30 protein-coding genes and 4 pseudogenes are annotated in these 45,034 nt (G+C 73.0%); 16 read left to right on the forward strand and 18 right to left on the reverse strand.

Annotation, left to right across the window (positions count from 1 at the left end; all coding sequences use genetic code 11):
- The first annotated feature begins 219 nt into the window (after window positions 1-219).
- Window positions 220-696, forward strand: coding sequence for an SRPBCC family protein (locus ADY01_RS03470; RefSeq protein ID WP_049565203.1), 477 nt, complete (start codon window positions 220-222; stop codon window positions 694-696).
- 49 nt (window positions 697-745) lie between these two features.
- Here the strand turns inward: ADY01_RS03470 and ADY01_RS03475 are convergent, their stop codons facing one another.
- From ADY01_RS03475 to ADY01_RS03495, 5 genes are all read right to left on the reverse strand, one after another.
- Window positions 746-2,284 (reverse strand): S8 family serine peptidase, encoded by a 1,539-nt coding sequence (locus ADY01_RS03475; RefSeq protein ID WP_049565205.1) that lies wholly within the window; start codon window positions 2,282-2,284, stop codon window positions 746-748.
- Between the two features lie 14 nt (window positions 2,285-2,298).
- A complete protein-coding gene (locus ADY01_RS03480) occupies window positions 2,299-4,887 on the reverse strand; it encodes a M64 family metallopeptidase (RefSeq protein WP_049565207.1) in 2,589 nt (862 codons plus the stop codon).
- 95 nt (window positions 4,888-4,982) lie between these two features.
- Window positions 4,983-7,349, reverse strand: a complete 2,367-nt coding sequence (locus ADY01_RS03485; RefSeq protein WP_078899958.1) for a glycoside hydrolase family 127 protein — start codon at window positions 7,347-7,349, stop codon at window positions 4,983-4,985.
- A gap of 122 nt (window positions 7,350-7,471) precedes the next feature.
- A complete protein-coding gene (locus ADY01_RS03490; protein WP_049565209.1) occupies window positions 7,472-8,422 on the reverse strand; it encodes an LLM class F420-dependent oxidoreductase in 951 nt (316 codons plus the stop codon).
- A 66-nt stretch (window positions 8,423-8,488) separates the two neighbouring features.
- Complete coding sequence (locus ADY01_RS03495) at window positions 8,489-11,155, reverse strand: hypothetical protein (RefSeq protein ID WP_049565211.1); 2,667 nt, start codon at window positions 11,153-11,155, stop codon at window positions 8,489-8,491.
- Between the two features lie 306 nt (window positions 11,156-11,461).
- Here ADY01_RS03495 and ADY01_RS03500 point away from each other — a divergent pair, with 306 nt between their 5' ends.
- Both ADY01_RS03500 and ADY01_RS03505 read left to right on the forward strand, forming a co-directional pair.
- Window positions 11,462-11,965, forward strand: a complete 504-nt coding sequence (locus ADY01_RS03500; protein ID WP_049565213.1) for a cupin domain-containing protein — start codon at window positions 11,462-11,464, stop codon at window positions 11,963-11,965.
- A gap of 49 nt (window positions 11,966-12,014) precedes the next feature.
- Window positions 12,015-12,986 carry a threonine ammonia-lyase gene (locus ADY01_RS03505; RefSeq protein ID WP_049565215.1) on the forward strand — a complete coding sequence of 324 codons (972 nt, stop codon included), beginning with the start codon at window positions 12,015-12,017 and terminating at the stop codon, window positions 12,984-12,986.
- Between the two features lie 40 nt (window positions 12,987-13,026).
- Here the strand turns inward: ADY01_RS03505 and ADY01_RS36545 are convergent.
- The 9 genes and pseudogenes from ADY01_RS36545 to ADY01_RS03545 form a co-directional block, all read right to left on the reverse strand.
- Window positions 13,027-13,499, reverse strand: a pseudogene (locus ADY01_RS36545) (epoxide hydrolase N-terminal domain-containing protein); the annotation flags it as partial.
- A 91-nt stretch (window positions 13,500-13,590) separates the two neighbouring features.
- The gene (locus ADY01_RS03510) at window positions 13,591-14,949 is read right to left on the reverse strand and encodes a glycoside hydrolase family 43 protein (protein ID WP_049565217.1); all 1,359 of its coding nucleotides are present in this window, start codon (window positions 14,947-14,949) and stop codon (window positions 13,591-13,593) included.
- A 159-nt stretch (window positions 14,950-15,108) separates the two neighbouring features.
- The gene (locus tag ADY01_RS03515) at window positions 15,109-15,828 is read right to left on the reverse strand and encodes an ABC transporter permease (protein ID WP_049565219.1); all 720 of its coding nucleotides are present in this window, start codon (window positions 15,826-15,828) and stop codon (window positions 15,109-15,111) included.
- A gap of 219 nt (window positions 15,829-16,047) precedes the next feature.
- The gene (locus ADY01_RS40220; RefSeq protein WP_049565221.1) at window positions 16,048-16,269 is read right to left on the reverse strand and encodes a zinc-binding dehydrogenase; all 222 of its coding nucleotides are present in this window, start codon (window positions 16,267-16,269) and stop codon (window positions 16,048-16,050) included.
- Entirely contained in the window at window positions 16,266-16,631 is a 366-nt protein-coding gene (locus ADY01_RS40225) for an alcohol dehydrogenase catalytic domain-containing protein (protein ID WP_053170469.1), read from the reverse strand. Before ADY01_RS40225 ends, ADY01_RS40220 begins: the two co-directional genes overlap by 4 nt.
- A 17-nt stretch (window positions 16,632-16,648) precedes the next feature.
- Entirely contained in the window at window positions 16,649-17,635 is a 987-nt protein-coding gene (locus ADY01_RS03530) for a DUF5996 family protein (RefSeq protein WP_049565223.1), read from the reverse strand.
- Between the two features lie 206 nt (window positions 17,636-17,841).
- Entirely contained in the window at window positions 17,842-18,903 is a 1,062-nt protein-coding gene (locus ADY01_RS03535; protein WP_049565279.1) for a PucR family transcriptional regulator, read from the reverse strand.
- A 106-nt stretch (window positions 18,904-19,009) separates the two neighbouring features.
- A complete protein-coding gene (locus ADY01_RS03540; protein WP_049565225.1) occupies window positions 19,010-23,896 on the reverse strand; it encodes a DNA repair ATPase in 4,887 nt (1,628 codons plus the stop codon).
- 78 nt (window positions 23,897-23,974) lie between these two features.
- Window positions 23,975-26,008: an SPFH domain-containing protein gene (locus tag ADY01_RS03545; protein ID WP_049565227.1), complete on the reverse strand. Its 2,034-nt coding sequence runs from the start codon at window positions 26,006-26,008 to the stop codon at window positions 23,975-23,977.
- Window positions 26,009-26,653: 645 nt separating this feature from the next.
- On the opposite strand from ADY01_RS03545, the gene ADY01_RS03550 reads away from it, so the two are divergent.
- The 5 genes and pseudogenes from ADY01_RS03550 to ADY01_RS40230 all read left to right on the forward strand — a co-directional run.
- Window positions 26,654-28,267 carry an alanine/glycine:cation symporter family protein gene (locus tag ADY01_RS03550; protein ID WP_049565229.1) on the forward strand — a complete coding sequence of 538 codons (1,614 nt, stop codon included), beginning with the start codon at window positions 26,654-26,656 and terminating at the stop codon, window positions 28,265-28,267.
- Window positions 28,268-28,430: 163 nt separating this feature from the next.
- Window positions 28,431-28,793, forward strand: a complete 363-nt coding sequence (locus ADY01_RS03555; protein WP_049565232.1) for a hypothetical protein — start codon at window positions 28,431-28,433, stop codon at window positions 28,791-28,793.
- Window positions 28,794-28,994: 201 nt separating this feature from the next.
- Window positions 28,995-29,948, forward strand: coding sequence for a Ppx/GppA phosphatase family protein (locus tag ADY01_RS03560; protein WP_049565233.1), 954 nt, complete (start codon window positions 28,995-28,997; stop codon window positions 29,946-29,948).
- A 93-nt stretch (window positions 29,949-30,041) separates the two neighbouring features.
- Window positions 30,042-30,260 (forward strand): DUF5133 domain-containing protein, encoded by a 219-nt coding sequence (locus ADY01_RS03565; RefSeq protein WP_049565235.1) that lies wholly within the window; start codon window positions 30,042-30,044, stop codon window positions 30,258-30,260.
- Window positions 30,261-30,318: 58 nt separating this feature from the next.
- Window positions 30,319-30,420, forward strand: a pseudogene (locus ADY01_RS40230) (flavodoxin family protein); the annotation flags it as partial.
- Between the two features lie 14 nt (window positions 30,421-30,434).
- Here the strand turns inward: ADY01_RS40230 and ADY01_RS03570 are convergent.
- Window positions 30,435-31,022: pseudogene (locus ADY01_RS03570) on the reverse strand (flavoprotein); the annotation flags it as partial.
- Between ADY01_RS03570 and ADY01_RS40235 the strand changes: the two are divergent.
- Window positions 30,968-31,120, forward strand: a pseudogene (locus tag ADY01_RS40235) (GNAT family N-acetyltransferase); the annotation flags it as partial. The pseudogenes ADY01_RS03570 and ADY01_RS40235 sit on opposite strands and share 55 nt — an antisense overlap.
- A 289-nt stretch (window positions 31,121-31,409) precedes the next feature.
- Window positions 31,410-31,982 (forward strand): dihydrofolate reductase family protein, encoded by a 573-nt coding sequence (locus ADY01_RS03575; protein WP_049565240.1) that lies wholly within the window; start codon window positions 31,410-31,412, stop codon window positions 31,980-31,982.
- A gap of 55 nt (window positions 31,983-32,037) precedes the next feature.
- Here the strand turns inward: ADY01_RS03575 and ADY01_RS03580 are convergent, their stop codons facing one another.
- On the reverse strand, window positions 32,038-35,289 hold the full coding sequence (locus ADY01_RS03580; protein ID WP_159000928.1) for a metallophosphoesterase: 3,252 nt from the start codon (window positions 35,287-35,289) through the stop codon (window positions 32,038-32,040).
- Between the two features lie 234 nt (window positions 35,290-35,523).
- Between ADY01_RS03580 and ADY01_RS03585 the strand changes: the two genes are divergently transcribed.
- Complete coding sequence (locus ADY01_RS03585) at window positions 35,524-36,171, forward strand: SLATT domain-containing protein (RefSeq protein WP_049565244.1); 648 nt, start codon at window positions 35,524-35,526, stop codon at window positions 36,169-36,171.
- Between the two features lie 28 nt (window positions 36,172-36,199).
- On the opposite strand, the gene ADY01_RS03590 is transcribed toward ADY01_RS03585, so the two are convergent.
- The gene (locus ADY01_RS03590; protein ID WP_420715570.1) at window positions 36,200-36,931 is read right to left on the reverse strand and encodes a FadR/GntR family transcriptional regulator; all 732 of its coding nucleotides are present in this window, start codon (window positions 36,929-36,931) and stop codon (window positions 36,200-36,202) included.
- Window positions 36,932-37,131: 200 nt separating this feature from the next.
- On the opposite strand from ADY01_RS03590, the gene ADY01_RS03595 reads away from it, so the two are divergent.
- Genes ADY01_RS03595 through ADY01_RS03615 form a run of 5 tightly spaced genes read left to right on the forward strand, consistent with a single transcriptional unit; the run spans window position 37,132 to window position 43,691 of the window.
- On the forward strand, window positions 37,132-38,745 hold the full coding sequence (locus ADY01_RS03595) for an ABC transporter substrate-binding protein (RefSeq protein WP_049565246.1): 1,614 nt from the start codon (window positions 37,132-37,134) through the stop codon (window positions 38,743-38,745).
- Window positions 38,745-39,701: an ABC transporter permease gene (locus ADY01_RS03600; RefSeq protein WP_420715572.1), complete on the forward strand. Its 957-nt coding sequence runs from the start codon at window positions 38,745-38,747 to the stop codon at window positions 39,699-39,701. The genes ADY01_RS03595 and ADY01_RS03600 overlap by 1 nt, the downstream gene beginning before the upstream one ends.
- Window positions 39,698-41,698, forward strand: coding sequence for a dipeptide/oligopeptide/nickel ABC transporter permease/ATP-binding protein (locus ADY01_RS03605; protein ID WP_049565249.1), 2,001 nt, complete (start codon window positions 39,698-39,700; stop codon window positions 41,696-41,698). The genes ADY01_RS03600 and ADY01_RS03605 overlap by 4 nt, the downstream gene beginning before the upstream one ends.
- A 5-nt stretch (window positions 41,699-41,703) precedes the next feature.
- Entirely contained in the window at window positions 41,704-42,771 is a 1,068-nt protein-coding gene (locus tag ADY01_RS03610) for an oligopeptide/dipeptide ABC transporter ATP-binding protein (RefSeq protein WP_049565284.1), read from the forward strand.
- Window positions 42,768-43,691 (forward strand): dihydrodipicolinate synthase family protein, encoded by a 924-nt coding sequence (locus ADY01_RS03615; protein WP_049565252.1) that lies wholly within the window; start codon window positions 42,768-42,770, stop codon window positions 43,689-43,691. Before ADY01_RS03610 ends, ADY01_RS03615 begins: the two co-directional genes overlap by 4 nt.
- 61 nt (window positions 43,692-43,752) lie before the next feature.
- Here ADY01_RS03615 and ADY01_RS03620 read toward each other — a convergent pair whose 3' ends face one another.
- Window positions 43,753-44,985, reverse strand: a complete 1,233-nt coding sequence (locus ADY01_RS03620) for a sialidase family protein (protein ID WP_049565273.1) — start codon at window positions 44,983-44,985, stop codon at window positions 43,753-43,755.
- Between the last annotated feature and the right edge of the window lie 49 nt (window positions 44,986-45,034).

Raw genomic sequence — 45,034 nt, forward strand, 5'->3', positions numbered from 1 at the left:
CGGGCACACAGCCCGGCTATCCCCTCGAACCACGACTCGACCCGCTCAACCACCAGTCCATCAGCACACAGTCACACCAACGAGACCCAACGCCATCCGTCACGCCAGCTGCGGTTGCAGTACTAGCCGGCCGCGTGCACGGCGGCTTTCCCGCCGTGCCGGGGTGCACCGCGCGCGGTACCGTGACGACTGGGAAGCCCCGGAGTCCCGGAGAACACCATGGTCGAGGCCGTCGTCACCATCCGTCGCCCCCCGAGCGACGTGTTCGCGTTCTATCGGGACTTCAGCAACCTCCCGCGTTTCCTGGGAGACGTGATGGCCGTCGAGCTGAAGGACCCCGTGACCTCGCGGTGGACGGTGCAAGGGCCGATGGGCCTCCGGGTCCGCTGGACGGTGGAAGTGACCGCGGAACGCGCCGACGAGCTGATTCGCTACCGGACGACGGGTCCGCCCGGCACGCGGGGGCGGTGGGCGATCCACTTCACCCCCGGGGACGACCCGGGCAGCACGGCGGTCCGCGCGGTGATGACGACCCCCTTCGGGGGACTGGGACGCACCACGCTGCGCCTGATCGGAAAGCCCCCGCAGGCCGAGGCGGCGGCGAACCTGCGGAGGCTGAAACAGCTCATGGAGACCGGAGAGGTCACCGACACCAGCCACTCCGTTCCGGGAAAGTTCGGCGCGCGCCGCGGCTGACCACCGCACCCACCGCACGCACCTCGGCCGGCGGCAGGCCGCGGGCGGTTCACTCCGGCATGGCGGCCCCGATCGAGGTCAGCGCGGCCCGCAGGTCGGGCAGCGGCCCGATGTGCCGGTCGGCCGTGACCGGCCCCTGCGGCCGGCCGGTCTCCACCAGGACGTCGCGGATCCGTTCCGCCGTCCACGGCTCCTGCCCGGTGGACGTGACGTAGGACTGGATCGCCGCCACCGCCACCGTGACGATCGGGCCCGCGCCCGACGTGCCGCCGAACGAGTCCGTGTAGCCGGCGTCGGGGTCGTCGCCGCCGCAGTACAGCGTGCAGTACCCCGTGGTGACGATCCCGTGGCCCCAGCCCTGGAGGTCGAACCGCGCGCCGTGGTTGGAGAAGTCGAGGCGCTCGCGGGTGCCGCTGTCACCGGCGCCGACGAGTATCGAGCCGGAGCTGTTCCCGGAGCGGAACCACGGCTGCCCGTCCCTGGTGTAGGCGGGATGGTCGGTGCTGTTGTGGCCGTTGCCGCCGGTCGCCACGACCGTGACGCCCAGGCCGGTCAGCACCCGGATCGCCTCGTGCACGGGGACGTTCCACTCCAGCGGCGCGTAGCACGTGCCGGGGTCCGCGGGGCAGTCCGCGTCCGGGATCACCTGGCCGCCCTGCTGCTCCAGCAGCACCACGTCACCGGGCCGGAGGAACGGTTCGCCGCCCTCGTCCCCCAGCGCGGCGAGGAAGGCCAGCGCAGGCCCCGGACGCCACGCGGTGTCGCCGTTCGGGGACGCCTCGACCGGTGAGATGCCGTGGATCTCGGCTTCGGGGACTCCGCCGGTCACGCCGTAGCCGTTGTCCACGGCGGAGAGCTCGCCGAAGACCGCCGTACCGTGGTCGTCACCGAACGTGTCGACGCGGACGAACCGGTCCCGGCCCAGGTCGGTCGACCAGTCGAGCTGGAGATCCTCGTGGAACGGGTTCCAGTTGTATTCGAGATCGACGATCCTGATCCCCTCGCCTCGCGCCCCCGGGATCCCGCGCGAGAAGTCCGCGTCGATCCCGTTGACGGCGGCCGGGCCGAAGTGGCGCTGCGACGGGGTGAAGTCCGGGGTCTCGGCCGGCTGCCCGCCGGCCGCGGGCGGTGGGGCGGGCTCCGGAGCCGGCTCGGCGAACGCGACCTCCGGCAGCGCGCGGAGCTCGGCCAGGACCTCGTCGGCGTCGGTCCCGGCCGGCAGGGCCAGCGTGTACCAGGAGGCGAGGTCCGGCACCGGCTCGCCGCGAAGGCGCGCCTCCCGGGAGGCGTCGCGCAGCCCGCGCGCCGCGTCGTCGTCCAGGAACGGCGTGAGAGCGCGGGCGTCATGGCGGTCCAGCAGGTCCCGCATCCGCGGCAGGTCCCGCCCGTCGGCGCCGTGCACGGCCCGGCCGGAGCCGCGGACGTTCAGCGCCTCGTCGAACTTGACCTCGACGAGGACGTCCGCGCTGGTCGGTTCGGGGCCGAGGGCCTCGGCGCGGTCACCGGCCGGCCCGGGGCCCGCGGCGCCGGTCAGGCCGAACACCGCGACCGTGGCGAGCGCGACTCCCAGGAGGAGCTGTCGGGTCATGGCGTGCTCTCCTCTCACAGGTCGGCGCAGTCGCCCGAGGCGCGGCCGGTGATGTCGTTGGCGGCTTCGAAGTCGGCGGCCGGTGCGCTGTTCCCGGTGCAGCTCAGCCGGCCGGTGAAGCTGTTGCCGGCCAGTACCGGACCGTAGGCGTGGCCGAACTCGCTGAAGCGCTCGGCCCACTGGTTCGGCGGCACCTGCGCGTTGCCCGTGAGAGCGACGGCACCGGTGAACGTGGTGCCGGCCGCCGTGATCCCGCTCGTCGTCCCGGACAGGTCGACGCGGCCGTGGACCGTGGAGCCGAAGAGCTGGACCACGTCGGCGCCCTCGGCGACGAGACGTCCCGCGAGCGAGCTGTCCCGCACCACGAGCGACGCCCCCGGACGGACCGTCACGTCGCCGCTCACCCGCGCGTTCTCCAGGCACACGACGCCTTCGGTGACCACGAGGTCTCCGCTCCGGGCTCCGGTGACGGTGTCGGCGCACTCCGGGGACTCGCCGGGCAGGACGGTGGCCCGGTACTCCTCGGCCCGGCCGATGTTGCCGGACGGGTCGATGGCCCGGTGCTCCACCGTGTGCGTCCCGTACCCGGGGACGAACGGCCCGTTCGGGTCGTCCGGGCCGTAGTTCCGCTCGAACGCCGCCTTGGACAGCCCGCCCGTGCCGAGGTTGCCGTAGATGAGCGCCTTGGCCTCGGTGCCCGCCTGGCGGAACCGGAACGGCGAGTCGGGCATCGGCTCCTCCGGGAAGCCGAAGTAGTTGTACCAGCCGTCCTCGTTCAGCCGGAGCTCTCCGACGACGAAGGGCTCGCCGTCGTAGCCGGTCCGGTCGTCCCGCGGTTCCAGCCGCATGTCCCAGCCCTCGAAGTAGACGGGATGCTCGACGTTGCCGTCGTCCAGCGTGGTCAGCGGGTCGGACAGGGTCCTGGGAGCCGTCGGAAGGACGTTGTCGACCGTCCAGGCGACCGTGTCCGGCGCGCCGTCCGTGACGGCGGGGTCGGTCACCGTGGCCGTGAGCTCGTGCGTCCCCTCGTCCAGGTCGAGCGCCCCGAGGTCCAGGTTCCGGGCCGTGCCCGGCGTCTGGACCTCCTCGCCGTCCAGCCGCCACGCGATGTCCAGCACGCGGTCGCGCGGGTGCGCGGTCACGGCGAAGACGACCTCGTCGTGGGCGACGGGCTGGTCGTCGGGCGTCCAGGAGGTGAACTCGACGGGTGTCGAGGCGTCGGGACCGGTGGTGTGCGAGCCGACCGTCCACTGCCTGGTCTGCACGTAACGGGGCCCGTTGTAGCCGGAGTCGGTGGCGCCGCTGCCCGTGGAGGGGTTGCGGACCCAGTCGATGCCGTCCGGTCCGACCGGGTCGCGCACCTCGGCGTGGACGGCCGTTCCTGGTGCGAGGTCCAGCTCCGCCAGGTCGAGGTAGCGGTTGTCCGCCGTCTCCAGCACGTCGCCGTCCGGGCCCCCGATCCGCCACTCCACGTCGACCTCGTGGAACGCCGGCTGCATGGTCTCGACCCACAGGACCCCGTCCCGCGGCACCTCGCCCTCGGGCGTGTTCCGGAGGTTCATCTCGCCCTCCAGCCGCTGGCCCGCGAGCCGGCCGGTCATGTGCTCCCTGCCGACCTGGTCGAAGGGGAACCCGATCCACCGCATCATCGAGTGCTCGCTGGGCCGCCAGACGTTGGAGCCGCTGTAGACGCCGCTCTCGTGGCCGTCGGCGTCGGCGGCCCCGATGGTGCCGCCCGACTCGCTCTCCTCGCCCAGCCAGCGCCACCACTTGGCCTCGTTCGCGGTCATCTCCTCCGAGGACATCCGCGTGTGGTGGAACGAGTCCGGCTCACCGTCCTCGTGCGGCGGTCCGGGCTCGGGGCGGCTGGAGTACGGGTACTCGTCCTGGAGGGTGCCGAGGGAGTGCCCGAGTTCGTGCATCGAGATGAGCGGGCCCTGCGGGCTCCCGCCCGACGTCGTGGCGTGGAAGCCGCCGATCCCGCCGTAGGTGAAGGTGTTGAAGATCGCCAGCGTCTGGAGGTTGTCGGCGTCGGCGGGGATGCCGATCCGCGGGGCGACGTAGTCCTCCAGGTACATCGTCCGCTGCTCGTCGCCGGTGGGCGTGCCCTCCGGCAGCGCGGTTCCGGGGCCGCCCGGTCCGTCGTCGCCGCCGACGGTGTCGTTGTACACCGTGCCGCGGGAGAGCGGGTCGACGCATCCGTCGTCGTAGACCAGCCGCAGCGGCGTGAGCTTGTCCGGATCGGGGCCGCCCTCCTCGTCGGGGTCGCACCGCACGCCCGACTCGCCGGAGACGATCTCCAGCAGGTAGACGTTGACGTAGTGCCGGTAGGTCCGGAACGGCTCGACCGACCACTGGACGGCCTGGTTCCGGTCGACGTCCTCCCGGCACTTCCCCAACTCGTCCTGCTGGTAGCCGTCACACATGATGATCAGGTTGAGCCGTTCCTCGGCGGGACCGGTCTCCTGGAGCGGGACCAGACGCGCCGACCCCACCTCCGGCCACTGGGGCTGCCCTTCCCGTGCCTGTCCGGTCGCCGGCGTCGCGATCAGCGATCCGGCGGCGACGACCAGCGAAAACAGAGCCGCGACTACGCGCCTCACCCGCGCTCACCTCCGAGGTGTGTCCGAATCCAGTGCCCCGGTCGGTGCGGCGCATACCCACCGACCGGGAGTGATGACGGGGACCCGCCCGCCTCCTAGGGGCGGAGTTCGCGCTCCGCCCGTGCGGCGTGGCCGGTCAGGGTGGTGCGTTCGGCGGGGGAGAGGAGGCCGGCGGCGACCCAGTCGTCCGCGACCTCCGTCACCCGGCGCACGAAGGCGTCGTGGGTGGCGAACGGTGCGCCGTCCCAGAGCACGTCGAGGAAGGTCAGGCCGTCGTCGCCGGGCGAGGCGACGCCGTCGACGGGCACGTCGTAGTGCGGCAGGTCGTCGTCGCGCTTGCGGTTCGGCACGCCGGTGGCGAGGGTGCCGAAGACCACCTCGGGCTCGACCCGCCTGAAGTACGGGGACTGGCGCCGGGTGTCCCCCACGTAGTGCGGGCGCAGCGTGAGGCCGTCCGCGGTGAAGGTCTGGCCGTCGCTGGGGGTGATCGCCGCCCGGGAGTAGTCGCCGTCGCGCTTCAGATGGCGGTAGAGGGTGAGTTCCCGGAAGCCGCCCTCGCCCGGGTCGCCGAGGATCGGCATCAGCAGCGGACCGAAGAAGACCGACTGGGTGTCAGGGCGGTCGATGGCCCGCTCGATGCGGATGCCGAACGGCATGGCGATCTCGATGGTGTCGCCGGGGCTCCAGGTGCGGCTGAGCGTGAGGTAGCTGCCGGGCCGCGCGGGCGGACCGGCCGCGCGGCGGCCGTTGACCGACACCGCGAAGCCGTGCGGGGTGCCGGCCACCCAGCCGGGGACGCGCAGCGCGATGTCGAGCGGGCCGCTGCCGTCGACGGTCAGCGTGGTGCCCTGTTCACGCGGGAAGTCGGTCCGCTGGGTGATCGTGAACCCCCGGTCGGCCCAGGTCAGGGTCGAGGCGGTGTAGAGGTTGACCCAGAGGGTGGATCCGTCGGCCGAGTGGAAGTAGACCGCTTCCTGGTACTTGGTGTGGTTCTCCAGGCCGGTGCCGCCGCAGCAGGTCCCGGTGTTGCCGTACTCGCGCCGGGAACCGGGCGTCAGCGGCTGGAAGTACACGAGCTGCGGGTCGTCGACGTCGTCGGTGTCGGCGCGCTGCCCGGCGATCATGTTGACCAGGCCGCGCTCGTAGTAGTCCATGTACGCGGGATCGGGGTCGAAGAGGAACAGGTTGCGCGCCAGCTTGAGCAGGTTGTAGGTGGTGCACGTCTCGGCGCCGTCGGAGCCGATGGCGTGGGCGACGTTGCCCCGGTTCTGGAACAGCTCCGGGTTGTCGTCGGACCCGGGGTAGGTCCCGCTGGTGCCGCCGTGGGCGAACATGCGATGGGGGACCACCATGCCGAAGAAGTTCCTCGCGGCGAGCCGGTAGTCCTCCTCCCCGGTCTGCTCGTGGATCCGCAGGTAGCCCACGAAGTTGGGGACGTGCGTGTTGGCGTGCAGGCGGTTGGGCCGGCGCCGGCCGGGGCGGGTCGCGTCGGTGGTGACGAGGATGTCGCGGTCCTCCACGCAGGCGTCGAACAGCGACTCCCGGCTGTCGAAGCACCTGGCCGTCTGAAGGTGCCGCTCGTCCCCGGTCAGCGCGTGGATCTCGGCGAGGACCTCGTTGGCGCCGCCGTACTCTCCCGCGATGTAGGTGTCCCACATCAGGTTCAGGTCGTCCCTGGTGACCGGCCCGGCGTAGTCGGGATGGCCGATGTCGCCGAGGGTCAGCGCCAGATGCGCCCAGTCCGCCATCCCGAGGACGATGTCGAACGCCCGCCTGCTGCCGGTGAGCGTGTAGGCGTCGAGGAGGCCGCGCATGATCTTGTGCTGGGTGTACCACGGCGCCCAGGTGTGGGTGTCCGGGTCGCCGCCGTAGAGGGCGAACCGCGGCGGGCCTACGCGCAGCACGACGTCCTCGGGCAGGGCGCCCAGATAGCCGGGGTGGACGGTCCGGCCACGCAACGCGCTCTGGCACTCGCCGAGTTCGCCCACCATCCAGTCGAGCTTGTCCTGGAAGACCCGCTCACCCCGGTCGGCGGAGGACTGCGCCAGCGCGGTCAGGTAGTGGCCCGCCCAGTGGCCGCTGAGCAGGCCGCCGTCCTCCCAGCCGCCGGGAACGGTGACGCCGGGCGGGTTGGGCCGCCCCGCGGTGTCGTTGAACAGCACGAGGAAGCGCCGTTCGTCGTACCGCTCGACGAAGCGCTTGATCCGGTCGCGTTTCTCCTGGAAGAGGCCGGGCCCCAGGGCCACCTGGGGCAGGGTGAAGGGCCGGATGGGCGCCGTGCTGCCCGCCCCGACGTACGGCGGAAGATCCCGCACCGGCACGCGAGCCGCCGCGGTCGCCGCGGTCGCCGGTGGTGCCGCGTGGGCGGTCGCCAGCGATCCGGCCGTGGCCGCGGAGGCGACTCCGACGGCGGAGGCACGCATGAAGTCGCGCCGCCTCCATGCCCGATCGGGGTTCGGCATGTCACGCCCCTTCCCCGTGTTCGGGATGTCGAACGGTATGTGATGTTCCGAACACACTCTCCGTCTAGTCGTCGATCGACCACCCGTCAACACCCGCGGCACCGCGCCGCCCGGCGGGCGCGTCAGCCGGGCGCGAGGGCGGTGAGCGTGCGGCGGCCGTCCGGGTCGCCCAGGGTGGCCGGGACGAGGGCGATCTCGTCGAGACCGGCCTCGGCGTAGGTCTCCATCCGGGCGCGAACGGTGGCCTCGTCGCCGACCAGGCCGAGCACGCTCGCCGCCTCGCGCGGCAACGCGGCCACCCGCCGCTCGAACGGCACGCCGGCGCGGGCGAGTTCCACGGCCTCGGCGAAGCCGGCGCCCGCGAGGACGTCGGCGTAGCCGCGCACCGTGAGGTAGCCGGCGATGCCGCTCAGGATGTGCGCGTAGGAGTCGGCCGAGGGGTCCACGGCCACCGGCAGCCAGGCGGCCAGCCGGGGCGGGTCCTGACGGCCCAGGCGCCGCGTCGCCGCGTCGAGCGAGGCCCGCAGCCGCCGCACCTGCTCGGGCGAGACCATGTCGAGCACCATCCGGTCGGCGTGCTCCGCCGCCACGGCGATGGCGCGCTCGCCGAACGCGGCGACCGTCAACGGCCCGCCGGGCGGCCCCAGACGGCGCCGGAAGCCGCCGCCCCACTCGGCCACCCCCTCACCCATCAGCGCACGCACCGCCGCCGCGCTGTCCGCGAGCGCGCGGGCGACCCCGGCGCGCGAGCGGCCGTGCACCTCCTCGACGACACGGACGCTCGATGCCCCGAGCGCCACCCCCACCGGGCGCCCGACCAGCGCGGCGGCACCGGCCGCGCCCCGCGTGATGCTCGCCGGGTCCCGCACCGAGACGGGCATGGGCCCGGCGGTCAGCGCGACCCGTTCGGTGCGCGTGCCGATCGCGGTGGCGAGCACGAACGCGTCCCAGGTCGGCCCCTCGCCCAGCCACACCTCCCGGTAGCCGAGCCGGTCGGCGAGCACGCCGACCCGCATGGCTTCGAGCGGCGGCCGGTCGTCTTCTCGGGAGGCTGCTACCACGCTGAGGTCCATGCCCAGCACCCTAGGAGAACCCCCGGGGCATCGCGGCCCGGCGCGGAGCGAGCCGCCGCGCGCGGCTCACTCGTCGCGGGGGCACGGGTGGGCGTCCCCCGGGCCCCACCGGGTGACCTGCCCGGTGTGCTCGGCGAACGCGCCGCAGTGGAGCACCGCCTCGGCGCCCACGTCCGTGTGGTGGAGGATCACCAGCGGCTTGTCCCGCGACGCCGGGCTGCCCACGCCGAAGTCCAGGTGCCCGCTGGCCCCTTCCCGCGTCACGCCGCGGTGCAGCACCAGCTGCACGGTCGAGCGGCTGATGTCCTGGGCGCCCGTCGCCGCCGACGCCTCGTTGATGCCCGCGGCCAGCACCTGCAACGCGTCGTACGCCAGCGCCTGGTGCCCGTCGTGCCGCCACAGGTCGTCCTCGCCGAACTCCCGGGCGTAGTCCCGCTGGAACATCACCGAGGTGTCGCTGTTCCCCGGGTGCCCGGCCGGGAGCGTCCGCGACGAGAAGTAGAACCTCAGCCATGGCGGGTTGTCGAACTGCCCGGAGAACGCGGCGTTGGTCAGCTCGTTGCCGCCGACCACCGTGAGCTGCTCGCCCTCGCAGCCGGACGCGGGGCCGAAGTCGTTGAGGAATCCCTGGAACTCGCGCGAGCGCGCCGTCCAGTACACCACCGTGTCCGGCTCCCGCCGCACCTGCTCGCACACCGTGTCGGCCAGCCGCTGGAGGCTGCGCACCTCCGTCACCCTCGGGCCGGCCGGCGGCACCTCGGCATCGCCCGCGGCCTCCGGGTCGCGCGCGTACCAGAGCTTGCGCCAGCTCCCGCCCCGCTCGCCGAACTCGGTCGCGAACGCGTCCCCGAGCCCCCGGCTGTACAGGTCCGTCGGGTCCTGCACGATCAGCGCGGCGCCGGCCGGCGCGCAGACCCCGGCGCCGCGCTCCACGACGTTCCCCTGCCGCACGAACTCGACGGCGATGGCCGCCTCGCGGCTGTTCCGCGGAGCCAGCGCGTGGTAGTACTCGCTGGTCGCCAGCTCGTCGGCGGTCGCCGTCGTCGCCACCGTGGGGATCCCCGCCTCGCCCAGCACCCGGATCGCCTCCAGCGTCACGTACCGGCTCTGCCGGAACCCGACCACGCCGACGATCCCGGAGCCCGCCGCCGCCTCGGCCGCGATCTCCCGCGCCACCTGGGGCGCGTTCTCGTACCGCGGCCCCGCGTCACGGACCTCGACCCGCAGCCACACCTTCTGGTCGTCGCTGCCCGCCTCGTCGTTCAGCTGCCGCTGCGCCAGCGCGATGCCGCGCAGCTCGGGCACCGCGCCGTCGGACCGCTGCGCGGCCTGGCTCTCCTCCTCGGTCACCCGCGACGCCACGTGGACCAGCGTCCGCACCGTCTCGCCGCGCCGCGCCGCCTCGTCGGCCCGGTCGTTCTCGCGCGCGATCAGCTCGCGCGCCTGCTCGTACAGCGCCGGCAGGTCCACCGCGCGCGTCGGCGGCGGCTGGGCCGCGTTCGCCGGGTGCGTGCCACCCAGGCACCCGGTGTCGTCGGGCCACACCAGCGCGGAGAGCGAGCCGGCCACCAGCGCCAGGCTCAGCGCGTACGCCGCGCACAGCACGCCGGGCGCCACCTCGGGCCGGCCGCCCGGCTGCACCGCCAGCTGATCCGCCGCGGGCGGCACCGTTTCCGCGTCGGCCCGGACGATCAGGGGCCGCCGCCCGTCCGACTTCCGCTCCCCGCGGAGCAGCCCGGCCGCCTCGTCCGGCGAGGACTCCTCGCCCTTGAGCGAGGCCCCCACCGGGCTCACCACCACCCACAGCGCCACCCCGCAGCCCGTCTCGCGCCCGGCCGAGGCGAACGCGTCCAGGAAACGCTGCCACGCCGCCACGTCGTCGTCCGCCCCGAGCCGCGACAGGAACACGAACCTGGTCACCCGCCGGTACCGCCACGGCGAGAGCCGCCCGGGGCGCGCCCACCGGTTCAGGTCGGCCATCAGCGCGTGCAGCAGCATCCGTTCCAGCTCGGGCACCCGGTGCACCGGCGGCGCGCCGTCCCCGCCCCGCAGCAGTTCCTCGACGCGCCGCTGCACGTGGTGGAAGAAGCGCTCGCCCGTGATCCGGCCCTCGCCGCCCACCAGGCGGGCGTACCAGCGCTGCCGCCGTGTCCCGCGCAGCAGCCGCCGGTCCAGGCGCCGCCCCCACGCCCACCGGGCCAGCCGGCGGAACGCGGGGCTGCCGAGCCACAGCAGCCACGAGGACAATCCGCCGGGCGCGGGCGGCGGCGGCGCGCCCTCCGGGTCGGCCAGCGCGTCGAGCACCGCGGGGGATCCCCGGTGCTGGTGGCAGAAGTCCCTCAGGGGCGCGTCGGATCCCTCCCTGGCCCAGACGAGGACGTTCCGCATCAGGGTGTAGTTCGTCAGCCGCAGCCGCCCGGTGGCGCGCGCGACGCCCTGCCGCAGGTCCTCCGGGTCGATGGCCATGGCCAACGGCCAGGCGGAGCCCGGCGGCTCGCCGCCGGGGCGGAGCGGCGCGACCTCGACGTGCGCCACGGCGTTGCCGGTGGACCGGCGCAGCGACGAGCGCAGTGCCGCGTCGACCGCGTCGGCGTGGTGCGGCACCGCCAGCACGAGCGGCGGCAGCACCTGCCCGGCCTTCACCCGCCGGTTCGGCCGCCCTTTCGCGCTCCGGGGCGCGGCGGCACGGCGGAACGCCACGAGGAAGTCGTCCCAGTCGAGGGTGCCGGACATCGTTGTCCCCCTTCATCGATGCTGCCGCGCCGTTGCGTCAGCATGCCGCCGCCGACCGGGACCCCTCCCCGAGCCCGCCCGCGGCGGTCGTATCGTCATGGCGCCCGGCGCGGCACCACAAGGGCGCACGCCGGGGCGCACGGGGAGTACGAGGCACGGGGCACACCGTCGCCCGGCCCCCGTACCGGGGCCGATGGCTAGCCTGGAGCTCCGCGCCGGCGTGGTGTCCGAGGGCGCCGAGCGGGGCCGACATGGACGACCTGGACGACCTGGACGACCTGGACGACATGGAAGAGGACCTGGACGATGTCCCCCGCGAACACGGCGCACCTCCTGGCAGACCTGACAGCGCGTATCGCCGAGGCCGACCCGGAGCGGCGTGGCGCGTTGTGGAGCCTTACCGAGCCGGCTCGGCAACTCGACGCCAACCTGATCCGCCTGCCCGCCGGGGCCTTCGTGGACGAGCACCGGGAGGAGGACCTGGACGTGCTCCTGCTCATCCTCGCCGGCACGGGGGTTCTCCTCGACGACGCGCGGTCGGTGCCGCTCACGGCCGGTGCCCTGGTCTGGCTGCCGCGCACCGCCCGCCGCGGCCTGCGCGCCGGGCCCGGCGGGCTGGCCTACCTCACCGCCCACCGGCGCCGGGCGGGCCTGGCCGTTCGCGGCACCGAGCGAGCCGTTCCCGCGGAGGCCGAGGGGGGCGAGAGCGCCTGCTGGCTCCACGAGCTCTGCCCCGCGTGCGGCTCGGTGCCCGACGGGGTCGCCCCGGCGTTCTGCAGCCGCTGCGGCGAGCGGCTGCCGGGGAACTGACGCCGGACCGCCCTTCTGTCCCGGTCCGTCGGCGCTACGCTGCTGTGTCGTGCAGGAGACGCGCCTCGACACCGCCCGGATCCTGGCGGCTCGCCGGGTGATCGACCCGATCTTTCTCGACACTCCGCTGTACCGCTGCGAGGCGCTGGAGCCCGGCCTCGGGTGCACGGTGAGCATCAAGCTGGAAACGGCGAACCCGGTCCGCAGCTTCAAGGCCCGGGGCACCGAGGTGGTCGCGAGCCTGCTCGCCGACCAGGGTCCGCGGGCCGCGGTGTGCGCCAGCGCGGGCAACCTCGGCCAGGCCCTCGCCTGGTCCGGTCGCGGCCGGGGGCTCGACATCACCGTCGTGGCATCCCGTTTCGCGCCCGCGGCCAAGCTGAGTCGCATCCGCGCACTGGGCGCCGGGCTGGAGCTGGTGGACGGCGACTTCGACATGGCCCGCGAGCGGGCGGCGGCCATCGCGCGGCACGACGGCGTCCGGCTGGTCGAGGACAGCCTGGACATCGAGACGTGCGAGGGCGCGGCGACCATCGGCCTGGAACTGGTGGACGCCGCGCCCTCGTTCGACACCGTCCTGATCGCTCTCGGCGGCGGGGCGCTGGCCACCGGAGTGGGGCATGTGCTGAAGGAACGGGCGCCCGGCGTCGAGGTGATCTGCGTCCAGCCGCTGGGCGCACCGGCGATGACGCGCTCGTGGCACCAACGGCGCGTCGTCACCACCGACTCGACCGACACCATCGCCGACGGCGTCGCCGGCCGCCGTCCCCTCCCGGCCGTCCTGGACGACCTCCTGCTGGTCGCCGACGACGCCGTCCTGGTCCGGGAGGCGTCGATCGTCGCCGGCATGCGGATGCTCCTCGACCACGCCGGCCTCGTCGTCGAACCGTCGGCCGCGCTCGGCGTCGCGGCCGTCCTGGAGGACCGTGAGCGCTTCGCCGGCCGACGCGTGGTCACCATCGTGTGCGGCAGCAACGTGGACGTCGACGCCTACCGCCGCTGGGTCGGCGCGGCCCCGTCCTGAGGCCGTTCCCCGGCCGTGACCCGTGCCCGCCCCGCGGGGGCGCCAGCTGGCCGACCGGTGAGTCGGTGAGTCCGTAGGCCAACGTCTGCGGGCGGGTGGACTGGATGGCCGCGTACCCGTCCTGTTCGCGCGACCACTGCTCGTTGCGCCTCCAGGAGGCGAGCGTGCGCTCACGCTCCGAGGCGCTCAGCCCGGCCAGCTCCTCTCCGTCCGGCTCCCGGGGCGCCGACACCCCGGGCAGGAGGTTCGCATGGACGCCGATGACCAGCCCGGGCCGCGTCCGGCCGAGTTCGCGTGCGATGATCCCTCCCCGGTCGCCGCCCTGGACGCCGTAACGCTCGTAGCCCAGCCGGCTCATCAGTTCGGCGAAGGCGGCGGTCATCCGTACGCCCAGCCCACCCCCGGCAGCTCGTCGGGCCATCGCGTGCGGTCCAGGCGCTCGTGGAGATCGTCCAGGTCGGCCTGCGGGAAGTCGATCCGGAACGGGCGGGGATCGGGGCTGGAGCCGGTCATGGGACCGATGCCAGGACCGCCGGGGCGTGGCGGCGCGTGGCCTCGCCGGGCGGCGGGTCCCCGTCTCCCACGGCGCCCGGCGGGCGTGGCGTCACGCCCAGGGGCCGACGGCCGTGAAGGAACTGTCGGCGCGGAAGGTGGACGTGTCCTGGTGGAGGTCGACGCGGAGCTCGTAGTCGTAGTGGCGCAGGTAGCGGCCGGGGACGTTGTACGACTCCAGGCGGACCGAGCCCGTCGTCGAGCCGGGGCGGGCGCAGTAGGTGGCGTCCCCGTCGAAGACCGCCGTGCCGTCGTCGGCGTCGAAACGGACCCGGTGGTCCCGGTGGCGGAGGTAGCGGCCGGCGGAGTCCCGGAAGGAGTAGCAGTGGGGGTCGGCCAGGCCCGGGACGATGGCGAAGGTCGCGCTGCGCTTCTCCGCGGCGGTGCTCGACGAGGTCACCGGGTCGACGTAGCCGAGACCGTCGGCGCGGACGACGGCGTAACGGTCGGGGTAGTTGGCCGACCGCAGCGAGCGGTCGGTGTCCGTCGGCAGGGTGACACCGCCCGGGACCCGCTCCTTGAGCACGGTCAGGTGGCGCACGGTTCCGGTGACGCCGGGCAGTTCGGTGGGGGTGGACCAGGTGGCGAAGCCGTCGTGGCTGTCGCTGTACCAGTACCTCCCGGCGGAGTAGCCGTCGTAGTAGATCCGCCAGCCGCCGTTGTCCAGCTGGACGAGCGCCGGGCCCTCGGCGCCCGCGCCGAAGCCGGCCCAGTCGCCGGTCCTTTGGAGGGTGTAGGGGCCGGTGAGGCTGGAGGCGGTGGCGTACTCGATGTACTTCGTCGTCTCGTTCTTGGTGAAGGCGTGGTAGGTGGAGCCGATCCTGACGAGGAAGGTGTCGATGTAGTTGGGGGTGATGCCGCTCAGCGCGGTGGGGGCGCTCCAGGCGGTCAGCGCCGGGGTGGTGGCGGTGAGCTTGTACGGCCGGAAGGTGTACTCGCCGCCCGCGGCCGTGGACGCGGACAGGATGATGTGGACGCTGCCGTCGGTGTCGACGAACCACTCGGGTGCCCAGGTGCGGGCCAGTCCGCTGATCGGGACCGTGTGGTCGTACAGGAAGGTCCAGGTGAGGCGGTCGGCCGACCGGGCGAACCCGATGGTCGTGCTCGGCGCCGACCAGGTGCGGGTGGTGTAGGTCAGGTAGTAGAAGCCGTCGGTGTGCCGGAAGATGCTCGGGTCGCGGATCATCCCGGAGGGCGGGGTGTACGCCGGTCCTCGCCGGAGGGTGAAGTCGGTGGCGTCGGGCGAGTCGTAGACGTACATGTTCGACTCGCTGGTGTTGGTGAACGCGGTCATCGTGTACCGCGTCGCCGAGCCGGGCGCCGGGTGGGCGGCCTGCGCGGGGGTGGGCAAACCCGCCACGGCCGTGAGCAGGGCGAGAACGGCGAGCAGGGCTGATAACGGCCGCCTCATCGCAACCTCCGGGGGACCGGGCCCGGTTCGTCGGCGCACCGGACCTGGGCGTCCGCTAGTTGTCCGATATTTCGATCAGCATCCGTGACTTCGACCAGAAGGTAAGGGCGGACCGGGCCCGTGTCAACGGCCCCGGCACCGGCCGCCGCCAGGACGCCGTCAGCGGCGCGGCTCCCAGCGGAAGAGCCGGGAGGCCAGCGCGACGGCGACGACGACCCAGCCCAGGGTGGGCCCCAGGAGCAGCAGCGATTCCGCGACGGGAACGCCACCGTCCCAGGCGTTGAGGATCAGCTCGGTGGCCGAGCCGCCGGGGAGCAGCCGCTTGAGCGGGGCGAGTTCCCCGGTGCCGCTGAGCCCGACCCAGCTGGCGACGGCGATGGTGCCGAGGCTGACCGGCAGGGTGGTGACCTGGGCGTGCTCGGGGGAGTTGGTCAGGCCCGCCGTGGCCAGCCCCAGGCCGAGCATCATGGCCAGCGTCGCGAGGACGGCCACGGCCAGCAGGACGGCACTGTCCGGCTCCTTCGCCACCACGCCCAGCACGGTCGTGATCACGGCCACCTGGACCAGCGCGATGACGGTGGCCGGGAGCAGCAGCCCGGAGAGGATGCCGGTGTCGTCCGCCGCGGTGGAGCGCAGCCGTTTGAGGAAGAGGTTCTGCCGGCGGGAGGCGAGCGTGGTCACCGTGGTGGTGTAGAGCCCGAACGCCCCCACGGTGAACACCACCACCGCCGCGATGTACCCGAGGCCGGCCCGGTCCGCGAAGGTCTCGTGCTGCCGGACGAAGAACGCGCAGACCACCGTGGGCATGATGAAACTGGTGACCAGCACCAGCCGGTTCCGGAAGATCTGGAGCAGCTCACTGAGAGCGATGGAGAGCATGGCGAGGACCTGTTCCTGGGAGATGCGGCGAGTGGTCGGTGCGCTGCCGCGCCTCCGGGCGTTCGACGTCGATGACCGCCGGAGAGGGCATGTGTCGATCTCAGCGCTCGCCGCGTTCATCCGGCAGTGGCGCCGTGTCATGACCTCGCCGTGAGTTTCCGCGCGGGGAACGGATGACGTGGTGTCACTGGCATCCCGGGCGCCGCTGGTCCGAAGGGCTCAGCCAGGGAGCAGGACCAGCTTGCCGGGGACGTGCCCGCCCTGGCTCTCCCGGTGCGCCTGCGCCGCCTCGGCCAGCGCGTACGTCCCGGCCACGCGCAACGTCAACGCGCCGCTCGCGGCCGGCGCCGCCGCACCGGCCAGCCGCTCGGGAAGCTCCTCGGTACCGGCGGACACGAACCGCACCCCGAGTTCCGCGGCGTCGGGGGCGGCGATGGTCACGACCCGCGCGGTCCCGCCGTGACGGCCTTCGGCAGCCCGGCCGCGACCTCCCAGGGAACGCCCTCGGGCTTGCGCGCGAGCTGTCCCACCGGCACCAGCGCCAGCTCGGCGTAGCCACCGGAGGTGACCGCCCCGAACACCTCGTCGCCGACGGCCAGGTCACCCACCCCGTCGCCGATCTCCTCCACCACGCCGGCCACGTCGCCGCCCGGCACCACGGGGAACTCCACGGGCATCGTCGCCGCGAAGGCACCGGCGCGCACCTTCCAGTCGATCGGGTTCACGCCCGCGGCGCGCACCCTGACCAGCACCTCGGGGTCGCCGTACTCCGAGAACTGCACCGCGCGATACGTCAACGCCATCTCCTCCCCTTCCAGGATCAACCGGTTCCCGCGCCCTCGGCCGGGGAGCCCCGGCGTGGGTCGGCGCGGCGGGCGGGGTCGTCTTCCAGTGCCTGTCGGTCCCAGTCGCCGAGGTTTGCGGCGGCCTCGTAGGTGGTCTGGAGGAAGTCCAGCAGTGCCGCTTCCGGGTCGGGGGCGGTGCGGACCGCCTCGTAGGGCAGGACGAACTCCCCGAGGCCGGGATCGTAGGCGGCGGCGGCAGGCCGTACCGGGTGCTGCGCGAAGCCGGTGGGCTCGGGGTAGGCGTAGGAGTAGAAGGCGCCTTCTTCTCCGCCGCCCGGCCAGAAGCCGCAGCTGCTGACCTCGTGGGAGTACGCCTCGACCATGACCCAGTCGCCGCAGTGGGGCAGGCGGCAGGGGTGCGCGGGGGCTGGGCGCCCGGAGTAGCGGGTGACCGCGAGGTCCATGCTGCCCCAGAAGAAGTGCACGGGACTCGCCTTGCCGATGAACCGCGTGCGGAAGTCCGTGAACACCCGGTGGGCCTGGAGCAGTTGATGCCGGAAGCGGGTGACGGGCGCGGGGTCGTAGGCGGCGTGTGTCCGGTCGTCCTCGAACGGGATCGCGGGCTCCACCTCGGTGGGCGTCGTGCTGATCGACACGGGCAGGTCGAGCTCCCGCAGCGCGGCCATGATCTCGGCGTGGAAGAGGGACACCGGCTTCGCCTCCAGCGCCACCCGCCGTTCGCCGCCGTCGCTGGACCGGACGAGCACCTGGTGGGAGCAGAAGTCGAACTCGATGTCGAAGAACCGCCGGCCGTACGGAACGGCCGAGGTCGTCAGCCCGCGCGGCGTGACATAGAGCGTGGCGCCCCACCAGTGGTTCACCATCGGGGACCGCGCCAGGCGGATCTTGCCCACGATCTGCAACCACATGTGCAACGTGTCCCGCGTATCCCGCCAGTCGGCCACCCGGGGACCCTCCCAGCCGTCGCCCGCTCGGCCTGTGTCGTGCCGCGCGTCGGTCATGCGGGCTCACCTCCTCGGGCGCCCCGGCGGCCCGGGCCGGATCGGCCGCGGGCACGGAAGCGGGGACGGGGAACGTACCGGCTGACGGTGTACCACGCCCCCGCGACGGTGCTCGCGTGCCACCCCGTCCCCGCTCCGGGCCACGCCCCACTGGCCGACGACGGGGGCCGACGCCTCCGGCGGCTCGCCGCCGCCCCGCCGGGTGCTCAGAACGGCTTCGCCGGCCAGTCCAGCAGCCGGGCCCCGATCACCGCCGTCTGGAGCGTGTAGCGGTGCACCGGGTCGGCGGGATCCGCGCCGGTGAGCTTGTGGATGCGTTCCAGCCGGTAGGTGAGAGCGCGGACACTCAGCGACAGCCGCCGGGCCGCCTCGGTGGCCACGCAGCCGGCGTCGAAGTACACGGTCAGGGTGTCCAGGAGCGGCTGGGCGCCGCCGCGGGCCTCGCGCAGCGGGCCGAGGGCGCTCTCCACCAGGTCGGCCATGGCCTGCCGGTCGCGGGTGAGGACGGGGTAGACGAGGAGGTCCGCGGCGCGCAGCACGGGTTCGTCGAGCCCGAGGCGTTCGGCCAGGTCGAGGGTGTTCAGGGCCTCCTCGTAGGACTGGACCACACCGGCCGCGCCGGGCTGCGGGCGGCCTATCGCCACCCGTCCGCCGTGGGTGGCGGCGAACGCCTGCTTGGCGAAGTACGTCAGGACGTCGTCCTGGTCGCCGGGGGCGACGCAGACGAGGCGGCCGTCCTTGGTGGTGAGCAGGATGTTGCGGTCGCCGAACCGGCCGATCAGCGCACGCTCCACCTCGCGCGGCACCGGGTCCGCCTCGTCGTAGGCGACCGCGCCGTGTGCCACGGCGACCGCGTGCGCGAACGACAGCCGCAGCCCGTAGCGTTCCGCGCGCTGGGCCAGCAGGCCGAGGTCGCTGCGGCCGTAGAGCAGGTCGTCGATGAACTCCCGCCGGGTGGCCTCCTCCTGGCGCACGGCCTGGCGCTGGGCCCGTTCGTAGCCCTCGGCGAACGCGTCGAGGGACTGGGCGGCGGCGCCCAGGACGCTGTCCACGGACACGCCGTTGCCGGTCGGCCAGTGGACCCGCGTGGCGGCCAGGTGGGCTCCGACCAGGGCGCGCAGCCCGAGGCCGGCCTCCGCGGCCTGTTCCCCCAGGGAACGGCGCGAGTCGAGCTCCTCCCGGGTCAGGCGCCGGCCGGTCGCGGCGGCGTCGGCGAGGATGCGCGCATACCCCTCGATGTACTCCTCGGACACGTTCCGCCCCGCCATGTGCGCCCCCGGATTCCCCGCGTCGTTGACGCCTTTGTAGCGCATGCGCGGGGGATCCGGCCCCGGCGGGACGCATGGAAGGCCGTCGCGGGGATTCACGCGGGCGCTACGGGCGGGCCGGATGGCGGGCGTTCGGCCTGACGAGCAGGTTGCGCGGGTCGGCGGCGCGGTTGATCGCCGACTCGACGGCGGCGACCCGGTCGGCGAGGAGCCCCAGGGCGGCGATCCCGCGGGCGAGGGGGTCGTCCTGCGGGCCGCCGAGGGACCGGGTGCGGAGGTAGGCGGCCTTCACCTCGGCCCAGCGCGCCGCCTGCCCGGTGCTCAGCGTGCCGCGCAGTTCGGCCAGCTTGAGGAGGTTGGCCTCGGCGCCGGTGGTGAGGGTCTGGGCCTCGGCCGTGTAGTGGTCCTCGATCAGGGCGGCCAGTTCGGCGTCGTTCATGACCGGCTGGACGCGCTGGGCGATCTTGTTCATGGTGCGGTACGAGCCCTGGAGCCGGAAGGGCGGTTCCGTGCGGGTGGCGTCGGTCCTGGCGGCGGAGGCGAGGTACGCGGCGTTCACGGCGAGGACCGTGGAGCGGGCGGTCAGCAGATGGCGCAGCACGGCGCGGATCCGCTCCAGCTCGGCGGGCGCGTACGGGTGGGCGAGCCGGTCGGGGTGGGCCGCGGGGTCGTTTTCGGCGAGGCGGATCAGGGTCTCCAGGTCCGCGCGCTCGCGGCCGGCCAGCGGGGCGAGGACCGGGTTCGAGGTGAGGGCGTTCTCGATGAAGCTCAGCGCGAAGGCGTCCTCCTTGCCGGTGAGGACGTCGCCGAGGTTCCACACGTCGGCGCGGTTGGAGAGCATGTCGGGAACGTGGAAGCGGCTGCCGGACTCGGTGTAGGGGTTGGCGGCCATGCAGACCGCGAAGCGCTTGCCGCGCAGGTCGTAGGCGCGCGGCTCGCCGTCCCTTACGCCCTCGACGCGGCGGGTCGTGTCGCAGAGGGGGATGAACTTCTCCAGCAGCTCGGGTGAGGTGTGCTGGATGTCGTCCAGATACAGGAGGGTGTTGTCGCCCGCCTCCAGCGCGAAGTTGATCTTCTCGACCTCCTGGCGCGCGGTGGCGTTCGGCGCCTCGGCGGGGTCGAGCGAGGTCACGGCGTGGCCGAGGGCGGGGCCGCTGACCTTGACCAGCATCGTGCCGAGCCGGTCGGCGACGTACTCCACCAGGGTCGTCTTGCCGTAGCCGGGCGGGGAGAGGAGCAGCAGCAGGCCCCCGGTGTCGGTGCGCTTCGCCTCGCCCGTGGTGCCGAGCTGCTTGGCGAGGCTGTCGCCGATGAGCGGGAGGTACACCTCGTCGATCAGCCGGTTGCGCACGAACGCGGACATGACCCGCGGGCGGTACTCCTCCAGGCGCAGCCGTCTGCGCTCGGCGGCCACCAGGGCGGTGCGGCGGCGCTGGTAGGCGCGGTGGGCGGGCACCTCGTGGGTACGGAAGGCGCGGGTGCGGGCGAGGAGTTCGTCGACGCGGATCGTGAGCGCGCGGCCGGTGACGCGGGGGTGGCTGCCGAGCAGCCCCGTCACGGTCCCGGTCAACGGCGCGTCGGACTCGTGGCGGACCAGGTCCGGGCAGAGCTCCGCGGCCACCGCCTCGGCGAGGTCGCCGGGGGTGAGGGGCGTGCCGGTGGACGCGGCGTACGCGGTAAGCCACGCCTCGGCCAGCTGGCGCCGGGCGCCCAGGTCGGCGAGGGCGGCGAGATCCTCGTCGTACGGCATGCCCACCGCACGGCGGAACGCGTCGAGCAGCGCGCGGGCGCCGGAGCTGATGACGAAGCCGTCGGGGCCGCCGGTCAGTTCGTCGAAGAGGTAGGCGGCGGAGCCGGCCCGCGTGCCGGCCGTCCCGTGCCAGGCGGCGATCGCCGCCGCCCACTCGCCCCGCAGCTCGGCGATCGCGGGCGTGAGCCCGAAGGTGTCCCGGGCCCTGGCGAGGGACTGCGCGCGCCGGGTCCAGGTCCGCCGGTCCCCGGCCGTCGTGCCGTGCGCCCAGAACAGCTGGGCGGCGGCGCGGTCGGCGGGCTCGTGGCACAACGGCCCCGCGCCCTCGCGAAGGCGCAGCAGCGCGGTCAGGATCGCGGTCGCGTCGTGATCGTGCACCCCCCGCTCGTATCCCTCGTCGTACGCCTCCTCGGCGGCCTCCCTGACCAGGGCGGGCAGGTCGGCCGCCGCGAGGGCGGCGGGACCGTGTTCGTCCAGCAGGCGCGCGGCGAGGTGTTCGGCGCGGTAGACCTCGGGCGACTCCGAGGGCAGCAGCCGGCCCCAGTACGGGCGGGTGGCCGCGAGGTCCGGGTCGCTGACCGGGGCTCGGTAGCCGGTGCCGGTCAGGGCGAAGGCCAGGCCCTCGCCGTCCGGGACCAGGGTGAGGTCGAGGGGCTGGGTGTTGACGGCGAAACGGTGGCTGCCGAGGCGGAGGGTGCGGCCGTCGTCGGCGTACAGCTCGGCGCGGTCGCGCAGGGCGCGGGCGGCCTCCTGGCGGGCGGCCTTGAGGCGGCCGTCGAGCTCCTCCGCCCGGACCCGGTCGCCGAGTTCGCGCAGCTCGTCGGCGACGCGCCGGACCTTGGCCGGCATCGGGTCGGAGGTGAAGTACGTGGCGACGGCGTCCGCGTCGCCGAGCGTGGCGGCCCGGCGGGTGACCGTGCGAAGGATGCGGGCGGCCGAGTCGGCGAGGCGTTCGGCACGGCGGGCGCGGGCGTCGGCGAGCGTCTGCCCGCGGGCGGAGAACGTGTCGTGGATCTCGTCGCGCTTGTCCGCGAGCGTGCCGAGGAAGTCGTCGAACTCGGAGAACCGGGACTCCAGGTTCTCCACGTGCACCAGCATGCGGGCGAGTTGCTCCTCGCACGCCTCGGGGCTGTCGGCGGACGCGAGCGCGCCGGCGACGGCCTGGCCGAGCAGGGTGAACTCGGCGGCGAAGGCGGCCCGCCCCTCGCGGTCGAGGAGGTCCCGGCGGCGGCCGTCGAGGGTGGCGCGGGCGCGGTTGACGCCGCCGAGCACCTCGGCGATCCGCTCCAGGATGGACGTGCGGACCGTCGCGTCGCCGAGGTCGAGTCCGGCGACGACCTCGGTCACCGCGCTCAACCGGTCGGCGACCGCGTCGAGCCGGGCGGCGACGGGCGTGCCCTCCGCGACGGTGGCGATCGCCCCGGCGTCGGCGAGGAGCCGCTCGACGTCCGCGTGCTGGTCGGCGAAGGCGCCCTCGCGGGCCAGGTGGGAGACGGCGCGCTGCCCGAAGGACGCGAGGTCCCGCTCGGCGTCGCCGGCCACCTCGTCGACGCGGACGGTGTCCGCGTAGGGCATGTCCCTGAGCGTGAGCAGGTGTCCCCGCGCCTGCCGGAGTTCGGTCAGGCCCGCCAACCAGGCGGAGGCGCCGCGCGGCGCCTCGCCGCGCAGCCGGCGCACGACCGCGGCGACCCGGTCGGTGGCCCCGTCGAGCGCGTCGGCGGCCGCCCGGGTCAGCGCCCGGACGGTTTCGAACTCGGCCAGCACCTGCTCGGCCGTGGTCTGCACCTGCTCCAACGGGTCCAGCAGCGCGCCGAGTCCGTCCTCGCCCAGCCAGTGGTAGGAGTCCTTGGCGCGCGCGCAGGCGGCGGCCAGCGCCTCGTACACCTCGCTCGTCGGAGTGGTCCCGGCGACCGCGCGGGTGATGGACAGGCAGTCGGAGATGCCGCGGACCAGATCGGCGTTGCCGACGCGGGCCAGCGGCCCGGTGCCGACGGGCCGGGCGGCGGCGTGCGTGTCGGAGGCGTACGGGGAGCTCCACCGCTGGACGGGGTGCACGCGCCGCGGCTCGTCGCGCTCGGCGCGCAGGACCATGAGCGTGCCGTCGTCGAACAGCGCCCATCCGTGGCAGGGCAGCGGGTTCGCGACCTCCTTGCGGATCACGTTGTACGGCAGCAGCAGGACCCGGCCCTCCGCCCGCGCGTGGAACGCGAACAGCACGTCCTCGCCGTTGGGCGAACGCACCACGCGCTCGAACTCCAGATCGGCGGCGTCGATGCCGTCGAACGTCTTGTGCGTCCCCGTCGCGAGGCAGTAGCCGCCGGGGAAGACGATGCCCTGGTCCTCGGGCAGCCGCCGGCACGCCTGCCCGATGCCGTCGAGACGGACGACCGACCTGGTGAGGGTGTTGAACACCAGGTAGCGGTGGGCGTCCTCCTTGTAGGGACGGATCCGCAGCAGGATCAGGGCGCCCACCCGCGCGTGCGCGATGTCCGCGTCGGCGAGCGACTGGAGCGGCTCGTCGACCGGTTCGGCGTGGATCCCCTCGCCCGTTTCGGTGTCGTCCTCGACCTTGACGGTGAGGGCGCCCCCGGCCGTGGCGACGAAGACCTCGCCCTGGACGGACACGTGCGGGTGGCGGCCGAGGACGTGGTCCGCCCGGGTCGTCACGGTCCACTCGACGTCGTGAGAGGGCGGGACGACATGGTCCCGTTCGCCGCGGGCGTCCAGGAACGCGGCGGAGCCGTCGTCGGCCGGCGCCCAGCGCAGCACGCGGATGTCGCCGGCCTTCTCGCCGGTCTGGAAGACGGCCAGCAGCCTGCCGTCCACGTGCTGCAGGCGCAGCAGGCGGGCCTGGCGGTAGTAGCGGTACAGGGCCGCGAACTCGCGGACGAACGCGGGGTCGTCCAGCAGGCCGGGCACGGCGTCGTCGGGCAGCCGGTTCAGGTCGCGGTCGTACAGCGCGAAGACGTCCCCCACGGCCGCCTGGCGCCCGGGTCCGGGGAGGGCGTCGACGCCCAGCAGCAGGGCGTCGCCGACGGAGACGAGGTCGCGGGGCAGGCAGGCGTGCTCCGTGCGCAGCCGCAGGGTGCCGCCGAGTTCGAGCCGCGTCGAACCGAACTGCTCGACGCGGCGGACGTTGAGCGCCTCGGCGCGGCGGGCGAGTTCGGCGGCCCGCGCGGCGAGCCGGTCGCGCAGCACCTCGTACGGGCCGGTGTCCAGGCCGGTGTCCAGGCCGGTGGTCATGGGATCCCTCTCAGGAGTCGGGAAGGAGCGCTGTCCCGGGCTGCCGCGCCCGGGCGGCGGCCCGGGACCGTGGGCCGGTCAGCCCTTGGTGCCGCCGTTCAGGGCGGTGGGGGAGGCGCCGGCGGCGCCCGGCTCGCCCGCCGTGTCGAGCAGCCGCCGCGGGGCGGCGGGATCGGCCTCGTCCTTCCCCATCAGCTTCATCAGCAGCGCCGACACGGTCAGGTTCTGCACGTCGGCCGTGGAGACCTGGCCGAGGAGGCGGCCGAGGTCGTCGGTGAAGCCGGAGGTGCCGTCCAGCCAGGGCTTCGCGAGCGCCTGGACCGTCTCGGAGTTCTGGACGAACCCGTCGACCCCCTTGCCGAGCGCGATCGAGGACATCAGCCGGTCGAAGAAGACCGACTCGCCGCCGACGATGCTGATGTCGGCGCTCTCCAGACCGGTCGCCAGCACCGCGGCCTGCGCCTCGGCGACCTGTCGCTGCACGTCCAGCCCGGCCAGCCGGACCTCCTTCTCCGCCTCCAGCCGCAGCCGGTACTCCTCGTGCGTGCGGGACGCCTCGTCGAGCGCGGCCATCGCCGCCGCCTTCTCGGTGAGGCCGGCCGCCTCCGCCTTGAGCTTCCCCTCGGTGGCCTCCGCCTCGGCCAGCGCCTGGGCACGGGCGCCCTCCGCCTCGGCGCGCATCCGCGCCTCGGTGGCCTCGGCCTCCGCGCGACCGGACTTCTCGATGACCTCGGCCTCCTTGTCGCGCACCTGCACGGCGGCCAGCCCCTCGGCGGCGGCCTCCGCCTGCACGCCCTCGGCCAGCCGCAGCTTGGCCCGCGCGTCGAGGTCGGCGGTCTTCAGCCGCGCCTCGGCCAGGGTCAGTTCCTCGGCGGCCCGGTGGACGGCGGACTGCTCGGCGGCCTCGGCCGCCTTGATGTCCTTGACCAGCCTCTCCTGCGCCTCCGCCTCGGCGACGATGACCACCGTCTGCCGCTGCCTCTCCGCCTCCTCCACGGCACGCAGCTTCTTGATGGACTCCTCCTGCTCGGCGACCGTGCGGTCCACCGCGACCCGCTCGCGGATCACCTCGGCGATCTCCCGCTTCTCCGCCTCGACCTCCTTCGACGCGGCGATCCGCGTCAGTTCCGTCTCCCGCTCCCGCGCGATGACCTCCAGCAGCCGGTCCTTCTCGATGCGCTCGTTCTCGATGGCGATGACCCGCTCGCGGTTCTTCGCGGCGACGGCGACCTCCCGGGCCTGGTTCTCCCGCTGCACGCCGAGTTGCTCCTCGGTGCGCAGGAACGCGCCCTGCGCCCGCAGCCGTTCCTCCTCCACCACCCGCGTCGTCTCGGCGTCCTCCCGGGCCCGGACGGTCTCGATCTCCCGCCGCTGCTTGATCTCGGCGTCGGCCTGGCGGCGCTCCAGCTCCAGGATGGCCTCCCGGGCGTCCACGTTCTGCCGGGTGATCTCCTTCTCCTCGTGGCGCCGGAACTCGTTGGTGCGCACGTGCTCCACGGCCGTCAGCTCGGTGATCTTGCGGATGCCCTGCGCGTCCAGGACGTTGGCCGGGTCCAGCTGGGTCAGCGGCGTCTGCTCCAGGTAGTCGATCGCCGCGTCCTCCAGGTGGTAGCCGTTGAGGTCCACGCCGATGACCTCGATGATCCGGTACCGCAGCTCCTCGCGCTTGGTGTAGAGGTCGGTGAAGTCCAGCTGCTTGCCGACGGTCTTCAGTGCCTCGGAGAACTTCGCGTGGAACAGCTCCTGGAGGGTGTTCCGGTCGCTGGCGCGCGCCGTGCCGACGGCCTGGGCGACCTTGATGACGTCCTCCACGGTCTTGTTGACCTTGACGAAGAACGAGATGCGGATGTCCGCGCGGATGTTGTCCCGGCAGATCAGCCCCTCCTTGCCGACCCGGGTGATCTCGATCACCTTCACCGAGATGTCCATCGCCTCGGCCTTGTGCAGCACCGGCAGCACGACCTGCCCGGTGAAGGTCACGTCGACCTTCCGCATCTTGGAGACGATCAGTGCCTTGCCCTGCTCCACCTTGCGGAACAGCCGCGAGACGACGAAAAGCACGAGCAGCGTGAGGAGCAGGCAGGCACCGATGCCCACGGTGACGGCATTCATGGAAAACCCCCTTGGCAGGTGAGGTACCCGAAGCCGGAAACGCTCCGGAGGTCTTCGGGAGTCGGAGAGACGGGGAAGGGGCGCGTGCGCTTCGGCGCGTGCCGGAGGCCGGAGTGGGTGGGCGGTTCAGGCGGCCCGGCAGCGCGGGCCGCGCGCCGTGTCGCGTCGGCCGCCCCGGCGGCCCCCGCCGCCCCGGGCGGTCCCGAAGAACGTCCGCATGCCCGACCCCCCGATCACACCCGTCCCTCGACGGCCTCGGCACAGGCGCGGAGCCCGGACACCGGGCACCTGCCGGTGCTCGGCATCACGACCCCCTCATGTGCTCTCGTCGCCTCCATCCTGCCCGGGGCGATGCCCCGCTGCATTGCCGACCCTCGGCAGTCTTGGCGGGCTCATCCATGCCGGTTCCGCGCTAAGGAAGCGTCAAGACGCGTCCGGCCCGCGCCCCGGGAGGGGCCGGGCGGGGCCGGCGCGACCCTTGCCCGTCCGGTGATGACGTGGTGGTAATGGTGGATTGATTCCGGAATGTGAGTCGGTCCGCTCGACGGGGTGCCGTCCCCGTGGTAGGAAACCGGGATTGTCCTTTTCCGTGCGTTTGATCTTCCGCGCGGTCCGACCCGTCCCCTTTTCAGAGGTTTTCGCACCGTGGCAAATGAGTCCTGGACCGACACCGTCGACGAGGCCGTCAACGACACCTTCGAGCCGGTCACCGAGTTTCTGAGCGATATCGTCTTCTACGACGTCCGCGTATTCGACGCGGATTTCCCCATCATCGTGGGCTGGCTGGTGCTCGCCGGTCTGATCTTCACGGCGTATTTCGGATTTGTGCAGTTCCGGTATTTGCGGACGGCGGTGCGGTTCGTCAGCGGAAAGTACGAGCAGGAGAACGCGCCGGGCGAGATCAGCCATTTCCAGGCGCTCACCTCGGCCGTCTCCGGGACGGTGGGCCTGGGCAACATCGCGGGCGTGGCGATCGCGGTCTCCATCGGCGGGCCGGGGGCCACGTTCTGGATGATCCTGTGCGGCCTCCTGGCCATGGCGACCAAGTTCGTCGAGTGCACCCTGGGCGTGAAGTACCGGGAGATCGACGCGGAGGGCCGGGTCTCCGGCGGCCCGATGTACTACCTGCGCAAGGGCCTCGCCGAGCGCGGACTGGCCCGGCTGGGCACGGTGCTGTCGTTCGCGTCCGCCGTGATGATCCTCTTCTTCGGCTTCGTCGGCGGCAACCTCTTCCAGGTCAACCAGAGCCTGGAGCAGCTCACCACCGTCACCGACGACCACACCGACTTCTTCACCGGCTCCGGCGGGGCCCTGCTGTTCGGCGTGGTCGTCGCCGTTCTCGCCGGCCTGGTCATCATCGGCGGCATCCGGTCCATAGGCCAGGTCACCAGCCGCCTGGTCCCCGCCATGGCCCTCGTCTACGTCACCGCGTGCCTGATCGTCATCGGGTTCAACGTGGACGCGGTCCCCGACGCCATCGGGACCATCGTGAGCGGCGCGTTCAGCCCCGAGGGCGTCACGGGCGGCGTGATCGGCGCCCTGATCCAGGGCTTCCGCCGGGCCGCGTTCTCCAACGAGGCGGGCATCGGCTCCGCGCCCATCGCCCACTCCGCGGTGAAGACCAAGCGCCCGGCCAGCGAGGGCCTGGTCGCGCTGCTGGAGCCGTTCGTCGACACCGTCGTCATCTGCACCATGACGGCGCTCACGATCATCATCGCCGGCGGCCCCCTCTACAACGCGGCCCGCGACACCGCCGCGGGGGGTGGCGACCCGGCCGCCGCCGAGCGCATAGCCGAGGCGGGCGGCGACCCGGGCATCGCCATCACGTCCGACGCCTTCGACACCGCCCTGCCGTGGTTCCCCTGGGTGCTGACCCTGGCCGTCATCCTGTTCGCGTTCTCCACGATCATCACCTGGGGCTACTACGGCCTCAAGGCGTGGACCCACCTGTTCGGCACGTCGCGGGCCAGCGAGTACCTCTACAAGGGCGTCTTCTGCCTCATCACCATCGCCGGCGCGCTGCTCTCGCTCGGGACGCTGGTGGACCTGTCGGACTGCTTCCTCTTCCTGGGCGCGGTCTTCAACATCATCGGCCTGTACCTGCTGGCCCCGGTGGTGAAGAAGGAGCTCAAGCGCGTCCTGGAGTACGTGCGGCGCCGTGACGAGGGCTGGTCCGAGGAGCGGATCGAGGCGGCCGAGGCCGCCGAGGCCGCGGCGGAGGCCGCGGTGCCGGGGCCGAAGAGCGGCTCCCCCTCCTGACCCTGGGCGAGGCGCCCGGCGAGACGGCCCCCGAGCTGCGACAGCGCGGCCGGGGGCCGTTCCCGTTCGCCCCGGCGCCCTCAACGAGTCCGGATTCACCGGGTTGTGACGTCTCGTCCGGGGCACCCGTGATGTCCAGGGACGGAAGTCAAGGAGAGTAAGGATGGACACCAAGACCAGGACCGCAGAACGTGTCTTCGACGAGGTGCACATCGGCAAGGGAGCGCGGCCCATCGCCCAGCACGGCTTCGTGGCCGTGCGGAACGGGATGCTGGACCTGCTGGGATCGGACCGCCACCTGATCGACAGTGCCCCCGCGAGCCGGGTCAGGGCGTCGAAGGTCCGGTTCAGCGGCGGCAAGACGCTGGCCCTCAAGGTGAACGGAACCCGGTACAACGTCTCGCCCGGATGGGGCGACCGCGACGGCCGGCTCATGCGTCCGGGCCCCGGCCACCCCGAGCGGGTGGAACGCGCGGCCGACGAACTGCTGCGCCTGATCCGGGCGGAGAACGGCGAGCGCGCCTGAGACGCCTGAGGCACCTGAGACACCTGCCGCGCCCACGCCCCGGCCGCAGGCCGCCCTCGGAAGACCCTCCCCCCGCACGCGTTCACAAATAGTTCACCTTCGTCGGCCGCATGGGCGACGTCTCGGGGTACGAGACAGGCACGACGACGCGGTGACGGGGGTCGGCGGCGGGCCGTCGGCCCCCGAGGGAGAGGAGAAGGGATGCGGCGGGCGGGAGTTCTCGATGTCGGGTGCCACAGCGCCCTGTTGACGGTGGCGCGGCGGCGACGCGGGTCCGGCCTGGAGCAGGTGTACAGCCGCAAGGTGCGGCTGCGGCTGCACCAGGCGCTGGACCACGAGGGGCGCCTGGACGAGTCCGGCGTGGAGAGCGTGCGGCGGGCGGTCGCCCGGGTGGCCGCCGAGGAGCCGCCGGTGGAGCCGCACGAGGTGTTCGCGTTCGCGACCTCGGTCATCCGGGACGCGCCCAACCGGGAGGAGGTCATCGCGGACGTGAACCGCGCGACCGGCACCCGGCTGCGCGTGCTCCCCGGCACCGAGGAGGCCCGGCTGGCGTATGTGGCCGCCCGCCAGTGGGCGGGCACCCCCGAACACCGGCTGCTCGTCCTCGACATCGGCGGGGGCACCGTGGAGGTCGCCTCCGGCACCGGCGACCAGCCCCGCGCGGCGCGCTCGCTTCCGCTGGGCGCCCGCCGGATCACCCGTGACCGGATGCCCGGCGGCGCGGTCCCGGACGAACGGGGACTGGCCGAGACGCGGGACTTCCTGCGGCGGTCCCTCGACGAGGCCGCCCTGCCGACGGCCGCGCCCGGCGACCGGGTCCTGGCGTGCTCCAAGACGTTCGCGCAACTCGCCCGGCTCACGGCCCACCTGGCCGAGCCCCTGGGCGACGGGCGATGGCTGACCCTCTCCCGGCTCAGGACCGCGATCCCGCTCCTCGCGGGCATGGACCCCGACCGCCGCGCCGGACTGCCCGGCATCTCCCGGCACCGCGCGGAACAGTCCCTCGCCGGGGCCCTGGTCGCCGAGGCGCTCCTGGAGACCTGCGGGGTCCACCGGGCGGAGATCTGCGCCTGGTCCACCCGGGAGGGGCTCCTGCTGGAACGCCTCGCGGCCACCCGGCACGGCGGGAAGCCGCCCCGGGGGCGCCGCGGCTGACGGGGCGTCACCCGCCCGGGGCCGCGCCGGTGTGGCCGGGCGGAACCCGGGTATCCGCAGCCCAGACCCCCCGGTCACAGAAGGAGACGCGCCATGCTGATGGCCCATCCCGCCGTACTGCGGCACCTCATCGACCAGTACGAGGCCCTGACGGCCCTGCACGCCGAGAAGGGCACCGCCGAGGCCCGGCAGCGGTTGGACGACGTCTCCTACACCCTCTGCGTATCCACCGGCACCCGCGACGTCGAATCCGCGCTGAGCCACGCCCGCGACCGCCTGCGCCGCGCCGGCGGCGTGCCACGCCCCTCCTGAACGCCGGGGCGTTCAGAGGCTGGTGAGAATCCGCGGGGACGGGGTCTTGATCACGGTGTTGGCCGGCCAGGCGTGGACCTACTGGCACCTCGGCCCGGGCCCCGGCCCCGACTTCCTGGACGACGAACGCGGCCACGGGTGGTCGGCGTCCACGGGCCGCGGCCCGTTCCCGGATCAGCAGCCACCGGTGCCGCAGCAGCCGCCGTCCGTGTCCTCGCCCCGGGTCTCCGGGCCGTCGAAGAGGCCCGCCCCGCCGCACACCCCGGTCTCGGGGAGGGTGAGTTCGACGCGTTCGGCGGCCTCGTGGTCGCCCGCGAGGGCGGCGGCGATCGAACGCACCTGCTCGTAGCCGGTCATGGCGAGGAAGGTGGGGGCGCGGCCGTAGGACTTCATCCCGGCGAGGTAGGCGCCCTCCTCGGGGTGGGACAGTTCCCTGACGCCGTGGGGGTAGACGGTGCCGCAGGAGTGGACGTTGGGGTCGATCAGCGGCGCCAGCGCGACCGGGGCGGAGAGCCGTTCGTCCAGGCCGAGCCGGATCTCGGAGAGGAAGGACAGGTCGGGGCGGAAGCCGGTGAGGACGATGACCTGGTCGACGGGCTCGCCGCGGCGGCCGTCCTCGGCGACCAGCACGAGCCGGTCCCCGTGCCGTTCGACGGCGGTGGTGCGGAAGCCGGTGAGGGCGGAGGCGTGCCCGGCGTCGACGGCCGCAGTCCGGGATCTTCCCCGAGAACGCCGCCGGCCTCGCACTGCACCAGCGGCTGGGCTTCCGTGTCATCGGCACCAGGGAACGCGTCGCCCGCCACCACGGCAGGTGGCGCGACGTGGTCCTGATCGAACGCCGCAGCCCGGCCGTCGGCTGAGGCGGGTCCGAGGGCCGCGCGGCCTGCCCGGCGGTGGTCCCCGGCAGGCCCGCCCTGAGGCCATGAGGGAAGTCCACATCGACATCGCGGCGCGACGGCCGGGGTGCTCACCGTCGGGGCCGTTCAGGCGTCGGCTACGTGCGGCGACGCCTGCGCGGTCCGCCCCGGCATGAAGTACCTCGGCGGGATCGGCGGGATCGGCGGGAGGGCGGCCGCGAGCGATGAGTTCTTCCGCGGCCCGCGGTCATCCAACCGAGAGCCGGCACACGAGACCCCCAGGAGATCTTCGATGCGCACCCTGATCAGCACCGCCTTCGTCTCGCTCGACGGCGTCATGGAGGCCCCGGGCGGCGAGCCGGGTTACCGCAACTCGGGCTGGACCTTCAGGGACATGGAGTTCCTCCCGGAGGCGTACGACATCAAGGGCCGGGAGCAGCGGGAGGCCACCGCGATAGTGCTGGGCCGGGCCAGCTACCAGGCGTTCAGCCCGGTCTGGCCGGACATGGAGGACTTCTCCGCCTACAAGGTGATGCCGAAGTACGTCGTCTCCACCACCCTCACCGACGAGGACCTGGTGGCGAACTGGGGCGAGACCACGATCCTGCGGTCGCTCGACGAGGTCGCCGCGCTGAAGGAGACCGAGGGCGGCCCGATCATCGTCCACGGCAGCGCCACCCTCAACCGGGACCTCTCGGACGCCGGCCTGATCGACCGTTACCACCTCCTCGTCTTCCCGCTCCTGCTCGGCGCGGGCAAGCGTCTGTTCAGCGACACGGACAAGGACACCCAGAAGCTGACGCTCGTCGAGCACAAGGCGTACGCCAACGGCCTCCAGATGAACGTCTTCGACGTCGTCCGCTGACCGGCTTCCGCGCGCCCCGCCTCCTTCCGGCGCGCGGGCGTACGACCGGGGCCCCTCAGTCCGGGAGGGCCAGCGGGTCGCGGGGGATGGCCGTGCCGAGGTGGTGGAGGCGGGTGCGGCGGGTTCTCAGGTCGCGGAGGAAGCGGTTCCTGGCCTCGCCCCTGACCGCGGGGTTGGGGAAGCGGGCGTTGGTCATCGCGATGTCGGCCAGCAGGTGCTCCAGGGCGCGGGCCCTGCCGGGGCCGGTGCCGGGGTCCAGGTAGGTGAGGCCGGCGATCAGGCCGATGGAGGCGGCGACGACCTGGCGTTCCCCGTGGGCCTCCACGAGCGCGGCGGCGCACTCGATCCACTCCTCGGCCCCGATCTGGTACATCAGCAGGACGCCCATGAACGCCTGCCCGGGAATGGCGAGGAACTCCCGGTCGCGCAGGGCCTCCTGGGTGAGGTTGACGAGCTTGTTGCTGGCCAGCGCCTGGGACATGACGTGGAAGGAGGCCATGACCGGGCCGAAGAGCAGCATGCGGGAGACGGCCGTCTCCCGTTCCTCCCCGGTCATCTCCGCGTCGCCGAGGATGGCCTCGATGGACTTCCTGGCCTCCCCCTGGAGGCTCTGCTCCCCGGCCAGGAGCGCCGCCATGATGCCGTAGCCGTTGAGGACGGCGCGCAGGACGTCCCGTTTCAGCGTGAGGTCGCGGACCAGCTCGCTGTTGCGCAGCACCGCCGAGACGAGGGACAGGGCGTCCTGGAAGTCCTCAAGACCGGTGCGGTGCCGCTCCCTTTCGAGGTCCCGGGCCTCCTCCACCGAGCGGATGGCGTCGAGCTGGTCCATGACGTCGTCGAGCATGAGGTCGTAGTCCTCGTCAAAGGGCCCGTCGCCGTCCTCCGCGTCCACCACCTCCTCGACCACCTCCTCGGCCAGCCGCTCCGCCTCGGGGACGAATCCGTCGATGAACGTCTGGTAGTCCTCCTCGCCGCCCCAGCCCTCCTTGTCCGTCATCAGGGAGAACGGGTCGTCGCCCTCCGTTCCGAGGCGCGAGCGCATCTCCTGGAAGATGTCGGCCACGCCCCGCAGCAGCCCCTCGTCGTTGCGCCGCAGGGCCGCGGCGTGCCGGATCAGCTCCGCGTTCGCCAGGGGGCTCGCGAGGGCGAACGCGCGGAGCTGGGGCGAGTCGACCATGCGCTGCGCCGCGAGGAAGCTCCGGAGCATGCGGTGGCGGAAGCTCACCCTCCGGTCGTTCTCGCTCAGAATGCGCCGGGAGACAAAGGAGTCGATCACGGAGCCGGGCGGCTCGGACCAGCCCAGCCGTTCGAAATAGCCGAGGAGGAAACGCTCCGCCTCGACGCGGGAGAGGGCGTGCCGCCCGCCGAGGATCATCTCCTCGGCGAGCGAGGCGAGAATGTCCTGCCGCTCGCGGAAGTCCAGCTCGAAACGGCGGTCCTCCGTCGTGTCGTTACGCCCCAGGAGCATTCCCACATAGGTCTCCAGAACGGTCGTGTCGCTGACCCCCGCCGACCAGGAGCCGCGTCCGTAGATGGAGACCAGGGCGGCCATCATGGAGGGGGTGCGCGGCAGGTTCTCCCGTTCGAGGAACGTGAGGACGGAATTCACCACGCTCTCCGCGTCGTCGGTGCGCAGCAGTTCGACCAGATTGCGCAGTTCGCGCCGTCCGAAGATTCCGAGGTAACGGCGGCAGACGGTGCCATGCTCCGTTTCGAGGGCGCGGAACGTGTCCGCGTCGCCCGAGGGGCGGCAGCCGAGGACGTAGGTGTTCCCCGGCCTCTCGGCGATGAACCGGAGAACGCGCTGGAGCTTCTTCTCCGCGGCGGGGTCGACATTGTCGATGGCCAGGGCCATGCGGGGCAACTCGTCCCGGGGGCCCGCGGGGATGCCGCCGAGGGCCAGCTTCCTGCGGATCGCGGTGGCCAGGCCCTGCCCGCCCGCGCCGATGTCGCGGAAGTCGACGAGGACCGGGGCGTACTGGGAGTCGAGCGCGTAGGACTCGAACGCCAGCCACTGGAGGGCGCTGGTCAGCCCGCTCGACTCGTCGCCCACCAGCAGGAAGTGGCGGCAGTCGGCGAACCTCTCGCGGATGTCGTCCCGCCTGACCGGGCTGCTGCCCTCCTCCGGGTCCGAGGCCGAGACGTACTGCTCCAGCGGCAGCGGCAGCAGCGCCGGCGGGACGAGCAGGTCGGCCATGGCGCGCACGTCCACGTCGTGGCTGAGGATCAGCGCCTTCTCGCGCACCTCCTCCACCAGCGCCTCGGCCGCCAGGTCCGCGTACGTCCGGGCGTGCGCCGCGCCCCCGCGCCCGCCGGAGCCGGAGGGCGGCGCGCCGGTGCCGGTGGGGCCGAGGTCGACCTCGACGATGCCGCGGTGCGCGACGTTGGCCGCCTCGTCGAAGCTGTCGCGCGCGTCGTAGTAGGTGCGCACGCGGACCGTGTAACGGCCGGGCGCGGCGGCCGGATCGGTGTCGACGAGGGAGTACCCGTTGAGGTAGGAGCGGGTCTGGTAGAGCGACCCGGCGGCGCTGTGCAGCACGGTGCCGAGGGGGCCGATGATCCCGCGCGGGTCGCTCACGTGGACATGGCCCGTGCACAGGGCGTGGAAGTGCTTGTTCAACTCCCGCCGGACGTCCTCCTGGTCGAAGTCGGCCAGCCAGTCGAGCGGGTGGTGCATCACGGCGACGCGGAAGTCGGCGCCGGCCACCGCGTTCACCGCGTCGGTCATCTGCCGGTCGCCCACGAGGAGATGGGCCCGGTCGGCGTCCTCGGCCGCCCCCGTCGCCCGCCAGGCCGAGGTGAGCGAGGCGACCGCGACCGTGACCGGGCCGACGGCGAACGTGTGGACCGCCGTCAGCGGGGAGACGCGGCGCACCTCCGGGTCCTTGCCGTAGTACTCGGCGTGGAACGCGAGCCAGGGGCTCAGCCGGTCGATATGGCGCTGGAGCGAGGAGGCGTCGTCCAGCAGGGAGTTGACCTCCTCCCGGGAGGTGAGCGCCTGGAGCAGGCCCACCTCGGAGAAGCGGTCGATGCGCGATATGTCGATGTCGTGATTCCCGGGCGCGAGAACGACGCGCGAACGCGGCAGCCCCAACGCCCGCTGCAAAGGGTCGAGAAGGTGTGTGACCGCGAATGCGAACTGGTCGGCTCCCGCGCTGAATGCGAGATCACCGCTGAAGATGACGGTGTCGATGGGGGTGTGCTGGTGCTGGGCCACCACGTCTTCGAGGAATGCCGCGATGAGTTTGCTCTGATCGGGCTCCCACGTGGGCCGCACATGCAGGTCGCTCACATGAAGAATGCGCACGGTGACCTCCCGAAGGACAGGAAACGGCTCGGCTCGCACGGTGGGGGAGAATGTCGATCTTACGCGCGCGCCATGGCGTTCGCGGCGGCACGGCGGATTCGGAAGCAGAGTCGTTACAGGGCGGTTCCGCGACCGGTTCCCGGCCGACGAGTCCGGCCCGTGCCGCCCGGGTATGACCGCGAGAGCGTTCATCCGCCGCGCGAGGGCGGCCATGAAAGTCCGAGGGGGAGCACCATGCGGAATTCCAGACGCCGGGGCCCGGATCTCACCGTCGAGCTGCTCGGCGAGAACGAGACGGCGCACGCCGGCACGCGGGCGGCGCTCGCGCTGTTCCGCCAGGCGGAGGAGGAGGCCGTGGCCGCCATCACCTGGTATCTGCGGCGGCGGAAGGGGCCCTCGCGGTGGTCGCGCGTGCTGCGGGCGACGGCGACCGCGCTGGGGGTGGCCGGGGGCGTGGCGCCTCTGGTGCACGGCGTCTCGCCGGGGACCATCGAGGCCGAGTGGGGCTTCGTCTTCCTCGCGCTGGGCGCCGGGTGCGTGCTGTTCGACCGGATCTTCGGGTTCTCCTCGTCGTGGACGCGGTTCGTCCGGACGGAGCTGGCGCTTCAGCGCGCGCTCAAGGAGGCGCAGGGGCGCTGGACTTCGGCGTTCGGCGCGCTGCCCGAGGTCCCCACCCAGGCGGACGCGGCCATGTTGACCCGGATCGCCATCGAACTCCGCTCCGAGGTACAGGAGTTGATCGAGGACGAGACCCTGGCGTGGACGGGCTATCTGGCCGAGGGCCTGGAGGAGCTGACGCGGTCCACCGGCCACGACGCGCCCCCCGGCGCCGCGCCGAGAGGCACGGCGGCCCGCCGCGACGCGGCCCGGGAGGCCACCTGACCGCCCGGGAGGGCACGTGACGGCGCGGTCAGCCGGACCGCTCCGGCGCCTTGGCCGCCGCCTCCGGCTTGGTGCTCTCGGACAGCACCTGGCGAATCCCCGCGAAGTGGTGCCGCATCGCCTCCGCCGCCCGCGGGCCGTCCGTGGCTTCGAGGGCGGCGAGGACGTCCTGGTGTCTGTCGCAGGTGACGCGGGGGTCCTGCCGGTCCTCCTTCAGCTCCTCGCGGACCCGGTGGAACGCGGCCCAGAAGGCGTCCAGCACCTCGCTCAGCAGGTGGTTCCCCAGGGAGCGGTAGAGGGCCAGGTGGAACGCGCGGTCCGTGGCCGCCGTGACGCGGCCGATCGCGGCCTCGCGCTCCATCGTGCTCACCAGCCCGCGCAGCGTCTCCAGGTCGCCCTGCGGGAGCTGACCCGCCACGCTGCCGATGAGGCCCGCCTCCAACGCCTCGCGCACCTCCAGCAGTTCGTACAGGCTGGCCTCGCCCCTGCGGTGGCGGACCGCCGCGCGGAAGACCATGCCGTCCACGAACGAGTCGAGGCTGAGCGAGCCGACATACGTGCCGAAGCCGTGCCTGATGTCCACGATGCTGACGGCCTGGAGCGCCTTGAGCGCCTCGCGCACCGAGTTCCGGCTGACGCCGAACAGGCTCATCATCTCGCTCTCCGTGGGCAGCGGGTCCCCGGGAGCCAGCCGTCGGCGCAGGATGAGCTTCTTGATCTGCTCCTGGACCTCGTCGGACATCATGCGGCGGGCTGCCATGGCTGCCTCTTCCTTCCCCCCGGATTGATGATCACCAACTCTTGACCCTGAGTTCACATTCTGCCATCGGAGATAGGACATGGGATGTCTGGTCCGTTGACAGTCGTCGCACAGGTCTTGACCTCTCTCGCGGCATCCTCCTACGTTCGCCTAGGAGGAGGTAGAACGTAGGACCTCCCGGGAGCAGCGCTGGAGGCGTCGTGAGCCGCAGTTTCGACCGCAGGGCCTTTCTCAAGTACACCGGTGCGCTCGGCGCGGCGGGTGTCGTCACCGCCACGGTGGGCGCCTGTTCGGGTCCCGCGTCGACCAACAACAGTGGGGAGGGAGGCGAGGGCCTGGATGAGCTGACCGCGGTCATCGGATACGGGAACGACCAGAGCTGGGACCCGACGCAGACGGCCTCGGCGTTCTCGATGGCCGCCATCCAGCACATCTACGAGGGCCTGCTCGACACCGACCCCATCACCCGCGAGCCCTACCCCGCGCTGGCCACCGCCCTGCCCGCCGACACCAGCGCCACCACGTGGAGCTTCACGCTCCGCGAGGGCGCGACCTGGCACGACGGGGAGCCGGTGACCGCGGACGACGTGGTCTTCACGTTCCAGCGGATCCTGGACCCGGAGGCCAGGACGCTGGCCAGGTCGTTCTTCCACACCTGGCTGCGCGAGTGCACCAAGGTCGACGAGCGGACCGTCGAGCTCCAGTTCCACTACGCCTTCCCCGACGCCGCGCAGCGCCTGGGCATCGCCAAGATCATGCCGCGCCACGTCTTCGGCGAGGAGGGCGCCTGGGAGGAGGCCACCGGCGGGCTCGCCGTCGGCTCCGGCCCGTACACGCTGGCCTCGCACCAGCCCCGGTCGAACACCACCTTCGAGGCGTTCGACGGCTACAACGGCCCCCGCCCGCCCGCGTTCCAGCGCATGAACTGGCTCTCCATCGTGGACGCGGCCCCCCGCGTCGCCCGCATCTCGGGCGACAGCGCGGAGGCCCAGATCGCCGAGAACATCCCCTACGCCAACGTGGACCAGCTCACCGAGGACGGCCTGGAGGTCCAGGGCGGCGCGGGCATGAACCATGCCTTCATCATGTTCAACACGGCCAACGCCCCGTTCGACGACGTCCGCGTCCGCCAGGCGCTCCTGTACGCCATCGACATCGACCAGCTCATCGAGGTCGGCCTGCGCGGCTACGGCGCCCCCGCCACCTCGTTCCTCAACGAGGACAACCCGGCCCACCGGCCCGCGAGCACCGTGTACGCGTACGACCCCGACCGCGCCCGCCAGCTGCTCGACGAGGCGGGCGTCACCGACCTGAGCGTCAACCTGATGTCGGTCAACGTCAGCTGGCTCGTGGACTGCCTGCCCACCATCAAGGAGTCCTGGGACGCCATCGGCGTCTCCACCACCCTGGAGCCGCAGGAGACCTCGGCGCTCTTCACCAAGATGGACCAGAACCAGGACTACCAGGTCGTCGCCGCCGTCTCGAACCCCAACCAGTTCGGCCTCGACGCCGACCTGATCATGCGCTACAACTACACGGCCGACGGCCTGTGGATGCAGTACGCGCGCTGGGAGCAGAGCGCGGACGCCGAGGACCTGTTCGCGCGCATGGACGAGGCCAGCAGCGAGCCGGACCCGGACGCCAAGCTGGAGCTGACCCAGCAGTACCTCGACCTGGTCGCCGAGCACGCCGTGCTCTACCCGATCGTCCACACCGAGCTGCTCACCGCCTGGGACCCGACCCGCATCACCGGCATCCGCGCCCAGGCGTACCCGGGCATCAACGTGCTCCAGGCAAGGGCCGCCTCCTCGTGATGATCGTCCTGCGGATGCTGCTGCGGCGCGTCCTCCTGCTCGTTCCGCTGATGCTGGGCATCGTCCTCTTCGTCTTCCTCGTCATGCGGTTCTCGGACATGGACCCGGCCTCCGCCTACTTCCAGGGCGCCAACCCGACCCAGGAGCAGCTCCACCAGTTCCGCGAGGACAACGGCCTGCTCGACCCGCTGCCGGTGCGGTACGTCGACTTCGTGGGCGACCTGGTCACCGGCGACATGGGCATCAGCGTGCTCACCCGCGCGCCCGTCGTCGACCAGGTCACCACCGCGCTGCCGCTGACGATGCAGCTGACGTTCCTCGGGCTCGGCATCGCCATCGTCCTGTCCCTGGTGCTCGGCGTCACCGCCGCCATCTACCGCGACCGGCTGCCCGACCAGATCATCCGCGTCGTGTCCCTGACCGGCGTCGCGGCGCCCAGCTTCTGGCTGGCGCTGCTGATGATCCAGTACCTCGGCGTGGAGCTCGGCTGGTTCCCCACCGGCGGCTACGTCAACCCGGCCGACTCGTTCACCGGCTGGCTGGAGGCCATGACGCTGCCCGCCCTCGCCCTCTCGCTGCCCGTCGCCGCCCAGCTGATCCGCATCGTGCGGACGGCCGTGGTGGAGGAGCTGGACCGCGACTACGTCCGCACGGCGATCGGCAGCGGCCTGCCGCCGGTCGTCGTGGTCGGGCGCAACGTCCTGCGCAACGCGCTCATCAACCCGCTCACCGTGCTGGGCCTGCGCGTCGGCTACCTGCTGGGCGGCGCCGTCGTCATCGAGACGATCTTCTCGCTGCCCGGCATGGGCAAGCTGATGATCGACGCCGTGCGCAACGGGGACCCCGCCGTCGTCCAGGGCGTCGTCCTCACCACGGCGGCCGGATTCGTGGTGGTCAACCTGGTGATCGACGTCCTCTATCTGCTGGTCAACCCACGGCTGAGGAGCGCCGCATGAAGTGGTTCACCCGGCTTCCCGTGCTGTCCCGGGTGGCGCTCGGCGTCCTGGCCGTCGTCGTCCTCACCGCGCTGCTCGCGCCCGCCCTGGCCCCGCACGACCCGTACGCCCAGTCCGGCAGCTCGGACGGGCCCTCGGGCGAGCACTGGATGGGACAGGACAGCCTCGGCCGCGACATCCTCAGCCGCCTGATGCACGGCGCCCGCTGGTCGCTGGCCATCGGGCTCGGCGCCACGCTGCTGGCGCTGGCGGTGGGCGCGGTCCTCGGCGCGATCGCCGCGACCTCGCGCAAGGCGGTGGACGAGGCGCTGATGCGCGGCCTCGACATCGTGATGGCCTTCCCCGGCATCGCGCTGGCCGCCGTGCTGATCTCCGTCTTCGGCGGCGGCATCCCCGTGCTGATCTGCGCCATCGCGTTCCTCTACACGCCGCCCATCGCGCGCGTGGTCCGGGCGAACGTCATGGCGCAGTACGGCGAGGACTACGTCACCGCGGAGCGCGTCATCGGCGCCCGCACCCCGCACATCCTGATCCGCCACGTCGCCATCAACTGCGCCGCGCCCGTGCTGGTGTTCTGCACGGTGATGGTGGCCGAGGCGATCGTCTTCGAGGCGTCGCTGTCGTTCATCGGCGCGGGCGTCCGCCCGCCGGAGCCCTCGTGGGGCAGCGTCATCGCCGAGGGCAAGAACATGGTGCTGCTCGGCGGCTGGTGGGCCACCGTCTTCCCCGGCCTGCTGATGCTGATCACCGTGCTGGCGCTCAACGTCCTCTCCGAGGGGGTCTCCGACGCCTGGGCCGCGCCCCGCGCGCGCGGCCTGCGCGCGCCGGCGGCTCCCGAAACCCCGGCGGCCGTTCCCGCCGTCCCGGAGCAGGCCGAACGCGCCACCTCCCTCGCCAAGCCCACCGCCACCGGCGCCACAGGCGGCGCCGCCACCGCCGCCACCGGCGAGGTGCTCGCCCTGCCGGGCCTGGCCGAGGCGGGACAGCGGCTGCGCGAACGCGCGCGCCCCCCGGTCGAGGGCGAACCGGTCCTCTCGGTCCGGGACCTGACCATCGGCTTCGACCGCGCCCACGAGGGCAAGGACATCGTGGACGGCGTCAGCTTCGACGTCCGGCCCGGCGAAGTCCTCGGCCTGGTCGGGGAGTCGGGCTGCGGCAAGTCGCTGACCGCCCTGACCGTCATGGGCCTCCAGCCCCGCGGCGCCCGCGTCGGCGGCAGCGTGACGTTCGACGGCCGCGAGCTGACCGGGCTGTCGCCCCGCGCCCGCCGCCATCTCCTGGGCCACGAGATGGCGATGGTCTACCAGGACGCGCTCTCCTCCCTCAACCCCGCCATGACCATCCGCGCCCAGCTCAAGCAGCTGGTGCGGCGCGGCGGCAGCCGGGGCCCCGCCGAGCTTCTCGAACTGGTGGGCCTGGACCCCGAGCGCATCCTGCGCAGCTACCCGCACGAGATCTCCGGCGGCCAGCGGCAGCGCGTTCTCATCGCCATGGCGCTCTCCCGCGACCCCCGGCTCATCGTCGCCGACGAGCCCACCACCGCCCTGGACGTCACCGTGCAGGCGCAGATCATCGAGCTGCTGCTGCGGCTCCGCGCCGAGTTGGGCTTCGCCCTCGTCCTGGTCTCGCACGACCTGGCGCTGGTCGCCGACGTCACCGACCGCGTCGTCGTCATGTACGGCGGGCAGCTGGTCGAGACCGGCGTCACCGCCGACCTGGTCGAGCACCCGGCGCACCACTACACGCGGGGTCTGCTCGGCTCCGTGCTCTCCCTCGAATCGGCCGCCCAGCGGCTCACCCAGATCCGCGGCGTCGTCCCCTCGCCCGCGGACTTCCCCAGCGGCTGCCGGTTCGCGGACCGCTGCCCGGTGGCGACCGAGGTCTGCGGGACGCCCCTGCCCGACGTCCGCGCGCCGGGACGGCTCCACGCCGTCGCCTGCCACCACCCGGCGGCCGTCGCGGACGACGCGCACGAAGAAAGCGAGGCCGCGCGGTGACCCTCATGACCGTCCACGACGCGCACATGGTCTACTCCGCCCGCACCGGCGGCCTGTTCCGTTCCGACAAGGTGTACGCGCTGACCGGCGCGGACCTGACCATCGCCGCGCGCGAGACCGTCGGCGTGGTCGGCGAGTCCGGCTGCGGCAAGTCCACGCTGGCCCGCGTCCTCGTCGGCGTCGAACGCCCCACCCGGGGCACCGTCTCCTACCGGGGCCGGGACCTGTGGACCATGGGTCCCGCCGAGCGCCGCGAGACCGTCGGCACCAGGATCGGCATGATCTTCCAGGACCCGGCCACCGCCCTCAACCGCCGCCTCCCCGTGCGCCGCGTGCTGCGCGACCCGCTCGACGTGCACCGCCGCGGCACCCCGGCGCAGCGCGACGCGCGGGTCAGGGAGCTGATGGCGCTGGTCGGCCTGCCGGAGCGGGTGGCCGACGCGCTGCCGGGACAGCTCTCGGGCGGCCAGCGCCAGCGCGTGGCGATCGCCCGCGCGCTCGCCCTGGAACCGGAGCTGGTCATCGCCGACGAGCCGACCAGCGCCCTGGACGTCTCCGTCCGCGCCCAGATCCTCAACCTCCTCCTCGACCTGAAGGAACGCCTGGGCCTGGCCCTGGTGTTCGTCTCCCACGACATCCAGACCGTGCGCCGGATGAGCGACCGGGTCATCACCATGTACCTCGGCAGGATCGTGGAGGAGACCCCGGCGTCCGAGGTCACCGCGCACGCCCGTCACCCGTACACGCGCGCTCTGTTCTCCGCGACGCCGGGACTGCTCGACCCGATCGACCCGATTCCGCTGGTCGGGCCCGTGCCCTCGGCCGTGCACCCGCCCAGCGGCTGCCCGTTCCGCACCCGTTGCTGGAAGGCCGACGCCCGGTGCGCCGAGTCGATGCCCGACTTCACCGCCAACAGTGGGAAGACTGAGGACATGCACCGATTCCGCTGTCATCATCCCGTCTCCGCAGGCGAGTCCACCCGCGACCTCGTCGTCCAGGCCGGCTCCGGCGCTGGAGCCGGCGCCGACGCCCATGCCCACGCCGGTGTCACCCCCGGCAAGGACGGGTCATGAGCCTGTCCGATCGGCTCACCGGCGTCATCCCGCCCCTGTGCACCCCGCTCACCCCGGACGGCGAGGTCGACACGGCCTCGCTGATCCGGCTCGTCGACCACCTGACGGGCGCCGGCGTCGACGGGCTGTTCGTCCTCGGCTCCACCTCGGAGGCGGCGTTCCTCACCGACCGCATGCGCCGCACGGTGACCGAGACCGTCACCGCGCACGTGGGCGGGGCGGTGCCGGTCCTGGCCGGGGCGATCGACATGACCACCCCGCGCGTCCTCGACCACGCGCGCACCGCCCTGAAGGCGGGCGCGGACGGCATCGTCGCCACCGCGCCGTTCTACACCCGCACCCACCCCGCCGAGATCGACCGGCACTTCAGGCTCCTGGCGCAGGAGACCGGCGCGCCCGTCCTCGCCTACGACCTGCCGGTCGCGGTCCACACCAAACTCAGCCCCGACACCGTGCTGGCCCTCGCCGCCGACGGGGTGCTCGCGGGGATCAAGGACTCCAGCGGCGACCACGACGGGCTGCGCCAGGTGATCATGGCCCGCGTGCCGCGGTTCTCCGTGCTCACCGGGTCCGAACTGCTCGTGGACGCGGCCCTGATGATGGGCGCGGACGGAGTGGTACCCGGCTTCGGGAACGTCGACCCGGCCGGATACGTGCGCATCGTCCGGTACTGCGCGGCGGGCGACTGGGCCGCGGCCAGGGCCGAACAGGAGCGCCTGTGCTCGGCGTTCTCCATCGTCCACGAGGGCTCGCCGACCCGGATGGGCCGGGGCTCGGCGGCGATCGGAGCGTTCAAGCAGGCGCTGCGGCTGCTCGGCGTGATCGACCACGCGACCACGGCCGAGCCGCAGATCCCGCTCTCGGAGGCGGAGACCGACCGGGTCGCCACACACCTGACGGCCGCCGGGCTGCTCCGGTAGGAGGAGCGACAGGAGGGGACAGCCCGGCGGCCGTCGATCGCGCTGGTGGCGTCCGCCCGGGCTACAGCCGCCCGGACAGCCGCCGGAACTCGATGGACTCGTACGGGCCGTCCACGCCCGTCTCGTACAGCACGCCGACCCCGTGCCGTCCGAACTGCACCAGGTCGGAGTAGGCCGCGGGCTGGGTGGAGAGGGTCTCCACCCGGCTGAACGACCGTCCCGCGTCGTCGCTGCGCCACACGGCGAGCGACCTGCGGGCGGTCGGATCGGACGGACCCGCGAAGAGCAACGGGGCGTGGTGGCCGCGCAGTTGCAGCACGGTGGCCTGCACGACGGGCACGTCGTTCAGCGTGGTCTGCACGGCGAAGTCGCGGTCCAGGGTCTCGCCGCCGTCGGAGGAGTAGGAGTCCAGCCGGTTGCCCGCGCTGGTGCCGTTCTGGTCACGGGTGTTGAAGTACAGGCGCCCGTCCGGCAGTTCGGCGGCGATGGACTCGTTGGAGTTGTTGACGCCCTCGTAGCTGTCGTCGATGTACCCGATCTCCCACGTCTCCCCTCCGTCGTCGCTGAACAGGGCGTGCGCGCCGTAGTACTTGGCCTCCTGGCCGGTGTCGGCCGAGCCCTCGGGCGGCGCGGAGGAGTGGTTCGACGGAACGACCAGGCGTCCCGCGTGCTCGCCGCGGGTCAGCGCCACCGCGTGCCCGGGACCCGTGGCGTACCAGCGCCAGTGCGGCAGCTTGGCGTCCGCGGTGATCTCGCGGGGACTGGTGAACGACCGGCCGTGGTCGTCGCTCGTCTGCATGAAGACGCGGCGGCTCTGCTCGGGGGTGACCTCGCCGCGCATGATCTGCGCCTCGGTGACCTGGCCGCTGTTGAACGAGGTGAGCAGCACCACGCGGCCGGTCTCCGGGTCGACGACGGGCGCCGGGTTCCCCCGGGTGTCGCCCCCGCCGCTCGCCACGAGGCTCAGCTCGCCCCAGGTGCAGCCGCCGTCCTTCGACCGCTTGGCGACCACGTCGATGTTGCCGGTGTCACCGGCACCGCCGACCCGGCCCTCGGCGAAGGCGAGCAGCGCGCCGTCCGCGGTGGCGACCACGGCCGGGATGCGGAACGTGTCATAGCCGTCCGTGCCCGAGGCGAACGGCACCGAGGAGTCGCACGACGGCCGGTCGCGCGCCCCCTCCGGTGAGTTCTGGGCTCCGGGGTCCGCCAGGGCCACCACGGAGGTGGCGAGCACACCCAGCACGGCCGTCGTGGTCACGACGAGCACGCGCAGGCCGGGGATCGAGGACTTCATCGCTTGGGCGTCCCTTCACTGTGGGAATAGTGGGGGTGATGCTGAGGGT

Origin of the sequence: Streptomyces sp. SBT349 (genome assembly GCF_001083795.1) — a bacterium.
In the GTDB taxonomy this organism is placed as follows: domain Bacteria; phylum Actinomycetota; class Actinomycetes; order Streptomycetales; family Streptomycetaceae; genus Streptomyces.

Coding starts and splice junctions, on each gene's coding strand:
- ADY01_RS03470 (WP_049565203.1), top strand. CDS start 220: ATGGTCGAGGCCGTCGTCACCATCCGTCGCCCCCCGAGCGACGTGTTC.
- ADY01_RS03475 (WP_049565205.1), bottom strand. CDS start 2,284: ATGACCCGACAGCTCCTCCTGGGAGTCGCGCTCGCCACGGTCGCGGTG.
- ADY01_RS03485 (WP_078899958.1), bottom strand. CDS start 7,349: ATGCCGAACCCCGATCGGGCATGGAGGCGGCGCGACTTCATGCGTGCC.
- ADY01_RS03490 (WP_049565209.1), bottom strand. CDS start 8,422: ATGGACCTCAGCGTGGTAGCAGCCTCCCGAGAAGACGACCGGCCGCCG.
- ADY01_RS03495 (WP_049565211.1), bottom strand. CDS start 11,155: ATGTCCGGCACCCTCGACTGGGACGACTTCCTCGTGGCGTTCCGCCGT.
- ADY01_RS03500 (WP_049565213.1), top strand. CDS start 11,462: ATGTCCCCCGCGAACACGGCGCACCTCCTGGCAGACCTGACAGCGCGT.
- ADY01_RS03510 (WP_049565217.1), bottom strand. CDS start 14,949: ATGAGGCGGCCGTTATCAGCCCTGCTCGCCGTTCTCGCCCTGCTCACG.
- ADY01_RS03515 (WP_049565219.1), bottom strand. CDS start 15,828: ATGCTCTCCATCGCTCTCAGTGAGCTGCTCCAGATCTTCCGGAACCGG.
- ADY01_RS40225 (WP_053170469.1), bottom strand. CDS start 16,631: ATGGCGTTGACGTATCGCGCGGTGCAGTTCTCGGAGTACGGCGACCCC.
- ADY01_RS03530 (WP_049565223.1), bottom strand. CDS start 17,635: ATGACCGACGCGCGGCACGACACAGGCCGAGCGGGCGACGGCTGGGAG.
- ADY01_RS03535 (WP_049565279.1), bottom strand. CDS start 18,903: ATGGCGGGGCGGAACGTGTCCGAGGAGTACATCGAGGGGTATGCGCGC.
- ADY01_RS03540 (WP_049565225.1), bottom strand. CDS start 23,896: ATGACCACCGGCCTGGACACCGGCCTGGACACCGGCCCGTACGAGGTG.
- ADY01_RS03545 (WP_049565227.1), bottom strand. CDS start 26,008: ATGAATGCCGTCACCGTGGGCATCGGTGCCTGCCTGCTCCTCACGCTG.
- ADY01_RS03555 (WP_049565232.1), top strand. CDS start 28,431: ATGGACACCAAGACCAGGACCGCAGAACGTGTCTTCGACGAGGTGCAC.
- ADY01_RS03560 (WP_049565233.1), top strand. CDS start 28,995: ATGCGGCGGGCGGGAGTTCTCGATGTCGGGTGCCACAGCGCCCTGTTG.
- ADY01_RS03565 (WP_049565235.1), top strand. CDS start 30,042: ATGCTGATGGCCCATCCCGCCGTACTGCGGCACCTCATCGACCAGTAC.
- ADY01_RS03575 (WP_049565240.1), top strand. CDS start 31,410: ATGCGCACCCTGATCAGCACCGCCTTCGTCTCGCTCGACGGCGTCATG.
- ADY01_RS03585 (WP_049565244.1), top strand. CDS start 35,524: ATGCGGAATTCCAGACGCCGGGGCCCGGATCTCACCGTCGAGCTGCTC.
- ADY01_RS03590 (WP_420715570.1), bottom strand. CDS start 36,931: ATGGCAGCCCGCCGCATGATGTCCGACGAGGTCCAGGAGCAGATCAAG.
- ADY01_RS03600 (WP_420715572.1), top strand. CDS start 38,745: ATGATCGTCCTGCGGATGCTGCTGCGGCGCGTCCTCCTGCTCGTTCCG.
- ADY01_RS03605 (WP_049565249.1), top strand. CDS start 39,698: ATGAAGTGGTTCACCCGGCTTCCCGTGCTGTCCCGGGTGGCGCTCGGC.
- ADY01_RS03610 (WP_049565284.1), top strand. CDS start 41,704: ATGACCGTCCACGACGCGCACATGGTCTACTCCGCCCGCACCGGCGGC.
- ADY01_RS03615 (WP_049565252.1), top strand. CDS start 42,768: ATGAGCCTGTCCGATCGGCTCACCGGCGTCATCCCGCCCCTGTGCACC.
- ADY01_RS03620 (WP_049565273.1), bottom strand. CDS start 44,985: ATGAAGTCCTCGATCCCCGGCCTGCGCGTGCTCGTCGTGACCACGACG.